This window comes from Synechococcus sp. CC9605, assembly GCF_000012625.1.
Lineage (GTDB): Bacteria > Cyanobacteriota > Cyanobacteriia > PCC-6307 > Cyanobiaceae > Parasynechococcus.
This window is the reverse complement of record NC_007516.1, coordinates 444,880-499,426: the sequence shown is the minus strand read 5'-3', so window position 1 is coordinate 499,426 and position 54,547 is coordinate 444,880. Positions and strand designations below refer to the sequence as shown.

At 60.7% G+C, this 54,547-nt stretch carries 58 protein-coding genes, 5 tRNA genes and 3 rRNA genes (2 of these 66 running past the window's edge); 35 read left to right on the top strand and 31 right to left on the bottom strand.

The window, feature by feature from the left end:
• Window positions 1-682 carry the 5' portion of a porphobilinogen synthase gene (gene hemB / locus SYNCC9605_RS02580; protein ID WP_011363513.1) on the bottom strand. Its footprint begins 320 nt before the window's first position, so 682 of the gene's 1,002 nt are visible here — the first part of the coding sequence; its start codon is at window positions 680-682; its stop codon lies beyond the left edge, outside the window.
• A gap of 39 nt (window positions 683-721) precedes the next feature.
• Window positions 722-1,708 carry a DnaJ C-terminal domain-containing protein gene (locus tag SYNCC9605_RS02575; protein WP_041434373.1) on the bottom strand — a complete coding sequence of 329 codons (987 nt, stop codon included), beginning with the start codon at window positions 1,706-1,708 and terminating at the stop codon, window positions 722-724.
• A 116-nt stretch (window positions 1,709-1,824) separates the two neighbouring features.
• Here SYNCC9605_RS02575 and SYNCC9605_RS02570 point away from each other — a divergent pair, with 116 nt between their 5' ends.
• Window positions 1,825-2,229, top strand: a complete 405-nt coding sequence (locus SYNCC9605_RS02570) for a hypothetical protein (RefSeq protein WP_011363511.1) — start codon at window positions 1,825-1,827, stop codon at window positions 2,227-2,229.
• Window positions 2,230-2,235: 6 nt separating this feature from the next.
• Window positions 2,236-3,912, top strand: coding sequence for a SulP family inorganic anion transporter (locus tag SYNCC9605_RS02565; protein WP_011363510.1), 1,677 nt, complete (start codon window positions 2,236-2,238; stop codon window positions 3,910-3,912).
• Here the strand turns inward: SYNCC9605_RS02565 and SYNCC9605_RS02560 are convergent.
• A complete protein-coding gene (locus tag SYNCC9605_RS02560) occupies window positions 3,900-4,589 on the bottom strand; it encodes a tRNA-(ms[2]io[6]A)-hydroxylase (RefSeq protein ID WP_011363509.1) in 690 nt (229 codons plus the stop codon). The two genes, SYNCC9605_RS02565 and SYNCC9605_RS02560, sit on opposite strands and share 13 nt — an antisense overlap.
• Window positions 4,586-5,026 carry a type II 3-dehydroquinate dehydratase gene (gene aroQ, locus SYNCC9605_RS02555; protein WP_011363508.1) on the bottom strand — a complete coding sequence of 147 codons (441 nt, stop codon included), beginning with the start codon at window positions 5,024-5,026 and terminating at the stop codon, window positions 4,586-4,588. Before aroQ ends, SYNCC9605_RS02560 begins: the two co-directional genes overlap by 4 nt.
• A gap of 84 nt (window positions 5,027-5,110) precedes the next feature.
• Between aroQ and SYNCC9605_RS02550 the strand changes: the two genes are divergently transcribed.
• Both SYNCC9605_RS02550 and SYNCC9605_RS02545 read left to right on the top strand, forming a co-directional pair.
• Window positions 5,111-5,192 (top strand) — tRNA-Tyr (locus SYNCC9605_RS02550).
• Between the two features lie 10 nt (window positions 5,193-5,202).
• Window positions 5,203-5,274 (top strand) — tRNA-Thr (locus SYNCC9605_RS02545).
• A 31-nt stretch (window positions 5,275-5,305) separates the two neighbouring features.
• Here the strand turns inward: SYNCC9605_RS02545 and SYNCC9605_RS02540 are convergent.
• On the bottom strand, window positions 5,306-6,736 hold the full coding sequence (locus tag SYNCC9605_RS02540; RefSeq protein ID WP_011363507.1) for a glycoside hydrolase family 13 protein: 1,431 nt from the start codon (window positions 6,734-6,736) through the stop codon (window positions 5,306-5,308).
• 51 nt (window positions 6,737-6,787) lie between these two features.
• Here SYNCC9605_RS02540 and glpK point away from each other — a divergent pair, with 51 nt between their 5' ends.
• Together glpK and SYNCC9605_RS02530 are read left to right on the top strand one after the other, a co-directional pair.
• A complete protein-coding gene (gene glpK, locus SYNCC9605_RS02535) occupies window positions 6,788-8,293 on the top strand; it encodes a glycerol kinase GlpK (protein ID WP_011363506.1) in 1,506 nt (501 codons plus the stop codon).
• The gene (locus SYNCC9605_RS02530) at window positions 8,286-9,863 is read left to right on the top strand and encodes a glycerol-3-phosphate dehydrogenase/oxidase (protein ID WP_011363505.1); all 1,578 of its coding nucleotides are present in this window, start codon (window positions 8,286-8,288) and stop codon (window positions 9,861-9,863) included. Before glpK ends, SYNCC9605_RS02530 begins: the two co-directional genes overlap by 8 nt.
• Here SYNCC9605_RS02530 and SYNCC9605_RS02525 read toward each other — a convergent pair.
• Window positions 9,806-11,467: an alpha-amylase family protein gene (locus tag SYNCC9605_RS02525; RefSeq protein WP_011363504.1), complete on the bottom strand. Its 1,662-nt coding sequence runs from the start codon at window positions 11,465-11,467 to the stop codon at window positions 9,806-9,808. The genes SYNCC9605_RS02530 and SYNCC9605_RS02525 overlap by 58 nt on opposite strands.
• Before the next feature lie 54 nt (window positions 11,468-11,521).
• Here SYNCC9605_RS02525 and SYNCC9605_RS02520 point away from each other — a divergent pair, with 54 nt between their 5' ends.
• Both SYNCC9605_RS02520 and SYNCC9605_RS02515 read left to right on the top strand, forming a co-directional pair.
• Entirely contained in the window at window positions 11,522-12,901 is a 1,380-nt protein-coding gene (locus SYNCC9605_RS02520; RefSeq protein ID WP_011363503.1) for an aldehyde dehydrogenase family protein, read from the top strand.
• 99 nt (window positions 12,902-13,000) lie between these two features.
• Window positions 13,001-14,014: a LysM peptidoglycan-binding domain-containing protein gene (locus SYNCC9605_RS02515; protein ID WP_011363502.1), complete on the top strand. Its 1,014-nt coding sequence runs from the start codon at window positions 13,001-13,003 to the stop codon at window positions 14,012-14,014.
• A gap of 6 nt (window positions 14,015-14,020) precedes the next feature.
• Here the strand turns inward: SYNCC9605_RS02515 and SYNCC9605_RS02510 are convergent, their stop codons facing one another.
• Window positions 14,021-15,481 carry a RecQ family ATP-dependent DNA helicase gene (locus SYNCC9605_RS02510; protein ID WP_049749412.1) on the bottom strand — a complete coding sequence of 487 codons (1,461 nt, stop codon included), beginning with the start codon at window positions 15,479-15,481 and terminating at the stop codon, window positions 14,021-14,023.
• Between the two features lie 69 nt (window positions 15,482-15,550).
• The gene (locus tag SYNCC9605_RS02505; protein ID WP_011363500.1) at window positions 15,551-16,654 is read right to left on the bottom strand and encodes a hypothetical protein; all 1,104 of its coding nucleotides are present in this window, start codon (window positions 16,652-16,654) and stop codon (window positions 15,551-15,553) included.
• A gap of 41 nt (window positions 16,655-16,695) precedes the next feature.
• Between SYNCC9605_RS02505 and SYNCC9605_RS02500 the strand changes: the two genes are divergently transcribed.
• A complete protein-coding gene (locus tag SYNCC9605_RS02500) occupies window positions 16,696-16,905 on the top strand; it encodes a photosystem I reaction center subunit IV (RefSeq protein ID WP_006851563.1) in 210 nt (69 codons plus the stop codon).
• A gap of 5 nt (window positions 16,906-16,910) precedes the next feature.
• Window positions 16,911-17,747 (top strand): DNA-formamidopyrimidine glycosylase, encoded by an 837-nt coding sequence (locus tag SYNCC9605_RS02495; RefSeq protein ID WP_011363499.1) that lies wholly within the window; start codon window positions 16,911-16,913, stop codon window positions 17,745-17,747.
• On the opposite strand, the gene mtnA is transcribed toward SYNCC9605_RS02495, so the two are convergent.
• Complete coding sequence (gene mtnA, locus SYNCC9605_RS02490) at window positions 17,738-18,751, bottom strand: S-methyl-5-thioribose-1-phosphate isomerase (protein WP_011363498.1); 1,014 nt, start codon at window positions 18,749-18,751, stop codon at window positions 17,738-17,740. The two genes, SYNCC9605_RS02495 and mtnA, sit on opposite strands and share 10 nt — an antisense overlap.
• 50 nt (window positions 18,752-18,801) lie before the next feature.
• Between mtnA and mtnB the strand changes: the two genes are divergently transcribed.
• Both mtnB and mtnC read left to right on the top strand, forming a co-directional pair.
• The gene (gene mtnB, locus SYNCC9605_RS02485) at window positions 18,802-19,419 is read left to right on the top strand and encodes a methylthioribulose 1-phosphate dehydratase (RefSeq protein WP_257929895.1); all 618 of its coding nucleotides are present in this window, start codon (window positions 18,802-18,804) and stop codon (window positions 19,417-19,419) included.
• Window positions 19,419-20,168 carry an acireductone synthase gene (gene mtnC, locus SYNCC9605_RS02480; protein ID WP_041435426.1) on the top strand — a complete coding sequence of 250 codons (750 nt, stop codon included), beginning with the start codon at window positions 19,419-19,421 and terminating at the stop codon, window positions 20,166-20,168. Before mtnB ends, mtnC begins: the two co-directional genes overlap by 1 nt.
• A gap of 101 nt (window positions 20,169-20,269) precedes the next feature.
• On the opposite strand, the gene rrf is transcribed toward mtnC, so the two are convergent.
• The 5 genes from rrf to SYNCC9605_RS02455 all read right to left on the bottom strand — a co-directional run bounded on the left by rrf (window position 20,270) and on the right by SYNCC9605_RS02455 (window position 25,624).
• Window positions 20,270-20,386 (bottom strand): 5S ribosomal RNA (gene rrf, locus SYNCC9605_RS02475).
• 110 nt (window positions 20,387-20,496) lie between these two features.
• Window positions 20,497-23,364, bottom strand: a 23S ribosomal RNA gene (locus tag SYNCC9605_RS02470).
• 434 nt (window positions 23,365-23,798) lie between these two features.
• Window positions 23,799-23,871, bottom strand: a tRNA-Ala gene (locus SYNCC9605_RS02465).
• Between the two features lie 9 nt (window positions 23,872-23,880).
• Window positions 23,881-23,954: transfer RNA gene (locus tag SYNCC9605_RS02460), tRNA-Ile, on the bottom strand.
• A gap of 184 nt (window positions 23,955-24,138) precedes the next feature.
• Window positions 24,139-25,624, bottom strand: a 16S ribosomal RNA gene (locus SYNCC9605_RS02455).
• Together the 16S, 23S and 5S rRNA genes with 2 tRNA genes alongside form the textbook arrangement of a ribosomal RNA operon.
• Before the next feature lie 681 nt (window positions 25,625-26,305).
• On the opposite strand from SYNCC9605_RS02455, the gene SYNCC9605_RS02450 reads away from it, so the two are divergent.
• Window positions 26,306-27,763, top strand: coding sequence for a glycoside hydrolase 100 family protein (locus SYNCC9605_RS02450; protein ID WP_011363494.1), 1,458 nt, complete (start codon window positions 26,306-26,308; stop codon window positions 27,761-27,763).
• A gap of 75 nt (window positions 27,764-27,838) precedes the next feature.
• Here SYNCC9605_RS02450 and petD read toward each other — a convergent pair whose 3' ends face one another.
• Window positions 27,839-28,321, bottom strand: coding sequence for a cytochrome b6-f complex subunit IV (gene petD, locus SYNCC9605_RS02445; protein WP_006851144.1), 483 nt, complete (start codon window positions 28,319-28,321; stop codon window positions 27,839-27,841).
• A 39-nt stretch (window positions 28,322-28,360) separates the two neighbouring features.
• Window positions 28,361-29,017, bottom strand: a complete 657-nt coding sequence (petB, locus tag SYNCC9605_RS02440) for a cytochrome b6 (protein WP_011363493.1) — start codon at window positions 29,015-29,017, stop codon at window positions 28,361-28,363.
• Window positions 29,018-29,084: 67 nt separating this feature from the next.
• Here petB and ctpZ point away from each other — a divergent pair, with 67 nt between their 5' ends.
• The 7 genes from ctpZ to SYNCC9605_RS02405 all read left to right on the top strand — a co-directional run bounded on the left by ctpZ (window position 29,085) and on the right by SYNCC9605_RS02405 (window position 33,764).
• Window positions 29,085-30,362, top strand: a complete 1,278-nt coding sequence (ctpZ, locus tag SYNCC9605_RS02435) for a carboxyl-terminal processing protease CtpZ (RefSeq protein ID WP_041434370.1) — start codon at window positions 29,085-29,087, stop codon at window positions 30,360-30,362.
• Window positions 30,359-31,624 (top strand): HD domain-containing protein, encoded by a 1,266-nt coding sequence (locus SYNCC9605_RS02430; RefSeq protein ID WP_011363491.1) that lies wholly within the window; start codon window positions 30,359-30,361, stop codon window positions 31,622-31,624. The genes ctpZ and SYNCC9605_RS02430 overlap by 4 nt, the downstream gene beginning before the upstream one ends.
• A 7-nt stretch (window positions 31,625-31,631) precedes the next feature.
• Complete coding sequence (minC, locus tag SYNCC9605_RS02425) at window positions 31,632-32,270, top strand: septum site-determining protein MinC (RefSeq protein ID WP_011363490.1); 639 nt, start codon at window positions 31,632-31,634, stop codon at window positions 32,268-32,270.
• 55 nt (window positions 32,271-32,325) lie between these two features.
• Entirely contained in the window at window positions 32,326-33,138 is an 813-nt protein-coding gene (gene minD / locus SYNCC9605_RS02420; RefSeq protein ID WP_011363489.1) for a septum site-determining protein MinD, read from the top strand.
• A 4-nt stretch (window positions 33,139-33,142) separates the two neighbouring features.
• On the top strand, window positions 33,143-33,451 hold the full coding sequence (minE, locus tag SYNCC9605_RS02415; RefSeq protein WP_011363488.1) for a cell division topological specificity factor MinE: 309 nt from the start codon (window positions 33,143-33,145) through the stop codon (window positions 33,449-33,451).
• The gene (locus SYNCC9605_RS13610) at window positions 33,448-33,702 is read left to right on the top strand and encodes a helix-turn-helix domain-containing protein (protein WP_156782953.1); all 255 of its coding nucleotides are present in this window, start codon (window positions 33,448-33,450) and stop codon (window positions 33,700-33,702) included. The genes minE and SYNCC9605_RS13610 overlap by 4 nt, the downstream gene beginning before the upstream one ends.
• Window positions 33,693-33,764, top strand: a tRNA-Thr gene (locus tag SYNCC9605_RS02405). The genes SYNCC9605_RS13610 and SYNCC9605_RS02405 overlap by 10 nt, the downstream gene beginning before the upstream one ends.
• Window positions 33,765-33,773: 9 nt before the next feature.
• Here SYNCC9605_RS02405 and SYNCC9605_RS15005 read toward each other — a convergent pair.
• The 5 genes from SYNCC9605_RS15005 to SYNCC9605_RS02385 all read right to left on the bottom strand — a co-directional run bounded on the left by SYNCC9605_RS15005 (window position 33,774) and on the right by SYNCC9605_RS02385 (window position 36,987).
• Window positions 33,774-33,947: a hypothetical protein gene (locus SYNCC9605_RS15005; protein ID WP_011363486.1), complete on the bottom strand. Its 174-nt coding sequence runs from the start codon at window positions 33,945-33,947 to the stop codon at window positions 33,774-33,776.
• The gene (locus SYNCC9605_RS02400) at window positions 33,944-34,558 is read right to left on the bottom strand and encodes an L-threonylcarbamoyladenylate synthase (RefSeq protein WP_156782952.1); all 615 of its coding nucleotides are present in this window, start codon (window positions 34,556-34,558) and stop codon (window positions 33,944-33,946) included. The genes SYNCC9605_RS15005 and SYNCC9605_RS02400 overlap by 4 nt, the downstream gene beginning before the upstream one ends.
• 13 nt (window positions 34,559-34,571) lie before the next feature.
• On the bottom strand, window positions 34,572-35,459 hold the full coding sequence (gene prmC, locus SYNCC9605_RS02395) for a peptide chain release factor N(5)-glutamine methyltransferase (protein ID WP_156782951.1): 888 nt from the start codon (window positions 35,457-35,459) through the stop codon (window positions 34,572-34,574).
• Complete coding sequence (locus tag SYNCC9605_RS02390; RefSeq protein WP_011363483.1) at window positions 35,456-36,472, bottom strand: DNA-processing protein DprA; 1,017 nt, start codon at window positions 36,470-36,472, stop codon at window positions 35,456-35,458. The genes prmC and SYNCC9605_RS02390 overlap by 4 nt, the downstream gene beginning before the upstream one ends.
• Before the next feature lie 110 nt (window positions 36,473-36,582).
• Entirely contained in the window at window positions 36,583-36,987 is a 405-nt protein-coding gene (locus tag SYNCC9605_RS02385; RefSeq protein WP_011363482.1) for an acyl-CoA thioesterase, read from the bottom strand.
• 82 nt (window positions 36,988-37,069) lie between these two features.
• On the opposite strand from SYNCC9605_RS02385, the gene SYNCC9605_RS02380 reads away from it, so the two are divergent.
• Entirely contained in the window at window positions 37,070-37,918 is an 849-nt protein-coding gene (locus SYNCC9605_RS02380; RefSeq protein ID WP_011363481.1) for a universal stress protein, read from the top strand.
• Between the two features lies 1 nt (window position 37,919).
• Here SYNCC9605_RS02380 and psbM read toward each other — a convergent pair whose 3' ends face one another.
• On the bottom strand, window positions 37,920-38,024 hold the full coding sequence (gene psbM / locus SYNCC9605_RS02375; RefSeq protein ID WP_011363480.1) for a photosystem II reaction center protein PsbM: 105 nt from the start codon (window positions 38,022-38,024) through the stop codon (window positions 37,920-37,922).
• A 59-nt stretch (window positions 38,025-38,083) separates the two neighbouring features.
• Complete coding sequence (locus SYNCC9605_RS02370; protein WP_011363479.1) at window positions 38,084-38,560, bottom strand: 2Fe-2S iron-sulfur cluster-binding protein; 477 nt, start codon at window positions 38,558-38,560, stop codon at window positions 38,084-38,086.
• Window positions 38,561-38,742: 182 nt separating this feature from the next.
• On the opposite strand from SYNCC9605_RS02370, the gene psbB reads away from it, so the two are divergent.
• The 11 genes from psbB (at window position 38,743) to SYNCC9605_RS02315 (ending at window position 48,378) form a co-directional block, all read left to right on the top strand.
• Window positions 38,743-40,302 (top strand): photosystem II chlorophyll-binding protein CP47, encoded by a 1,560-nt coding sequence (gene psbB / locus SYNCC9605_RS02365; protein WP_011363478.1) that lies wholly within the window; start codon window positions 38,743-38,745, stop codon window positions 40,300-40,302.
• A 21-nt stretch (window positions 40,303-40,323) separates the two neighbouring features.
• Window positions 40,324-40,419 (top strand): photosystem II reaction center protein T, encoded by a 96-nt coding sequence (locus tag SYNCC9605_RS02360; protein WP_011128841.1) that lies wholly within the window; start codon window positions 40,324-40,326, stop codon window positions 40,417-40,419.
• Window positions 40,420-40,632: 213 nt separating this feature from the next.
• On the top strand, window positions 40,633-41,115 hold the full coding sequence (nrdR, locus tag SYNCC9605_RS02355; RefSeq protein ID WP_041434368.1) for a transcriptional regulator NrdR: 483 nt from the start codon (window positions 40,633-40,635) through the stop codon (window positions 41,113-41,115).
• Between the two features lie 156 nt (window positions 41,116-41,271).
• Window positions 41,272-42,363 (top strand): 30S ribosomal protein S1, encoded by a 1,092-nt coding sequence (locus SYNCC9605_RS02350; RefSeq protein ID WP_041434367.1) that lies wholly within the window; start codon window positions 41,272-41,274, stop codon window positions 42,361-42,363.
• A gap of 5 nt (window positions 42,364-42,368) precedes the next feature.
• The gene (locus SYNCC9605_RS02345; RefSeq protein WP_011363475.1) at window positions 42,369-43,142 is read left to right on the top strand and encodes an HAD family hydrolase; all 774 of its coding nucleotides are present in this window, start codon (window positions 42,369-42,371) and stop codon (window positions 43,140-43,142) included.
• Between the two features lie 23 nt (window positions 43,143-43,165).
• Window positions 43,166-44,401, top strand: a complete 1,236-nt coding sequence (gene metK, locus SYNCC9605_RS02340) for a methionine adenosyltransferase (RefSeq protein WP_011363474.1) — start codon at window positions 43,166-43,168, stop codon at window positions 44,399-44,401.
• A 4-nt stretch (window positions 44,402-44,405) separates the two neighbouring features.
• Window positions 44,406-45,644 (top strand): FGGY-family carbohydrate kinase, encoded by a 1,239-nt coding sequence (locus SYNCC9605_RS02335; protein WP_011363473.1) that lies wholly within the window; start codon window positions 44,406-44,408, stop codon window positions 45,642-45,644.
• Window positions 45,645-45,824: 180 nt separating this feature from the next.
• A complete protein-coding gene (locus SYNCC9605_RS02330) occupies window positions 45,825-46,100 on the top strand; it encodes a DUF2470 domain-containing protein (RefSeq protein ID WP_011363472.1) in 276 nt (91 codons plus the stop codon).
• 54 nt (window positions 46,101-46,154) lie between these two features.
• Window positions 46,155-46,805, top strand: coding sequence for a ComF family protein (locus SYNCC9605_RS02325; protein WP_011363471.1), 651 nt, complete (start codon window positions 46,155-46,157; stop codon window positions 46,803-46,805).
• Window positions 46,745-47,056, top strand: a complete 312-nt coding sequence (locus tag SYNCC9605_RS02320; protein WP_041434366.1) for a recombinase family protein — start codon at window positions 46,745-46,747, stop codon at window positions 47,054-47,056. The genes SYNCC9605_RS02325 and SYNCC9605_RS02320 overlap by 61 nt, the downstream gene beginning before the upstream one ends.
• The gene (locus SYNCC9605_RS02315; protein ID WP_071812997.1) at window positions 46,957-48,378 is read left to right on the top strand and encodes a recombinase zinc beta ribbon domain-containing protein; all 1,422 of its coding nucleotides are present in this window, start codon (window positions 46,957-46,959) and stop codon (window positions 48,376-48,378) included. Before SYNCC9605_RS02320 ends, SYNCC9605_RS02315 begins: the two co-directional genes overlap by 100 nt.
• On the opposite strand, the gene SYNCC9605_RS14425 is transcribed toward SYNCC9605_RS02315, so the two are convergent.
• Complete coding sequence (locus SYNCC9605_RS14425) at window positions 48,368-48,577, bottom strand: hypothetical protein (protein WP_041434364.1); 210 nt, start codon at window positions 48,575-48,577, stop codon at window positions 48,368-48,370. The two genes, SYNCC9605_RS02315 and SYNCC9605_RS14425, sit on opposite strands and share 11 nt — an antisense overlap.
• Between SYNCC9605_RS14425 and SYNCC9605_RS13605 the strand changes: the two genes are divergently transcribed.
• Entirely contained in the window at window positions 48,576-48,848 is a 273-nt protein-coding gene (locus tag SYNCC9605_RS13605; RefSeq protein WP_156782950.1) for a DUF1651 domain-containing protein, read from the top strand. The two genes, SYNCC9605_RS14425 and SYNCC9605_RS13605, sit on opposite strands and share 2 nt — an antisense overlap.
• 1 nt (window position 48,849) lies before the next feature.
• Here the strand turns inward: SYNCC9605_RS13605 and SYNCC9605_RS02305 are convergent, their stop codons facing one another.
• On the bottom strand, window positions 48,850-49,191 hold the full coding sequence (locus SYNCC9605_RS02305; protein WP_011363469.1) for a hypothetical protein: 342 nt from the start codon (window positions 49,189-49,191) through the stop codon (window positions 48,850-48,852).
• 952 nt (window positions 49,192-50,143) lie between these two features.
• Between SYNCC9605_RS02305 and SYNCC9605_RS15750 the strand changes: the two genes are divergently transcribed.
• The gene (locus SYNCC9605_RS15750) at window positions 50,144-50,461 is read left to right on the top strand and encodes a DUF1330 domain-containing protein (RefSeq protein ID WP_011363468.1); all 318 of its coding nucleotides are present in this window, start codon (window positions 50,144-50,146) and stop codon (window positions 50,459-50,461) included.
• A 98-nt stretch (window positions 50,462-50,559) separates the two neighbouring features.
• On the opposite strand, the gene SYNCC9605_RS02295 is transcribed toward SYNCC9605_RS15750, so the two are convergent.
• On the bottom strand, window positions 50,560-50,784 hold the full coding sequence (locus SYNCC9605_RS02295; protein ID WP_011363467.1) for a hypothetical protein: 225 nt from the start codon (window positions 50,782-50,784) through the stop codon (window positions 50,560-50,562).
• Window positions 50,781-52,025: a terminase large subunit domain-containing protein gene (locus SYNCC9605_RS02290; protein ID WP_011363466.1), complete on the bottom strand. Its 1,245-nt coding sequence runs from the start codon at window positions 52,023-52,025 to the stop codon at window positions 50,781-50,783. Before SYNCC9605_RS02290 ends, SYNCC9605_RS02295 begins: the two co-directional genes overlap by 4 nt.
• A gap of 74 nt (window positions 52,026-52,099) precedes the next feature.
• On the opposite strand from SYNCC9605_RS02290, the gene SYNCC9605_RS14420 reads away from it, so the two are divergent.
• Window positions 52,100-52,258: a hypothetical protein gene (locus SYNCC9605_RS14420; protein ID WP_156782949.1), complete on the top strand. Its 159-nt coding sequence runs from the start codon at window positions 52,100-52,102 to the stop codon at window positions 52,256-52,258.
• A gap of 5 nt (window positions 52,259-52,263) precedes the next feature.
• Here the strand turns inward: SYNCC9605_RS14420 and SYNCC9605_RS02285 are convergent, their stop codons facing one another.
• The 4 genes from SYNCC9605_RS02285 to SYNCC9605_RS02270 all read right to left on the bottom strand — a co-directional run.
• Window positions 52,264-52,662 (bottom strand): hypothetical protein, encoded by a 399-nt coding sequence (locus SYNCC9605_RS02285; protein ID WP_198002466.1) that lies wholly within the window; start codon window positions 52,660-52,662, stop codon window positions 52,264-52,266.
• A gap of 119 nt (window positions 52,663-52,781) precedes the next feature.
• Complete coding sequence (locus SYNCC9605_RS02280) at window positions 52,782-53,219, bottom strand: hypothetical protein (RefSeq protein WP_011363464.1); 438 nt, start codon at window positions 53,217-53,219, stop codon at window positions 52,782-52,784.
• Window positions 53,220-53,243: 24 nt separating this feature from the next.
• Complete coding sequence (locus SYNCC9605_RS02275) at window positions 53,244-54,311, bottom strand: hypothetical protein (protein WP_257929894.1); 1,068 nt, start codon at window positions 54,309-54,311, stop codon at window positions 53,244-53,246.
• A 7-nt stretch (window positions 54,312-54,318) separates the two neighbouring features.
• Window positions 54,319-54,547, bottom strand: the 3' portion of a protein-coding gene (locus tag SYNCC9605_RS02270) for a hypothetical protein (protein WP_011363462.1). 290 nt of this gene lie beyond the right edge of the window; only the last 229 of its 519 coding nucleotides appear in the window; the start codon falls outside the window, past its right edge — the gene reads right to left on this strand; it ends in the stop codon at window positions 54,319-54,321.

The window sequence follows — 54,547 nt, the reverse complement described above, 5'->3', positions numbered from 1 at the left end:
AGGTGTCCTTGTTTTTGGGGATCGGCTTGCTACCGGCGGCACGCGGGGCAGAGTCGAGAGCATCACGGAAAGGTCCGTAGTACGCGGAGGAGTACTTCGCCGTGTAGCTGATGATGCCCACATGTTCAAAGCCTTCGTCGTCGAGGGCTTCGCGGATGGCACCGACCCGGCCGTCCATCATGTCGCTGGGGCCGATCAGATCAGCGCCTGCTTCGGCCTGCACAACAGCCTGCTTGCAAAGCAGTTCAATCGTCTCGTCGTTGAGGACTACGCCGTCCTGGCTGACGATCCCGTCATGACCATCGCAGGAATAGGGATCCAGGGCGACATCAGTCATGATCGCCATCTCGGGGATGGCTTCCTTGATCTGGCGAATCGCTCGCGGGATCAGGCCATTGGCGTTGAAGCATTCGGCCCCGTCTTCGGTCTTCAGCCCCTCCGACACCTTGGGGAACAGAACGATGCAACGCACTCCCAGGTCGTAGGCACGCTGCACTTCGCCGGTGAGGGCCGCCAGGCTCCAACGGCTGGCACCAGGCATGGCACCAATCGGCTCCACCTCAGCGCCTTCATGCACAAACAGGGGGTAGATGAAGTCTGCAGCCGAGAGGCTGTGCTCACGCACCATGGCGCGTAGGGCGGGCGTACGCCGCAGACGACGGGGGCGGTAGGTGAGCTCCATCAGACCCAAATACAAGGTGCGATCGTAAGGGTCACCGGATCAGAGAGACGCCGAACGAAGCCACTCTTGACGTGGATGGTCCGTGCGCTTGGCACGCAACTGCTCGAGCAAGCGACGCTCCTCTTCACTCCATGAGGACGGCATGGCCAACGTCATTGTGAGCAGGAGATCACCACGACCGGTTTTCGACGGCCAACCTTTTCCCTTCAGCCGCAGGCTGCGGCCCGGAGCGGTGCCGGCCGGAATGCTCACCTGGGCCTCACCATCGGGCGTCATCACCGAGACCATGCCTCCAAGGGCCAGCTCATCGAGGCTGACGGGCAGGTCGGCCCGCAGCTGATCCGACTCCAGCCGCCAGATCGGGTGATCCTGAATCTTGAGATTGAGATAGAGATCGCCGCGCCGTCCGGTTCCTGGTTGCAGGTTGCCCTTGCCCTTCAACCGCAGCCGCGAGCCGTTCTTCACCCCAGCAGGAATGCGCACCTGAACGCGCTCATTGTTCACCGAGAGGCTGCGTTCTCCACCTCGAAAAGCCTCCGCAAACGTCACATTCACCGAAGCTTCGGCATCCAGATTCACCGGAGCGCGTGAAGCCTGAGCACCACGAGGGAAACCACCTCCTGCGAATCCCCCGCCGGGGAATCCACCCCCAGGAAAACCACCCCCCTGGAAGCCACCGCCGCCTGGTCCACCGAAACGGCCCAGCAGGTCGTTGATGAAATCGTCGAAATTGCCGTAGCGACCGAAGTCGACATCCATGCCGGGTGCGGCTCCCCCGCCCATGCCACCGGCCTGGTTCCAGTACTGGCCAAATTGCTCATAACGACGCCGTTTCTCGGGATCAGAGAGCACTTCGTAGGCCTCACTGATCTCCTTGAACCGTGCTTCCGCCTGGGCATCACCGGGGTTGACGTCAGGGTGGTACTGGCGCGCCAGGCTGCGAAAAGCTTTCTTGATGGCATTGGCATCAGCGCTGCGATCAACACCGAGCACCTGGAAATAATCCTTGTATCCGCTGCCTGCCATACCCATCCAGTTGTGGGTCCAGTCTCACCGCAACAGGGCTTGCGTTGTTGCTTCTGCATGGAGGGAAGCCCGAACGCCTTATTGCGACCTAGCTTCAGGCCAACCGCTGCATCAGCATGAGGAGCACGGCTTCATCTCTGCTGGCATCCGTTCTGGTCGCAGCTGGCGGAGCTATCGGTGGCCCACCGGTATTGGCAGCTCCTTGGACCAGCACGATCGGAGAGCCCCTGCGCGACTCCAGCCCGCAGGCCCTTGAACTGACGCAGCATCTGATGGCGATTGGGGCCGAGTTTTACGGCGCCTGGACCTGCCCGGCCTGCTTCAAGCAGATGAATCTGTTCGGAAAACAGGCCGGAGCGGACCTGACTTATGTGGAATGCCGCAAGCCGGAGCAGCTTCCGGACCAAGCCGACGCCTGCATAGCCGCAGAAATCCGGGCTACCCCACCTGGGTTCTCCCCGATGGACGCCGAAAAGTTGGGATTCAGTCCCTGGAAGCCCTGGGCCGCTGGGATGGCCTGAACTGAGATGGCACTGATTCACGGCCTGCATCAGCGCAACATCCGAGGCGACCTTCTCGGAGGCCTGACGGCAGCCGTGGTCGCACTGCCCCTTGCCCTCGCCTTCGGCAATGCCGCCCTGGGGCCAGGCGGCGCCATTTATGGCCTTTACGGCGCCATCGTCACCGGATTCCTGGCGGCCCTGCTCGGTGGGACTCCCGCTCAGGTGAGCGGACCCACCGGACCGATGAGCGTCACCGTGGCGGGGATCATCTCAAGCCTGGCCGCCATCGGCATCAGTCGTGATCTCAATGCCGGCGAGATGCTGCCGTTGGTGATGGCCGCTGTGGTGATCGGTGGTGTGTTCGAAGCACTGCTCGGTGTGCTGCGGCTGGGGCGCTTCATCACCCTGGTGCCCTACTCGGTGATCTCCGGCTTCATGTCGGGAATCGGATTCATCATCCTGGTGCTGCAACTTGGGCCCTTCATCGGGGTGAGCACCGGGGGCGGCGTGGTTGCGTCCCTGGGTTCGCTGATCGAGGCACAGAGCTGGAATCCAGCCGCGCTCGCCGTTGGATTGATGACACTCGCCGTGGTGTTTCTGACCCCCTTGCGGATCCGTCAGTGGGTGCCAACGCCTCTGCTGGCGCTGCTGCTCGTGACGCCGTTGTCGCTGGTTCTGTTCAACGACAACCGGCTGCTGGAGCTGGGCCTTGAACCCATCGCGCGGATCGGAGCCATCCCGGAGGGGGGCTTACAACTGGTGGTTCCCGATTTCAGTCAGCACCTGCCGGAGCTGGTGAAAGCCGGCATGGTTCTCGCCCTGCTGGGGGCGATCGACTCGTTGCTCACCTCCCTGGTAGCCGACAACATCACCCAGACCAACCACGACTCCAACCGTGAGCTGATCGGCCAGGGCATCGCCAACACCGCGGCCGGGTTTCTCTCAGGCCTTCCCGGTGCTGGCGCCACGATGCGAACGGTGATCAATATCAAATCCGGTGGTCAGACGCCCTGGTCGGGCATGACCCATTCCCTGGTTCTGCTGCTCGTGCTGCTGGGGGCAGGCCCCCTGGCAGCACAGATCCCCACGGCGCTGCTGGCGGGAATCCTGATCAAGGTCGGCCTCGACATCATCGACTGGGGCTTTCTGCTCCGCGCCCATCGTCTGTCGGCGAAAACGGCTGCACTGATGTACGCCGTGCTGTTGATGACGGTGTTCTGGGACCTGATCTGGGGCGTTTTGGTGGGGATGTTCGTGGCCAATCTGTTGACCGTTGATGCGATCACACGGTCCCAACTAGAAGGGATGGAAGAGGACAACCCTTCCGATGCCACGGATGCACGACACGCCAATCTCTCCCTGCAAGAGGAGGCCCTGATCCTGCGCTGCGGAAAGTCCTTGATGCTGTTCCGGCTGCGCGGCCCTCTGAGTTTCGGCGCCGCCAAGGGAATTAGTGCCCGGATGGGGTTGATCCAGAGCTACAGCGTTCTGATCCTCGACCTCACCGACGTGCCCCGCATCGGTGTTACCGCAACGCTGGCCATTGAACGCATGGTGGAAGAAGCACGATCAGCGGGGCGCACCCTGTTCATCGCAGGAGCCAACAAGACCCTCGAACAACGGCTGCGGCAATTTGGAGTGGAAGGTGTGCTTCGGCCATCCAGGCTGGAGGCCTTGCAGGAGGCGGCTCAGCTGATCTGACTGCTGATCTGTGTGACGTCCACTCCACAGGAATGCATTCGCACGTCTTCAGGGCGAGTCAACGCCCCTTCCAAGGCCTTCACTTCGGCCAGGGCCAGCACTTCGAGGCGCTCGACGATCAGCTCTCGCGGATAGCGCTGCTCACACAACACCCAGTACAGGCCGAAGTGGCGCGCTTCACTGGCCAAGAGATCGCTGTAGAGCTCCCTTAATTGCGGATCCGGGCTGTGCTCCGCCAGCAGGGCCATGCGCTCATGGCTACGGGCTTCGATCAGACCCGCCACCAGAAAGGAGTCGAGCATTCTCTGCGGCTCACCTTTACGGATCTGCCGTGCGAGATCAGCGCCATAGCCCGGAGAAGGCAGCGGTTCCAGGTAGCGCCCCCGGGCCTTGATCAACGCCAGCACCTGCTCAAAGTGCTCCAGCTCTTCCCGCGCCAGAGGGCTGAGGGCTTCACCCAGACCCGGTTCGCAGAGGTAACGGAACATCATCTGCACAGCAGCTCCAGCAGCCTTGCGTTCGCAGTGGGCGTGATCGATCAGCACCTCCATCGGGTGGGCGTTGGCCTGCTCCACCCAGCTCCAGCTGGTGGGTGCGGCCAGCCAGCGGATCGACGCCACTGTCTTCGAAGGGACTGTCTTCGTGGGAACAGTTTGTGGTGGAGCAGTGGTGGTCATGCGTTCCGGCGCAGGTGGCTGAGCAATCCGTTCAAGGCGAAGCTGTAACTGGCGGGGCCGAACCCGCAGATCACACCCACAGCGCGCTCAGCCAGAAACGAGTGATGGCGGAAGTTTTCGCGGGCATGGGTGTTGCTGAGGTGCACTTCCACGTAAGGGATCGCGACGCCAGCCAGGGCATCACGGATGGCGATGGACGTGTGGGTGTAGGCCCCGGCGTTGATCAAGATCCCATCACATCGGCCCATGGCCTGGTGAATCCGATCCACCAGGGCGCCTTCGAAATTGCTCTGGAAGCAGTCCAGCTGCACAGATTCCTGCTCCGCCTCCCGCGTCAGCGCCGCTTCGATGTCCGCCAGGGAGGAATGGCCATAGATCCCAGGCTCACGCTGACCCAACAGGTTCAGATTCGGACCGTTCAGCAGCAGAACGTGCATGGCTGGAGATCGGTTCAGCTCGGCAGATCGTATCGAGATCGTGGCGAATGACACACCGACTGGTAAGTTCTTGCGGTGTGGTTCGGGTCGGTGCCCGAGTGGTTAATGGGGGCGGACTGTAAATCCGCTGGCTCTGCCTACGTTGGTTCAAATCCAACCCGGCCCATCCTCCACATGCCCTTGTAGCTCAGCGGTAGAGCACTCCCTTGGTAAGGGAGAGGTCTCGAGTTCAAGTCTCGACAAGGGCTTTTCCCTCCCCTCGGCACCAGGGGAGAGGGGTTACGACCGGAGAACAGCCGCCGATTGCGGGCCAACAGCACGGCTGTCGACAGTTCCCAGCGTCCAGACACAGGAGCGTCGCTGCTCGATTGTTAGGGGCACAGAGTTGGACCGACTGCGGTTGATCACAACCCGCAGGCCATCCGCAACGCCCTCGAGCACGTCCGCCCCTTGGGCTGACCAGCGCAGACCCTCCCTGCGCAAAACCCCATGGGCAAAGCGGAGTTCTGCGAGGGATTGAATGAAGGAGCGGAGATCAGCAGACCAGGGGACATCCCAGGGATAGGCCTCACGGCAGGCCGGTCCGGGACCGCTGGAGGGGCCAGGCTCAGGGCCACCCGCCAGAGCAGCTTCGGTCCCGTAATAAACGCAGGGTGCCCCTGGATGGAGGAAAAGCAGCAGCAGGGCCAACTTCAGGGCCGCCAGGTCGTTGTTGAGGCTGTGAAGGGCCCGTGGCACGTCATGGCTGTCGAGCAGGTTCATCTGCGACCTGTTCACCACCTCCCGGTAGGAACCTGTTGTGGTCGTCCAGATGGTCAACAAAGCCTGGCCATCCAGGAGATCGAGCGGGTATTCGGAATTGCGGTAGTCCCGCCGCAACGCTTCCCCGGCGGCCCAGCAAATGCTGCTCCAACCCAGCCGGTAATTCATCACGCCATCGAAGTGGTCCCCCTGCAGCCAGGTGGTGGCATCACCCCACACCTCTCCGACAATCCAGGCCTCCGGGTTGGTGGACCGCACCATCTGCCGAAACTCCACCCAGAAGTCAGCCGGGACCTCGGCAGGAACGTCAAGACGCCAGCCATCAATGCCCTGCTCGAGCCAGTGACGGCCTACCGCCAGCAGGTGCTCACGAACCCCTGGATTGGCATGGTTGAACTTGGGGAGATCCGGCAAGGCCCACCATCCGTCGTAACCGCAGTACGCGCCTGGGGCGGGATAGGGCTGCAGGGGCCAACGGTGCACATGGAACCAGTCCCGGTAGGGCGAATCCGCACCGTTCTCCACCACGTGATGAAAGGCCCAAAAGCCGCGGCCGCAGTGGTTGAACACCCCATCGAGAACCAACTTCATGCCGCGCCGATGCACGGCATCGATCAGATCCCTGAGTGCTGCATTGCCCCCCAGCATGGGGTCCACCTCGAAATAGTCGTAGGCGTGGTAGCGATGGTTGGCGGCTGAACTGAAGATCGGCGTGAGATAGAGGCAGGTGATGCCCATGGCTTGAAGCCCATCGAGAGCATCGATGACGCCGTAGAGATCCCCGCCCTGGAATCCCTCCTCGCGAGGGTCCGTCCCCCATGGCTTCAGGGCGAGATGGCGCTGAGCATCGACCCTCCCACTGCGGCGAAAACGGTCAGGAAAAATCTGGTAGAGCACCGCATCGGCCACCCAGGCAGGGGGATCACGAAACGGGGTGGTTGCTGGCAAAGCCTTTGCAGTCGGCCATCTCCTGGCTAGCAGGAGAGAAAGACATTGGCCATGGCGGAGCAGCCTCTTCTTCTGGCCCTCGATCAGGGCACCAGCAGCTCCAGAGCCGCGCTGTTCAGCAGCTCCGGAGATCTGGTGATCAGCGCCAGTGCGCCGCTGCCGATTTCCTACCCCGCCGATGGATGGGTGGAACAGGACCCGATGGCGATCTGGACCAGCCAGCGGCAGGCCCTGGTGCAGCTCGATTCGAAGCTCAGCGAACCACAGCGCAAGGCAGTGGTGAGCTGCGGCATCACCAACCAACGGGAAACCACCCTGCTCTGGCGCCGCAGCAATGGCCTCCCCTGTGGCCCGGCCCTCGTCTGGCAGGACGGCCGCACCGCCGCCATCTGCGAGGCCTGGAAGCAGCAGGGACTGGAGCAGGAGTGGTGCCGGCGCACCGGTTTGCTGCTCGACCCCTACTTCAGTGCCAGCAAGATCCGCTGGATGCTCGATCACTACCAGGACGCCCAGGCTGCCGCAGCCAGCGATGACCTCTGTTTCGGAACAGTGGAGAGCTGGCTGCTCTGGCAACTCACCGGCGGGCAGCGCCACGGCAGTGACATGAGCAATGCCAGCCGAACATTGCTGATGGACCTGGAGCAGCAGCGCTGGGTGGATGACTTCCGAGAGTCCACAGGGCTCCCCGCCAACGCTCTGCCCGAACTGCTTCCCTGCCGCGGGGAGTTCGGGCACATCACTACGGATCTTCCCTTCGCAGGCCTACCGATCCAGGCGATGCTCGGCGACCAACAGGCCGCCACCCTGGGCCAGCTCTGTCTGCAGCCCGGAGAAGGCAAGTGCACCTACGGCACGGGAGCCTTTCTGGTGATCAACACCGGTGACGTCATCCGCCGCTCGGATGCGGGGCTGCTCAGCACCCTCGGCTGGACCGATGCCGCCGGAACACCCAGCTTCTGCCTGGAGGGAAGTCTGTTCAACGCCGGCACCGTGATCCAGTGGCTGCGGGATGGGCTGCAGATCATTGATCAGGCCCCTCAGGTGAACGAACTGGCGCGTTCAGTGCCGGATTCGGGAGGGGTGATGCTCGTGCCCGCCTTCACCGGCTGGGGAACACCTCACTGGGATCCCCAGGCACGCGGCGTTCTGGTGGGCCTCACCCGCGACAGCGGACGCGGTCACATCGCCCGAGCAGCGCTGGAGGGAATCGCCCTGTCGGTAGCGACTTTGGTGGAACTTGCCGAGCAGGCCCTTGGCACGGGCCTGGGTGAACTGGCGGTGGATGGTGGCGCCGCGGCCTCGGATCCTCTCCTGCAGGCACAGGCCGATTGCACCGGTCTGACGGTGCGGCGTCCCGCCAGCCTCGAGAGCACCGCCCGGGGGGTGGCGCTGTTCGCAGGCCTTCAGGCTGGGGTGATCAGCGACCTGGAGCAGCTCGCAATCGCACGGAGGGACGGCGCGGAACTGTTCCACCCACAGATGGGTGCATCCGAGCGCCACCGGTGGCGCTCACGCTGGCAGGACGCCGTCTCCAGAAGCCTGGGGTGGCATGGCTGATCACCAGGTTGACCTGCTGGTCATCGGCGCCGGCGCCAGCGGTGCCAGCGTGGCCTATGAAGCAACACGACGGGGGCTGAGCGTGGCCCTGCTCGAGGCCGGAGACATCGGCGGTGGCACCAGTTGCCGCAGCACGAAGCTGCTTCATGGAGGGGTGCGCTACCTGGAGCTAGCCTTTAAAAGTCTGGACCTGGCCCAGCTGAGGCTGGTGCGGGAAGCCCTGCTCGAGCGGAGCCACTGGTTGACCCAGGCACCATTCCTGGCCCGACGACTGGAGCTGGCCCTGCCCACACAACAGCTCTGGGGCCAGGCCTACTACAGAGTTGGGCTGGGGGTGTACGACGCCCTGGCCGGTCAGCGAAGCATCGGCCACAGCCGACTGCTGTCCCAGCAGCAGATGCGTCAGGCCCTGCCTCTGCTGAAGGCGTGTCAGGGCGGCGTGGCCTACAGCGACGGACAGTTCGACGATGCACGCCTCAACCTGCTGTTGGCCCTTACCGCCGAGCAACAGGGGGCAACCCTGCGCACCCGTTGCCGGGTGGTGGAGCTGGAGACTGGCGGCATGGGCCAGCTCAAGGCCGCCATCAGTGAATCCGCCACCGGCCAACGGGAACGCTGGTGTGCCTCGGCATTTGTGAATGCCACGGGCATCCGGGCGGATGAGATCCGCCAGATGGCGGAGGCTGATGCCCCTCCTCGGATGCTCACCAGCCGTGGGGCCCACATCGTGCTGGAGCAGAACCTCTGCCCGAAAGGTGTTGGGCTTCTGGTGCCATCCACCGCGGATGGACGCGTGCTGTTCATGCTCCCCTTCCACGGCCGCACCCTGGTGGGGACGACGGATGAAGCCTGCAGCAAAGAGAACGCCACATCCCCCTCTCCAGAAGAGGAGGCCTACCTGCTCAACTACGTGCGTGACTGGTTTCCCCAGCTCCAGGGTCCGAAGGTGAGCAGCCGATGGGCGGGGGGACGCCCGCTGCTGAAGCCAGCGGACCAGGGCCTGGACAGCAGCCGTGTGGTGCGGGAGCACGAGGTGGAAACGCTGGCCTGCGGCCTGGTGAGCGTGATGGGGGGCAAGTGGACCACCTGCCGGCCGATGGCTGAAGACACCCTGACCGCAGTGGAACGCCAGCTCGGCCGGGCGCTGCCACCCCCTGAACCGATGCCGCTGCGCGGGGCAACGGAGTCGTTGCAGGCAACCCTGGACGGCCTTCAACGCCAGAAACACCAACTCGAGGCCCTGCTCCCCGATACCGCCCTACGGACTGCGCAAGTCGCCCATCTCCAAAGCACCTATGGATTGGACGGCTTGGCTTTGATCGAACGGGCCGAGCCCAGCCGACGCGAGCCCATCAGCCCAGTGATCCCCCTCTGCGGCGCAGAGCTGGACCACGCCATTCAACGGGAACATGCGCGCAGCAGCAGCGATGTGCTGGCCCGCCGCTGCCGTCTGGCCATGGTGGACCTGAACGAGGCCGAACGGCTCAGGCCCCAGGTGGAGGCCCTGCTGGATCAGGCAGCCGTGGCGGCGGGCTCCACCTCTCCGATCAACCACCAGTTGAATCCATAGGGAGGAAGGTTCACAAACCACTCCGCTGCGGCAGGCGGGAACTCACAGCCCCACATCACCTCACGGGTGCGCTCGCCGGTCCACTCCGACAGATCCAAACTGAGAGAGGCTCCAGCAGCGGTGACATTGGCGGCCACGAGCACCGTCATCGCCTCGGTGCAGCGGAGATACACCAGCACTCCGGGGTGGGGGCTGTACAGCAAGCGGAAGCTTCCATGCCGCAGAGCTGGCAGCAGCCGGCGGCAGGTGAGCATGCGCCGATGCCAATTCAGCAGCGACCCGGGCAGCTGCTTCTGCACCTCCACATTCACTACGCGGTAGTCGTAGCCGGGAGCGGTGATGGGGGGCAGCACCAACAGCGGATCAGGGGCCGTGGAGAAGCCACCGTTGCGAGCCGGCGTCCAGGCCATCGGCGTGCGATTGGGATCGCGGTCCCGCAGACCGGGCCAGTCGCCCATGCCCAGTTCATCGCCGTAATACAGACATGGCATCCCCGGAAGGCTGTAGAGGAGCCCATGCAGCAACCGGTTGGAGCGTGGATCGCCATTGAGAAGAGGAGCCAGGCGGCGATTGATGCCCCAGTTCAACCAGTGCCCCTGCCCCTGGGGCAGGCCCACCCGGATGGTCTGAATCACCTCATCGCTGACGAGATGACCATCCCCCAACCAGAGTTCATCGTGATTGCGCAGGGGCAGGGCCCAGCGGGGGCCGGATACCGCCTGCTCAGCTTGCATCAGACACTCTCCGAGCTGTTGGGTGCGGCCACTGGCAATGGCGGCAAACAAATGAGCGGTGAGCACGAAGTTGAAGGCGCCGTGCAATTCGTCATCCGCCAAGTAGGGAGCGGCCTCCTCCACCGGCTGAATCGCCTCTCCCAGCAAGAGCACATCACGGCCATGGGCATCCACCCGCTCCCGCAAACGCGTGAGGAAGGCATGGGTTTCCGGCAACCCCTCGCAGCGGGTCCCCTCTGACTCGAACAGGAACGGAACCGCATCCAGACGGAACCCGTCGACGCCGCGATCCAGCCAGAAGTCGACCACCTCCAGCATCGTGTCCTGCACCCAGGGGTTCTCGTAATTGAGATCGGGTTGATGACGCAGGAAACGGTGCAGGTAGTACTGCTCGGCAACCGGATCCCACTCCCAGTTGGAAGCCTCAAAGTGCCGGAACAGAACCGGTGCCTCGGCGTAGCGCTTGGGGTCGTCGCTCCAGACGTACACATCCCGTTCAGGACTGCCCTTAGGAGCCCAGCGGGCCCGCTGGAACCAGGGATGCAGGTCACTGGTGTGGTTCAGCACCAGGTCCAAAATCACGCGCATGCCCTGGCTGTGGGCCGCCGTGAGGAACCGATGGAAAGAGGAGAGATCCCCCAGATCCGGATGGATTCCGGTGAAATCGGTGATGTCATAGCCCCCGTCCCGCAGGGGGGAGGGATAGATCGGGGTCAACCAGAGGGTGTTAACCCCCAGCCAACGCAGATAGGGCAACCGTGCCGCAAGCCCCTTGAAATCACCGGTGCCATCGCCATTCCCATCGGAATAGCTGCGAACGATCAGCTGATAGATGACCGTCCCTGACCACCACGTAAGCGCTGGGGTCATCCCCCGGTTGCAGATTCACCACTGCTAGACCCGACTGGCCTGATCGTCAGCCCTGTGGCCCTCACCCAAACGCAACTGAGCCGGATGAAGGAGCTCGTGGGGGCTGGGCTGACCCGTCCCCTGGCCTGGCGCCGAGAGCAATTACAACGGCTCTCCGCCCTGGTGGAGGAGCACGAATCGGAGGTGCTCGAGGCCCTCGCCGCCGACCTCGGCAAACCACCCACCGAAGCTTTTTTTGAGCTGGTGGCCCTGCGACAAGAGCTCAAGCTCACCGGCCGACAGCTGGAGCGGTGGATGCGCCCGCGCCGCGTGGCTGTCCCCCTCTCACTACGCCCCGGCCAGGCCAAGGTTGTACCGGAACCACTCGGGTGCGTTCTGATCATCGGCCCTTGGAACTATCCCTTTCAACTGACGCTGCGGCCCTTGATCAGTGCCCTGGCTGCTGGCAACACGGCCGTGCTCAAGCCTTCGGAACACGCCAGTGTCATCGCGGATCTGATTGCACGGCTGATCCCTCAACACTTCGAGCCTGAGGTGGTGCAAGTGGTCCAGGGAGATGGTGCCGTCGCAGCCAACCTGGTGGCCATGCCCTTCGACCACATCTTTTTCACCGGTGGCGGCAGCATCGGCCGGAAGGTGCTGGAGGGGGCCGCTGCCCACCTCACGCCGGTAACCCTGGAACTGGGGGGCAAGAGCCCCGCCATCGTTCTTGAGGGTGCCGACCTCACGGTTGGGGCGCGTCGCTTGATCTGGGGCAAGGGGATCAATGCCGGCCAGACCTGCATCGCTCCAGACCATCTGCTGGTGGCACCCGCCCTGCGTTCACCGCTGCTGAAGGCGATGGAGGAGGCCCGAACGGAGATGTATGGCGCCGATCCCCTCAACTCGAATGAGCTGGGGCAGATCATCAATGAGCGCCAGTTCAATCGGCTGGAGCAGCTGCTGGAGACCGCCAGAGCGGATGGGCGCATCCTGATCGGAGGCGAAATCAGCAGGGAGCAGCGGCGCATCGCCCCCACCGTGATTCGTGTGAATGACCGCAATGATCCGCTGATGGCCGAGGAATTGTTCGGCCCTCTCCTGCCTGTGCTGGTGCTCGAGGACCTCACCACAGCCCTTCAGGAGATCCGCCAAGGCCCCAAACCGTTGGCGCTATACCTGTTCGGCGGTGATGAGGCCCAGCAACAGCAGGTGCTCACCACCACCAGTTCAGGCGGTGTCTGCCTGAACGATGTTGTGATGCAAGCCGGGGTGCCACAACTGCCCTTCGGCGGCGTCGGTGCCAGCGGGATGGGCAGCTACCACGGCCAAAGCGGCTTCGACACGTTCAGCCACCACAAGGCGGTGCTCAAGCGCCCCTTCCGCTTTGATTTCAAGCTGCGCTACCCGCCCTACCAGGTGGATCTCAACCTGCTGAAGCGGCTGGCAGGATAAGGCGCACTCATCACCAGCACATCCCTTCTGCAGCAGGTGCTCTGGGGGACTGGCGCTTTACCTCAGGCACCGTATCTTGCGGGCATCTGCCGGAGACGAATGCGCCGTACCGCTCTTGCCGCCCTGCTGCTGACGGCCTGGTTCCCCCTTTCAGCCATGGCTGCCTCGGTCACGGTGCGGTCCGGCGAAACACTTTCAGATATCGCTAACCGATACGGGGTGAGCGTTGGCATGTTGATGCGGATGAATGGGATCCGCAATCCAGACCTTGTGCAAGCCGGGAGCCGCCTGCGGGTGCCAGGCCCCACCGTGACTGCAGGCCCGGGCCGCCATCGCGTCAACAGCGGTGAAACCCTCAGCAGCATTGCCAACCGATACCAGGTCCGCAGTCGCGACCTCATGGCCCTCAACAACCTGCGCAATGCCAACCACGTTGAGGTCGGCCAGACCCTGCGACTTCCGAGCAATGCCGTGATGCCCCGTCCGGCCTTTAAGCCGGTGGCTGTGACCCCGATCCCTGGAGCCACGGAACACACCGTTGCCAAAGGGCAGACCCTCACGCAGATCGCCAAGGCCTACAAGCTGCCGGTGGCCAGCCTGATCAGCATCAACCAGCTGATTGACCCCAACAAAGTGGAGGTGGGCACGCGCCTCTACCTGACCGATCCCTCCCTCCAGAAACCCATCACCACCCAGGTGCAGCCGGCAACAACGAAACCGGTTCAAGCCAAGGCCGAGCCCGTGCAAACCAAGGCCGTGCAAACCAAGGCCGTGCAAACCAAGAAAGTGCAAACGAAACCGGTTCAGGCCAAAAAACCGGTGGTCAAGGCCAAGCCGGTCGAGGCCGCCAAGCCCAAGCAGACCCTGGCCAAATCGGCTGACTGGCGCACCTATGGCCCGCTCCAGGTGGACTGGGGCAACTGGCAAGCCATGGGTGGCAGTCAAGTGGTCCCCACCCTCAATGCCCAGGGGCAGGCCCTTTATCTGGCTGTGAACTGTTCCGCCAAGAAGATCAATGCCACCGGTGCCAATGGGAGCTGGAAAACCTGGGAAGCACCGAAGAGCCGCTTCGAAAAAGACCTGGTGAAGGACCGCTGTCAGCTCAAGGCCTGATCTGAATCAGGCGGCGTAATCGAGCGGCCAGGGGGAATCCAGGAATCTCCGGCCGCTTTCGCGGAGATAGAGCCGCTGAGCACCGTCGTTGCTTTCCTGGATCAACTCCTCTTGCACGAGCCGACGGGCCAACCAGGTCCAGCGGTCGTAGCGGCCGGGCTCATGCAGGTCCAGGTGCTCTCCAAGGCGACGCATCTCCGTGCCGTCCTGCTCGGCCAGATGGGCCAGGAGCGTTTCCACCTGGGCGGACCAGTCGCGTCGTTTGGGGGACTCCATGCAGCGATCGCAGCGACCACAGGGACCGACCAACTCGCCAACCGCAAGCAGCAACGCCTGTTCACGGCACATCTCACCCTCCGCGACGGCCTCCATGCGCCGCAGCTGCTGCTGCGCCAGGTCCAGGCGGCGACGGTCCTCCAGGGCGTTGCTGCCCCGGGCCGAGGCCTGCATGGCCCAGCCCAGGCTGGTGCGATCACCTGGCGAAAACAGCACCTGGCAATGGGCCGGTTTGCCATCTCGGCCGGCGCGCCCCGATTCCTGCAAATAGCCCTCAGGCGTGGCTGGCAGATCGAGATGAAGCACTAGGCCCACATCGCCACGGTCAACGCCCATGCCGAAGGCCACCGTCGCCACCAGCACAGGCCGCTCGTGCTCGAGAAACAGCTTCAGAGCTTGCTGCCGGGTCTCCGGATCCAAGCCGGCGTGATACGGCGTTGCTGCAACCCCTTGATCACTGAGACGTTCCGCCCACTGCTCCACGGAACGACGGGTGCGGGCATAGATCAGCGCAGCACCACGGGACATCTCCAGTGCCTCCAACAACTGGGGCATGGGATCCCTGGGCCGCCGCTGCATCGTGTAATGAAGGTTGTCCCGGCGGGCCGAACTCACCTGCACGAGCGGGCGACGCAGATCCAGCAAGCGAATGATGTCGGCCCTCACCCTTGGGGCTGCCGTCGCGCTGAGGGCCAGCATCGGCACTCCCGGGCAGAGGCTACGGATCTGACCAAGGCGGCGGTAATCGGGGCGGAAGTCATGCCCCCAGGCACTGATGCAATGGGCTTCATCCACCGCCAGGGCCACCAGTCGGCCCTGCGTGGCATGACGTTCCAGCATCAGCCTTGTCTGCTCACCCTGGAGTCGTTCCGGCGCGATGTAGAGCAGGCGCAGTGTGGCGTCCCGCAGCTGCTCCAAGGCCTGCTGGCGTCGGGCGGGCTCGAGTCCGGCATGCAGGCAGGCCGCAGCGATTCCCCGTCGCTGCAGGGCCATCACCTGGTCCTCCATCAGTGCCACCAACGGTGAGATCACCACCACCAGGCCCTCGCGCACTAGGGCCGGCAGCTGATAACAGAGCGATTTGCCACCACCGGTGGGCAGCACCGCAAGCGCGTCCCTGCCGGCCAGCACGGCATCCACCACGGGCCGTTGCCCGGGGCGGAAGCCATCCCAACCGAAGTGGGTATGCAGTGCACGCTCGAGCGAAGCCAGAACACACCAGATGTGGAGACTTCAGATTATCGAGCACAAGATCTGGTGTCAGGCCAGCGGCGGGGGATCCAATTGATCGGGGGACTCCTCCACCAGCTGGAGCCGCACCCGCTTGCCGCCAGCCAACTCTCCCAACGACACTCGCAAGGTGGCACCGCTGAGGGTCTGCAGGGCATTCAGCACATCGCGGAGGTAAGGCGTGCTGCTACCGCTTTCAACCCAAAGCCGCTCCTGGAGCCCCCCCAAGCGCCGCCAGGAGGTGTGCAGCTTCAACACCGCGGACTCAAGGGCCTGGGCCTGTCCCACCGCATCGGCCAGCAAGCCAAGGGCATCCAGGCGCTGGGCCTCCTGCATGGCGCGGTCAAGATCCAGTTCCCCCTGCTGGAAGGCCCGCACGGCAACACCCGACTCGGTTGCCTTGGTGATCCAGCGCGCTGTGCTGGTGACGTCCTTGATCCGATCAAGTTCGGGCTCATCGCGGAGCACCTTGCGCAGATCTTCCTGCTGCGGCTCAGGCAGCTTGGCCAATTCCCGCACCAGGGGAGCTACCGCACGGGGTGGCAGAAGGTTCTCCTGGGTGCGCTGACGAATTTCTTCCGGCAGCAAAGGGCTCGTGGCCGCCGTGAATTCATCCGTAAGGCGGCGCACCTGCTTGCGGGTGATTTCCTGCCCCTCGTTGGCAGCCTCAGAAATCATCAGCTGCACTTCAGGAACCGCCTGGGCGGTTTCCATAAAGGCCCGCTTTGAGAACTGATTGACGCTGCTCTCCTCCAGGGTGCCGTCGCTGAGCATGCTGTCGGCGGATTCCGCCAGTTGAATCAAGCCGTAGGCGCGGGTCTTGCTGATTTCCCGCTCCCGCAGCCACTGCAGAAATCCGGCGCCCCGGGCTTCACCACCGCGCTTTTCCTTGTCCCGCACAGCGCGGAGGATGCGACCGCGCCAGATCTCGGTCTGAAGATCAAAGCGATCGCAGACGGCCCAGGCCTGTTCGAGGCGGGCCAGAAATTCCATCGTGCTGATGTCGTCCTGCTCTGGGTCCGGCAAATCCAGCTGAAGCAGCGACGGATCTGGATCAAGGGCAATGGAACTGGTCAAAGGGACGCTGACAACGAAGGGACGACATTCTGTGACGCAGCGGTCATCACCATCCATTCCACGAGATACGCTCCAATTGCATCTCCTTATGCCCAGCGATGGCGATCACCCGCGGCGCCAAGGTGCGCATCAAGCGTCCTGAGTCCTACTGGTTCAACGAAGTTGGCACCGTTGCCTCCATCGACACCTCGGGAATCCGCTACCCCGTTGTCGTTCGCTTCGAGAAGGTCAACTACAGCGGCCTGCAAGGCGTTGACGGTGGCATCAACACCAACAATTTCGCTGAAGCTGAACTCGAGCCGGCCTGAGGCCGTTGCCTGAACTCCCTGAAGTCGAGACGGTCCGCCGGGGACTTGCAGACCGTCTTGTCGATTTCAAAATTGCGCAGGTTGAAGTCTGCCGACCAAGGGCGATTGCCAGCCCTGGAGGTCCCGACGAGTTTGTTGCTGGCCTCTGCGGCACAACGGTGGGGCAGTGGCATCGCAGAGGGAAATATCTGATGACAGCCCTGGAGCCCGAGAGCGGTGTTTGGGGTGTTCATCTGCGCATGACCGGCCAATTCCAATGGCATGAGCAGCCCTCAGAACCGTGCAAACACACCCGTGTTCGCCTCTGGAACTCCAAAGAGGAGGAGTTGCGCTTTGTGGATGTGCGCAGCTTCGGAGAAATGTGGTGGGTGCCTCCGGGTCAGGCGATTGAAGAGGTGATCACAGGCTTAACGCGACTCGGCCCTGAACCCTTCAGCGCCGACTTCTCCGCCAGTTATCTGAAGCAGAAACTCAAGGGCAGCAGCCGACCGATCAAAACAGCGCTCTTGGACCAAGCCCTGGTGGCCGGGGCGGGCAACATCTACGCGGATGAATCCCTTTTCGCATCAGGCATCGCCCCCTTCACGCCAGCAGGGCAGCTGAATCTCCAACAACTGGAGAGGTTGCGAGATGCCCTGGTCAATGTGCTGACCATCAGCATTGGAGCCGGTGGCACTACCTTCAGTGATTTCCGCGATCTCGAGGGGGTGAATGGCAACTACGGCGGCCAGGCCTGGGTCTACCGGCGTGGAGGGGAACCCTGCCGCAACTGCGGAACGACCATTCAAAGAGAGAAACTGTCCGGCCGAAGCACCCACTGGTGCCCGACCTGTCAGAGCTGATTGGGCAGCGGAAGCTCCGAGAGAACCTCCCGATAGGGAGGACGAAGCACGCCGAACTCGGTGATGAAGCCCGTCACCAGATGAGCTGGGGTGATGTCGAAGGCAGGATTCCAAACCTGGGCCCCGGGAGCCGCGACATCCATGCCTCGCACGTGGGTGATCTCCTCTGCATCGCGTTCCTCAATGGTGATCGCTTCCCCATCAACCGTCGCTCGATCAATGCTGCTGCCGGGAGCGCAGACATAGAAGGGGATGCCATGGGCTCGGGCCACGAGCGCCAGGTTGTAGGTGCCGATCTTGTTGGCAACATCGCCATTGGCAGAGACACGATCACAGCCCACCATCACGGCATCCACCTCACCCCGGCGCATCAGCAATCCACTGGCTCCATCAACAATCACGGTGCAGGGAACCCCGAGACAACCCAATTCCCAGGCAGACAGAGCAGCACCTTGCAAGCGGGGACGCGTTTCATCCAGCCAGGCATGGCGGAGCAGGCCACGGGCATGGGCGGCTGCAATCACCCCCAGGGCGGTTCCAACGCCTCCTGTAGCGATCGCCCCCGTATGGCAATGGTGCAAGACCCGGCAGCCCTGAGCCAACAGGGAAACGCCGTGATCCACCAGCCTCTGTGTCAGAACACAATCCTCACGCTGAAGCGCAGCGGCCGCATCAGTGAGCGCTTCAACATCAACCGAAGCAGAAGAACCCATGGCCGCCTGCATCCGATTGAGTGCCCAGCGAAGGTTGACGGCGGTTGGCCGTGATGCACGCAGGCCTCGGAAGGCAGTGAGGAGGTCATCACCGGAGCGTGCAGCCAGAACAACCCCCCAGGCCGCCGCGATACCGATCGCGGGTGCACCGCGCACTGCCATAGAGGAAATCGCCTCAGCAACCTGCTGCCATCGGCGCAATTGCATGAAGACCACAGCACCGGGCAGTTGTCGCTGGTCCAGCAACTCCAGGTGATCACCGCTCCAGCGGCAACTGGGGGGAAGCGTCAATGCACTTGGGCCTCTGTGTCCTGTATAGAAGACGGAGGGATAAGCGGATCGTGACCGCAAACCAAACCCAGCGCGAACGATTGACTGAGGTGATGCGAGGCTTCCACCGACGCGGCTGGTGCGATGGCACTGGTGGGAACTTCAGCGTTGTGCTGCAGCATCAACCCCTGGAGTTGCTCATGGCACCCAGTGGTGTGGACAAGGGTCAGGTGCCTGCCGATCAGCTCATTGTTGTGGATGGGCAAGGCAAGGTATTAACGGGCAAGGGGAAAGCCAGTGCCGAAACAGAGTTGCATCTGCGCATTGTTGAAGCGACCCAGGCAGGAGCTGTACTACACACCCATTCCGTCCCAGGAACGGTGTTATCCCGCCATTACGAGACCACAGGAGGGATTGCCTTGGAGGGCTGGGAAATGCTGAAAGGATTGGTCGGAATCAACACCCACGCCTGCTGCATCACCATCCCCGTGATTAGCAACAGTCAGTCAATGGATGAGCTTTGCGATGCCATCGCGCCCTTTCTGGAAACCGCACCCTGCGGGTTTCTCGTGGCCGGACATGGCCTTTACGCGTGGGGGGCGGACCTGGATGCGAGCAAACGACACCTGGAAATCCTGGAATTTCTTTTGAAGGTGAATTTGAACCAAATGCAGATCGGAGATCAATGATGAATCAACAACATTTGCTGCTCGACATCGAGGGAACGACATGCCCAGTCAGATTTGTCAGCGACACTTTGTTTCCCTTCGCCAAGAAAGAACTCAGCAGATACATCACACAAAACTGGGACAAAAGACCTCACAGCAAGTCCATCCGAGCGGCTTGGAAAGAATGGATGGATGACCAATCTGCCGAAAGCATGATTATCAAACAACAAGTTACGCAATGTGAAATAGAGGAAGTTGAAGGGTTAATTCAATACCTCAAACACCTGATTTCAATTGACAGAAAGTCAACAGCTCTCAAAGATCTGCAAGGAAAAATCTGGGAATACGGCTATGGCAATGGCGAGCTCAAATCTCAACTGTTCCCGGAAACTGCGGTATGCCTGCGCCAATGGCACGAACAGGGATTGACGCTATCCGTGTATTCATCGGGCAGCATTCAAGCCCAGAAACTGCTTTACAGACACAGCTTAAATGGTAATTTAGAAGATCTTTTCAGCCACTGGTTTGACACACATACAGGCCCTAAAAAATCTGCGGAGAGCTATACAACAATCGCCAAGCAGCTCCAAAGCTCGCCCAACAAAATTTGGTTTGTGAGTGACAACGGAGATGAATGCAATTCTGCCCGCTTGGCAGGAATGCACACTCTCTTCAGCCTTCGCGAGGGAAATCCCGACCGAGACCCGCGGGATCACAAGGTGGTTCACTCACTCCGCGAGGTAAGTGCCCTCCTAATAGCAGAACAATAGACAACAAAAAAGCCACCTCAAGATGAGGTGGCTTTTTCGTGGATGGTGATGGTGATTGCTTCTGCAATCAGCACATCATCAACCTATTTGGAGAATGTTTTACCTGGCATCGAGCTATTTTCTCAGGGGGCTACCCCCCAAATATCGTCGCCGCTGATGCGTTTCACAACCGAGTTCGGGATGGATCGGAGTGGGACCACACCGCCATGGACACCAGGATAGATAAACATTCTCAAGGGGTGAACCCTGAGAACTGCATAGGATCTGCAGCGAATACTGCGCGTCTGAATCAAACAAAGAAATGAGTCTTCAAGCAAGAACCAAAATGTTGGTCAAGCCCTCGGTCTATTAGTACTCCTCTGCTGCATCCATTACTGGACTTCCACATAGAGCCTATCAACGGGTGTTCTTCCCGTGACCTTACTGGGTTACCCCATGGGAACACTCATCTTGAGGTGGGCTTCCCACTTAGATGCTTTCAGCGGTTATCCACTCCGCACATGGCTACCCAGCGTTTACCGTTGGCACGATAACTGGTACACCAGAGGTGCGTTCCTCCCGGTCCTCTCGTACTAGGGAGAAATCCTCTCAATGTTCCTGCGCGTACACCGGATATGGACCGAACTGTCTCACGACGTTCTGAACCCAGCTCGCGTACCGCTTTAATGGGCGAACAGCCCAACCCTTGGGACCGACTTCAGCCCCAGGTTGCGATGAGCCGACATCGAGGTGCCAAACCTCCCCGTCGATGTGAACTCTTGGGGGAGATCAGCCTGTTATCCCTAGAGTAACTTTTATCCGTTGAGCGACGGCCCTTCCACTCAGAACCGTCGGATCACTAAAACCGACTTTCGTCCCTGTTCGACTTGTAGGTCTCACAGTCAAGCTTCCTTCTGCTTTTGCACTCGTCAGCTGATTTCCAACCAGCCTGAGGAAACCTTTGTGCGCCTCCGTTACCTTTTAGGAGGCGACCGCCCCAGTCAAACTGCCCACCTGATACTGTCCGCTCCCCGGATAACGGGTGAACGTTAGAACCCTAGCTCTGAAAGAGTGGTATCTCACCAGTGACTAACTCATAGCCGCAACCATGAGATCAACGTCTCCCACCTATCCTGCGCATTCAGAGCCCGGGCACAATACCAAGCTACAGTAAAGCTTCATAGGGTCTTTCTGTCCAGGTGTACGTAGTCCGCATCTTCACAGACAATTCTATTTCGCCGAGCCTCTCTCCGAGACAGCGCCCTGATCGTTACGCCTTTCGTGCGGGTCGGAACTTACCCGACAAGGAATTTCGCTACCTTAGGACCGTTATAGTTACGGCCGCCGTTCACCGGGGCTTCAGTCGCCAGCTTCGCTTACGCTGACCGGCTTCCTTAACCTTCCGGCACTGGGCAGGCGTCAGCCCCCATACATCGTCTTGCGACTTAGCGGAGACCTGTGTTTTTGGTAAACAGTCGCCAGGGCCTCTTCACTGCGACCACCTTGCGGTGGCACCCCTTCTCCCGAAGTTACGGGGCCATTTTGCCGAGTTCCTTAGAGAGAGTTACCTCGCGCACCTCGGTATTCTCTACCACCCCACCTGTGTCGGTTTCGGGTACTGGCAGTCATGCCTTAACGGGTATAGAGCTTTTCTTGGAAGCTTGACGTCACCAACTTCGCTGCCGTAGCAGCTCGTACTCACGCCTCAGCTCGGAACGTTTTCACCGCTCCTCAACGCCTCGAACGCTTGAACCAGTAACCAACATCTGGCTTGGCTAGCCTTCTCCGTCCCTCTTCCCAAAACATGACCGGTACAGGAATGTTGACCTGTTATCCATCGACTACGCCTTTCGGCCTCGCCTTAGGTCCAGACTAACCCTCCGCGGACGAGCCTGCCGGAGGAACCCTTAGGGTTTCGGTGCATGGGATTCTCACCCATGTTTTCGCTACTCAAGCCGACATTCTCACTTCTATGCAGTCCACGCCCGCTCACGCTAACGCTTCGCCCCACATAGAACGCTCCCCTACCATAAAAATCCGCAGCTTCGGTACAACACTTAGCCCCGTTCATTTTCGGCGCAGGATCGCTCGACCAGTGAGCTATTACGCACTCCTTTGAGGATGGCTGCTTCTAGGCAAACCTCCTGGTTGTCTATGCAATCCCACCTCCTTTATCACTTAGTGTTGATTTGGGGACCTTAGCTGGCGGTCTGGGCTGTTTCCCTCTCGACCATGGAGCTTATCCCCCACAGTCTGACTGCCTCGCTACACACAGGGTATTCAGAGTTCATCTCGATTTGGTACCGCTCTCGCAGCCCGCACCGAAATGGTGGCTTTACCCCCCTGCTGGAGCACGAGACGCTACGCCTCAACGTATTTCGGGGAGAACCAGCTAGCTCCGGGTTCGATTGGCATTTCACCCCTAACCACAGCTCATCCGCTGACTTTTCAACGTCAGTCGGTTCGGACCTCCACTTGGTATCACCCAAGCTTCATCCTGGCCATGGTTAGATCACCCGGGTTCGGGTCTATAAACACTGACAAGCGCCCTATTCAGACTCGCTTTCGCTATGGCTCCACCATTTCCGGTTTAACCCGCCAGTGCCTATAAGTCGCCGGCTCATTCTTCAACAGGCACACGGTCACCCTATAAGTAGGGCTCCCATTGCTTGTAGGCTCACGGTTTCATGTTCTATTTCACTCCCCTCCCGGGGTTCTTTTCACCTTTCCCTCGCGGTACTGTTTCGCTATCGGTCACACAGTAGTACTTAGCCTTACGAGGTGGTCCTCGCGGATTCACACGGAATTTCACGTGCTCCGTGCTACTCGGGATACAGCTAGCTCAGTTCAGTTTTCGGTTACGGGGCTTTCACCCTCTGTGGCGTGCCATTCAAGCACTTCTCCTAACTTCCCTGATACACGTTGCTGTCCCACAACCCCGATACTCGAAAGTATCGGTTTAGGCTCTTCCCCGTTCGCTCGCCGCTACTTAGGGAGTCGTTTTTACTTTCCTTTCCTCCAGCTACTAAGATGTTTCAGTTCGCTGGGTTGGCTCGTGCCAGCCTATGAATTCAGCTGGCCGTATTAAGGGTTGCCCCATTCGGAAATTCCCGGATCAAAGCGTGCTTCCAGCTCCCCGAGACTTATCGCAGGTAACCACGTCCTTCATCGCCTCTGTGTGCCAAGGTATCCGCCGTGAGCCCTTTGTAGCTTGACCAATTAACCTCTTAAACGCTTACCGCCGTTGAAAGCAGATTCTCAAGTTTTTATTGCTAAAAACAAGATCAAACTCTGATTCGCTCGACACGAATCAAAGAACGTTTAAGAGTCTCGGCTCTTGCTCAAAAGAATTTTCATTGTTCTAGATCTAATCTCCCTTTCAGAAGATCAAATTCAAAACAATGCATCTGTAAGATGCTTTGTTTTTCCAGACTTCACCTATGCAGTTGTCAAGGTTCTGCTAGAACTTCAAATCAAATCATCAATTGCTTGTTAATTTGATTTGAGCCCAGCATCTTATCAACCAAATTAAAGGCTTAAACCTAAAACTTGGAATGACAGGAAGCTGGGTTCATCCAGCGGACACATCTAAATCACACTCCAATCGAGCTCAACTCCAAAAAATTGGAGATGGGAATCAAGTTCGGTCAGTGGAGGTTAGGAGACTCGAACTCCTGACATCCTGCTTGCAAAGCAGGCGCTCTACCAACTGAGCTAAACCCCCAACACCGAATGGGCCATCCTGGACTTGAACCAGGGACCTCACCCTTATCAGGGGTGCGCTCTAACCACCTGAGCTAATGGCCCAGGAGTCTCATCCCTTTTGGGGTGTGACCTAGACAAAGTTTAGGAACTGAAAATCTCCATCAAGCAATCAACAATGCTGCTGATCCTTAACTTCAAAGCTGAGGTACCGATCGACCTAAGGTGACAGGATTTCGGCCTAAGAATAAAAGCACTCAGGCATCAAAATCATTGTGTTGTCTCCCTGTTAGGAGGTGATCCATCCGCACCTTCCGGTACGGATACCTTGTTACGACTTCACCCCAGTCATCAGCCCCACCTTCGACGTCCTCCTCCACAAGGGTTGGAGTAACGGCTTCGGGCGTGGCCAACTTCCATGGTGTGACGGGCGGTGTGTACAAGGCCCGGGAACGTATTCACCGCAGTATGCTGACCTGCGATTACTAGCGATTCCGCCTTCACGTAGGCGAGTTGCAGCCTACGATCTGAACTGAGCCACGGTTTATGGGATTTGCTTGTCCTCGCGAACTTGCAGCCCTTTGTCCGTAGCATTGTAGTACGTGTGTAGCCCAGGATGTAAGGGGCATGATGACTTGACGTCATCCACACCTTCCTCCGGTTTATCACCGGCAGTCTCTCTAGAGTGCCCAACTAAATGCTGGCAACTAAAGACGTGGGTTGCGCTCGTTGCGGGACTTAACCCAACATCTCACGACACGAGCTGACGACAGCCATGCACCACCTGTCACTGCGTTCCCGAAGGCACTCTCCTGTTTCCAAGAGATTCGCAGGATGTCAAACCCTGGTAAGGTTCTTCGCGTTGCATCGAATTAAACCACATACTCCACCGCTTGTGCGGGCCCCCGTCAATTCCTTTGAGTTTCACACTTGCGTGCGTACTCCCCAGGCGGAACACTTAACGCGTTGGCTACGACACCGAGGGGGTCGATTCCCCCGACACCTAGTGTTCATCGTTTACGGCCAGGACTACAGGGGTATCTAATCCCTTTCGCTCCCCTGGCTTTCGTCCATGAGCGTCAGTGATGGCCCAGCAGAGCGCCTTCGCCACTGGTGTTCTTCCCGATATCTACGCATTTCACCGCTACACCGGGAATTCCCTCTGCCCCTACCACACTCAAGCCCAACAGTTTCCACTGCCATGATGGAGTTAAGCTCCACTTTTTAACAGCAGACTTGAAGGGCCGCCTGCGGACGCTTTACGCCCAATAATTCCGGATAACGCTTGCCACTCCCGTATTACCGCGGCTGCTGGCACGGAATTAGCCGTGGCTTATTCATCAAGTACCGTCAGATCTTCTTCCTTGATAAAAGAGGTTTACAGCCCAGAGGCCTTCATCCCTCACGCGGCGTTGCTCCGTCAGGCTTTCGCCCATTGCGGAAAATTCCCCACTGCTGCCTCCCGTAGGAGTCTGGGCCGTGTCTCAGTCCCAGTGTGGCTGATCATCCTCTCAGACCAGCTACTGATCGATGCCTTGGTGAGCCATTACCTACACCAACTAGCTAATCAGACGCGAGCTCATCCTCAGGCGAAATTCATTTCACCTCGCGGCATATGGGGTATTAGCAGCCGTTTCCAGCTGTTGTCCCCCTCCTGAGGGCAGATTCTCACGCGTTACTCACCCGTCCGCCACTAACCCGAAGGTTCGTTCGACTTGCATGTGTTAAGCACGCCGCCAGCGTTCATCCTGAGCCAGGATCAAACTCTCCGTTGTAGATCATTTCCTCTAAGACGTTTTCACGTCCTCAAAATGATTTGCGTCACCCATTACTCAGATCATTCTGGCAACAGTTGAGGCCTCCTTTCGCTGACACAAAAGGGTTCTTAAGAGTGCATCTCTAGATTTCTCTGTCAATGACTTTCCGGGATCTCAGATCCGGTTGTTGCTCCACAATTCGCACACCGGCAACAAGAGAGCTCGTGAAAACACTCTCGTTGCAGCGAATTGCTTCTTCGCAACGAAATTTTTTGACGGGACCTCACACCTTCATCGCTCTTTCATTCGGCTCCTCACCTCACCTCTCGGTTCGGCTCAGAACCAAACGCGATGAAAGCGTCAGTTCCTAAACTTTTCAATTGTCCAGGTGCGACCAAACTTCTCTTCACTCCCTTTCAGGAGATCGGTTGGTTGGTCATCGCGGCCTCTCGCGACCGCTTGAAGAACTTACAACACCGTGGGATCGCTCCCTCTTGGTCTCGTAAGCCGCCTCAGACACATCAAGACTTTCGCCTCAAGCGCTTCGGCTTGCACAGCAGCCTCTCGGCTCCCGCGCAAGACAAAACCATAACACCACACCTCCCAACGCGCAATGGTGATGCCGGCTGGAGATCTGAAGGGTTGCTTCCACTGGCGAAACCCGTTGCCAGAACTACGTTTCAGTAGGAGGTCACCGCGATGCCAACGCGTTTCACCGAACAAAGCCAGCGCTTCCGCCCCAACTCAAATGAAGGGCAGGTGCTGCAAAAGGCACGGGAACACTTCGAAGCCACGCTGATTGGCGTTCAAGGCGAACTCGCCGGCAGCGTTGCCGCGATGGAACATCGCCGCTCTGACGACGCCCTCAACTACGGCGAGATCTTCCTGCGGGACAACGTTCCAGTGATGATCTACCTGATGCTGGAAGGCCGCTTCGCCATCGTGAAGCAGTTCCTGAGCGTCAGCCTTCAGCTCCAAAGCACCAACGTTCAAACCCGCGGTGTCTTCCCCACCAGTTTTGTGGAGGAAGAGGGAGAACTGGTTGCGGACTACGGCCAACGCTCGATTGGTCGAATCACCTCAGTGGATGCAAGCCTCTGGTGGCCGATTCTCTGCTGGATTTACGTCAAACGCAGTGGGGACGTCGACTTTGGCCGGAGTCCTGAGGTGCAACGGGGGTTGCAACTGCTGCTGGATCTGGTTCTTCACCCCAGCTTCGAAGGCACACCAGTGCTGTTCGTTCCTGACTGCGCCTTCATGATTGACCGCCCCATGGATGTGTGGGGAGCTCCACTGGAGGTGGAGGTGCTGCTTTTTGCAGCGCTGCGCAGCTGCGTTGGGCTGATGGAACTCTGCCAACGCCATGAGAACAGCGTTCTTCTGGCGGAACGACTGCGGCTGAGCCGGCAGTGGACCCATGACTTGCGGCAGTTCCTGCTGAAGCACTACTGGGTGACCAGCAAAACAATGCAAGTGCTTCGGCGACGGCCAACGGAGCAGTACGGCGAAAACCAGCACCACAACGAGTTCAACGTTCAACCCCAGGTCATCCCCGACTGGTTGCAGGACTGGCTGGAGAACCGTGGCGGTTACATGATCGGGAACATGCGAACCGGACGACCGGATTTTCGCTTCTACTCCTTGGGGAATTCCCTGGCATCACTGTTCGGGTTGCTGACTGCACCACAGCAACGGGCCCTGTTCCGACTGGTACTGCACAACCGGGATCACCTGATGGCCCAGATGCCGATGCGCATCTGTCACCCCCCCATGGAGGGCGTGGAATGGGAGAACAAAACGGGTTCCGATCCCAAAAACTGGCCCTGGAGCTATCACAATGGAGGCCACTGGCCGAGCCTGCTCTGGTTTTTTGGAGCGTCCATCCTTCTGCACGAACGCCTGAATCCCCAGGCCGACGTGTTGCTGATGGGACAGATGAAAACGTTGATGGACGAGTGCTACTGGAGCCACCTCAACCAGCTGCCTCGTCAGCAATGGGCTGAATATTTCGACGGCCCCACGGGAACCTGGGTTGGGCAACAGTCACGCACGTATCAGACCTGGACCATCGTTGGCTTTCTGCTGATGCACCACTTTCTCCACATCAACCCAGACGACGTGTTGATGCTCAACCTCGACGAATCGATGGGTCACTGACCAACCACCAAAGCCATCTCATAAAAAACCCCGACTCAACGAGCCGGGGTCCATGCGATGCAGTCAAGCGAGTGATCAGAACAGTCCGAGGGTGAGAGACTTGTCGATAGGAAGTGCTGCACCAATACCGAGATAGATGGTGACCAAAGTTCCGGTGAGGAACACGGTCATCGCAACAGGACGGCGGAAAGGGTTCTGAAATTTGTTGAAGCTCTCGATGAAGGGGACGAGCATCAGGCCCAGGGGAACCAGGGTTTGCAGAGCAATACCCAGGAGCTTGTTGGGAACAACCCGCAGGATCTGGAAGACGGGATAGAGGTACCACTCAGGAAGAATTTCCAGGGGGGTGGCGAAAGGATCAGCCTTGTCGGCGAGCATCGCTGGATCCAGAACGGCCAGACCAACCACACACGCGATGGTGCCAAGGATCACCACCGGGAAGATGTAGAGGAGATCATTGGGCCAGGCGGGCTCTCCGTAGTAGTTGTGACCCATGCCCTTGGCGAGCTTGGCCCGCATCTTGGGATCGGAGAGATCAGGCTTTTTGAGAATGTGCATCGTTTAGTCCAGATTTTGAGGAAACAGTAGGAACGCAGATCACAAGGGACCAGAAATGCCCTGCTTCCGGATCATCAGGAAGTGCATGAGCATGAACACTGCCAGCAGCCAAGGCATCACAAAGGTGTGAAGGCTGTAGAAGCGGGTGAGCGTTGCCTGACCGACGCTTTCGCCACCGCGAAGCAGCTCCACCATGAAGTCGCCAACCACCGGAATGGCAGCAGGGACGCCCGAAACGATCTTCACGGCCCAGTAACCAACCTGATCCCAAGGCAGGGAGTAACCGGTCACGCCGAAGGAAACGGTGATCACGGCCATGGTCACACCGGTGACCCAGGTGAGCTCACGAGGACGCTTAAAACCGCCGGTGAGGTACACGCGGAACACGTGAAGAATGAGCATCAGCACCATCATTGATGCGCTCCAGCGGTGAACCGAGCGAATCAGCCAACCGAAACTGACGTCGGTCATCAGGTATTCGACCGACTTGTAAGCCTCAGCAACAGTGGGCTTGTAATAGAAAGTCATCGCGAACCCAGTCGCGAACTGGATCAGGAAGCACACCAACGTGATGCCCCCCAGGCAATAGAAAATGTTGACGTGGGGGGGCACGTATTTGGAACCGATGTCGTCAGCAATGTCCTGGATTTCCAGACGTTCCTGGAACCAGTCGTAAACCGGTGATGAGTTCGCCATGCACAAGCGGGCTCGAGTTGCGAAAGTCTACTGAGCACGCTTCTGCCACTGAGGCGAACCCACCGCGATGTATCCAACTGTTAACGATCTTTCAGACTGGCTGCGGCGCATGGGATTTCGAACACTGCGCCAGCTCATCGCAGCGGGTCTTTGCTGCTTTTTGGTGCTAGGCAGCGCCTGCACTGCTGTTGCACTTAGCGACACACAACAGCTCGTGGTGGACAGCTGGAGGCTTGTGAACCAGGGCTTTTGGAACCCAGAACAACTCGATGCGGTGCGTTGGAGGCGTCAACGGCAGAAGGCCATGGAACGCAGCATCGAGAGCAGTGACGACGCCTATGCGGCCATCGAATCGATGCTGGCTCAGCTGGGCGACCCTTACACCCGGCTGCTTCGTCCAGCGGACTACACGGCGCTGAAAAACAGCACCAACGGCAGCCTCAGCGGTGTGGGCTTGCAACTCGGGCCCGATGAGAGCAGCAATGGCATTGTGGTGATTTCGGCCCTCGAGGGTTCACCCGCCGGCGAGGCAGAGATCACCAGTGGCACGCAGTTGCTATCTGTTGATGGCCGACCCGTGGTGGATCTGGGACTTGAGGGAACCGTTGCAGCACTTCGGGGAGACGTGGGATCTCAGGTAGTGCTGACGCTGGACAACGGCAGCGGAGAAACAACTGAACTGACCCTGGAACGCCGCAGCGTGGACCTCAGGCCGGTGCGAACCCGGCGCTTGCGCACCGGCAGTCACACCCTTGGCTATCTGCGGATCACCCAGTTCAGCGACGGAGTCCCCGAACAGGTGAAAGAAGCCCTCACAGAGTTGCAAAACAAAGAGATCGAAGGATTGGTGCTCGACCTCCGCAACAACTCAGGCGGATTGGTGAGCGCTGGATTAGCAGTCGCAGACGACTTCCTTTCCGGTGACGCCATCGTTGAAACCCGCAACCGCGATGGCATTAATGACACCATCCAGGCCAGTCTCCAGACGGTGTACGACGGACCGATGGTCACCCTCGTGAATGGAGGAACGGCCAGTGCGAGCGAAATCCTGGCTGGCGCCCTTCAGGACAACGAACGCGCCACCCTGCTCGGAGGCCAGACCTTTGGCAAAGGGCTGATTCAAACGCTGACCAACCTCAGTGACGGCAGCGGCCTCGCCGTGACCGTCGCCGGCTACGTGACGCCGAGTGGACGAGATATTCAAGGAGAAGGCATCGCACCGGATCGTGGGTTGTCAGATCCGGAACCCCTGAATCCCGGCGGTGACGGTGATCGCTGGCTCTCGGAAGCCGAACAATGGATGGAGGCCCTGCTGGAACAACCCGCTGACGACACCGAGGCATGAGTCAGCGGACCTATCACGACCCTCTGCACCGCGGCATTGGTTTGGACCGCCAAGCCCCAGCCGAAGGAATGGTGATGGACCTGGTGGACACGGCGCCATTCCAGCGCCTGCGTCGCATCCGCCAGCTGGGTCCGGCCTACCTCACCTTTCACAGCGCTGAATCCAGTCGATTCACCCACTCGCTGGGGGTCTTTCATCTGGCACGCCGTGCATTTGAGCGGATGCTGCCGTTGGCACCCGAGTTGGAGACGTACCGGGGGCTCCTTTACGGAGCTGCTTTGCTCCATGACATCGGCCATGGCCCCCTCAGCCACACCGGTGAAGAGATGTTTGGCCTGCGCCATGAAGCGTGGTCCGCGCGTGTGATCCGGCATCACCCAGAGATCCGCGACTGTCTGGAGAGCCACGAATCCGGGACGGCTGAGGCGGTGGCAAATCTGCTGGAGCATGGACGCAGTCCTCACCCCCTGATCAAACATCTGGTCAGCAGTCAGCTGGATTGCGACCGACTGGATTACCTCCTGCGCGACAGCTACAGCACCGGAACGCGCTACGGGCAGCTCGATCTCGACCGCATCCTGGGAGCCCTGACCCTTGCCCCTGACGGGGACATGGCCATTCATCCAAAAGGTCTGATGGCTGTGGAGCACTACCTGGTGGTGAGGAACCTGATGTACAGGAGCGTCTACAACCACCGGCTGAATGTGGTGTGCAACTGGCTGCTAGAGAAACTGATCCAGACAGCACGACAACTGGGGCCTGAGCAGGTGTGGGCTGATGAGGTGATGGCCAGCTGGCTCTGGCAGCCAGACCAGATCGGCTTGGAGGACTTCCTCGCCAACGATGACCAACGCACCGGCTACCACCTCCAGCGTTGGCAAGCCGAAGCGCCGGCGGCTCTGGCTGAACTGAGTGGGCGTTTTCTGGATCGACGCCTGCTGAAAGCAACAGCCGTCGAGCATCTGTCTCCTGCTGATCAACTGCAATTGCTTGCGGCAGCAAGGCGCCTGGCCGATCGTCATGGCCACGACCCTGAGCTGTGCTGCGGGCTGCGACATCAGCAGCTGCGCGGGTACCACCCCTATCGAGGCGGCTTGCGCCTCTGGGACGGACAACAGCTTCAAGCCCTGGAGAAAGCCTCTCCCCTGGTCGCCAGTCTGGCGACCCCAGCGGCAACCTCCTGGTTGATTCACCCCCGTGACATCAGTGCCGAACTCAGGCAGGAAATGGACGTTGAATGGCCCCGAGCAGCAGCAGCGTGAAGCAGCCATGACCTTGAGGCTTCCCGACCAGCGCCTTGATCACTGGAGGGATCGTTTGCCTGATCTGCTCAGCAGGTGTTCCCAACCGATCGTTGATCTCGATTGCAGGGACTGGGTCCTGAACTGCAGCGACCTCACGGATTTGTGCGCGGCCGTCAGCGGGGCAGGCCATCAACTCGGACGCATCACCGGCCGGGTTCCCGAAACCATTGTGAGTGCTTCAGCCTTGGGACTGGACGCGAGCCGGTCCAATACGCCTTCCAGCCGTGAACTCCAGCCCAATCCTGTGACGACGGCCCCTTCCGAGCTGTTGTTTCACCACGGCACCCTGCGCTCCGGCGACCACCTCCAAAGCGAGCGCACCATCCTTCTCTATGGAGATGTGAATCCCGGAGCGCGGATCAGTTCAACGGCTGATGTTTTGGTGTGGGGTCGCCTGCGGGGCGTGGCCCATGCCGGATGTGAGGGGTCAACATCCGCGAAAATCGTTGCCCTGCAGCTGCGGCCACTGCAACTCAGGATTGCTGACGTTGTCGCCCGAGGCCCCGAGGATCTGCCCCAGGCAGGTTTGGCCGAACAGGCCAAGCTCAAGGATGGCGTGATCGCCATTGAACCCGCTGTCATCCAGAGCTTTCAAAAACGCTGACGGCGTTGTCAGGCCCAAAAGCCAGATTATTCTGGCCGCACAAAGCAGAACCCTGGTGTCGACGACCCGAACCATCCTCATCTGTTCTGGCAAGGGCGGTGTCGGAAAAACAACGACCACGGCAAACCTTGGGATCGCCCTTGCCCGCCAAGGTGCCAAGACCGTGGTTCTGGACGCCGACTTCGGCCTGAGGAACCTCGATCTGCTCCTGGGCCTGGAGAACCGCATCGTTTACACCGCCCAGGAGGTGCTTGCCGAGACCTGCCGGCTGGAGCAAGCCCTGGTGAAGCACAAGCAGGAGCCAAACCTGGCCCTGCTCCCTGCGGGCAACCCTCGGATGCTCGAGTGGCTCAAGCCCAAGGACATGCAGGCCATCGTTGCTCTGCTGGAACGCCAGTTCGATTACGTGTTGATCGACTGCCCGGCAGGCATCGAAGACGGGTTCAAAAATGCCGCGGCCGCAGCCCGAGAAGCAGTGGTGATCACCACCCCAGAAGTGGCCGCCGTGCGGGACGCTGATCGGGTGATCGGGCTTCTGAACACCCAGGGCGTGCAGCCGGTGCAGCTAGTGCTCAACAGGGTGCGGCCGAAGATGATGTCGAACCAGGAAATGCTTTCGGTGGACGACGTCACCGACATCCTGGCGTTACCTCTTTTGGGGCTTGTTTTTGAAGACGAACAGGTGATCGTGAGCACCAACCGCGGAGAACCCTTGACCCTGAGTGATTCGTCTTCCCCAGCGGCCCATGCCTACGGCAACATCGCTCAACGACTTCAGGGTGAAGACATTCCTCTGATGGACCCCTCGCAGGCCCGCCGCGGCCTCCGCGCCAGGATGCGCAAGCTGATGCAAACCCGGATTTTCTGAGGCGATGACACTCAAGGAATTCATCGACAAACTCCTGCGCCGTCAGCCCGCCAGTGCAGAAACAGCCAAAGAGCGGCTGCAGTTGGTGCTGGCTCACGACCGAAGTGACCTCAATCCGGAGCTGCTCGAACAAATGCGCCGCGAGATCCTCGAAGTGGTGGCCCGCTACGTGGAGATCGACCTAGCACAAGGTGATGTGAGCCTCGAGACCGAAGACCGCGTCACCGCCCTGGTGGCCAACCTGCCGATCCGTCGCCCCATCGCCCAAACCGCGAAGGTGGAACCCTCTGAGCAGCAACCTGCTCAAGCTTGAAACATCGGATCCCGAACCTCCTCACCCCCGCTGAAAGTCGGGTGATGCCTTTGTTGCTCGAAGGCCTCAATAACCGTGCCATCGCCCAGCGGTTGGTGATCAGTCATCGCACCGTGGAGTGCCACATCAGCAGGGCACTCCGGAAAAACGGATGTCGCAATCAACTCGAGCTGGTGCTTTGGCTGATCAGCGATCAAGACCCCGCCTTGAATCGCCTGGCAGCCGGTACGATGCAGCCCATGCCGGCTTAGCTCAGCGGTAGAGCAGCGCTTTTGTAAAGCGAAGGCCATCGGTTCAAATCCGTTAGCCGGCTTGATCTGGTTCAGGGCGACGTGCTGCGGTCTGATTCTCCTGCCAGCAGCCAGATGAAGAACAACCCCAACATCCAGGGGAGAAAATTTAGTTGAAGCGTCCAGGTGAAGACAAGTTCAAGGGGTTCCAGCACCCAATGAAGCAAGGCCATCACCAGCAGGCAGAGCCCAACAAGCGAGATCACTCGAGCACCTCAACCCCTGCTGGAATCACAGCACCCCGGCGCACCAGGCGCCAGCGTCCGTCGTCAACCCAGACCAACACCGTGCTGGCCTGGCCCGAGGGTTGAGGCCAAGGCTGCGGACCCAGCTGAGAAACGTCAGGGAAAACCAGAGCCGCCTCTGCTGCGGTCATGCTTGCGGGTTCACCGGAGCGATTGGCACTGGTGGTGGCCAACGGCCCGCTGATCTGAAGCAGCGCGCGGGTCTGCTCACAGGCCGGAATGCGGCAGCCCAGTGTTGTGCCGCCTGGGTTGAGGTATCGGCCTGCACCGCCATCACGGGCAGGCAACACCAGGGTGAGCGCTCCAGGCCAATAGCGCTCAGCCAACGCTTCAACCTCCCGATGGCACGGAACCGCAACCTCGTGGAGCAAATCATTGACGGATGCCCCCATCAGAATCAGGGGCTTATCGGCTGGTCGACGTTTCAAGCGCCAGAGGGTCTGGGCTTGATCGGGACACACCGCCAGTCCCGGCAGGGTGTCGGTGGGAATGATGGCGGCTTCACCGGCACGAAGCCGCAGCGCTAGGTCGGAGGCGGCCAGAACCGGAGCAGGCATGAATCCTTCCTTCATCGCAGAAGTTGCATCAGCTTGATTCGGCAGGTTTACGAGCAAGCGCGAAGCGAAGGGTCCCCTCAAGATCAGCGGCCGCTCTGCCCTCCACCAAGCCGGCATCCCGCAGCAGCTGCATCACCTGAGCGCTCTGATCGTGATGGTGTTCAAGCAGAAGCCAGCCTCCGGGCGACAACCCCGTTGGTGCTCCATCCACCACAGCCCGAATCGCGTCCAAACCATCCGCTCCCCCGAGCAATGCCAAGTGAGGTTCGTGGTCACGGACCACAGCCTCAAGACCGTCAACCACAGCACCGGGGATGTACGGAGGATTGCTGACCACCAAATCGAGGCTTCCCCACCAACTCTTCAGGGGCGACCACCACGAACCGAGGTGCAGCGAACAACTGTGATGCGGGGCGCAACGCTCAAGGTTGCGTTCTGCCAACTGCAAGGCATCGGAACTGAGGTCGACGCCATGCCCTGGTGCCGTCGGCCAGGCACGGGCCAGAGCCACAGCGATGGCCCCTGAGCCAGTGCCGAGGTCAGCCCAACGGGCGGGAGGGGTGGCTTTGAACTGGCTCAGGGCTAGATCCACCAGCAGTTCTGTTTCCTGACGGGGAATCAATGCGGCAGGCGACGACTCAAGCAGCACATCCCGCCAGGGACAGAGCCCCACCAGGTGCTGGAGGGGAACATTCCCGTGAAGGTGACGCTCCCACAGCCCAGAGAGCATCTCAAGGGACTGCTCCAAGTCGACGCTGCGCGTCGGGTCCAGCAACAGCCGTTTGAGGCTGGCCCAACGAAGACCACCAGCCAGATCAAGCAACCAATCCAGATCAGCCGCGGTGCCACCCCGGGCGAGTTGTTGGCGCCGCCAATGCAACACATCAGTGCCGGCAACGGTTGTGCAGTCTCTCAAGGCCGAGGCTTGCGCCAATGCAATCCAGATTCACACAGCAGTTCGCGCCGACACTCAAGGGCCAAAAGCTGGGGGGCCAGCTCAGCAGGGGAGCACTGCAAACAAAGCACCAGCTGATCAAAGGTCGCTCCTGAGCCAATAGCCTCCATCAACCGTTGATGCTTGCCGCGAGACTCCTCTGACCTCAACGGGCCCTCGCCAATGGAGGCGAGCAGATCCTCAGGGTGAATCAAGGCAGTCGCACCATCCCGAAGCAGGGCATTGCTGCCCCGACAGGACCAACGGCGGGCATCCCCCGGAACCACCCACACGGGGTAATGCATCCGACTCGCCCAGCGGGCCGAAATTAGTGCTCCGCTGCGTTGCTGACACTCCACCACAACAAGTGCTTGGGCAAAGGCCACCAACCAACGGTTCCGCGCCGCGAAATGCCCTGGGCGCACACGGCAGCCGGATCGGCTGGGGCTCACCAACAGCCCTTGCCTTCCGACCTGCTGTTGCAACGATCGGTGGTGCGCTGGATAGACACGATCCAAGGGTGTCCCCAACACTCCGATGGGTGCGCCGTTTCTGGCCAAACAGCCGCGATGGGCTGCAGCATCAACCCCTTCCGCAAGACCACTGAAGACGGGCCAACCCGCCTCGGCCAAAGCACGGCCCAGTTCTTCAGCCATGGCAAGGCCATGGTCCGAGGCGGAACGGGTGCCCACCACTGCGATGGCTGTGCGGGCATTGATGTGCCGAAGCAGCGATCGATCCCCTTCGACGTACAGCCCGGAAGGGGGTAAGTGCATCTGATCCAAACAACTTGGCCAGGCAGGGTCACCCGGCAGAAGGGCACAAGCAGGCACATCAAGAGTGGGGGAAGCCCCGTGCTCGCGTCTGTAACGCTCAACGTCGCGCAAACAGTGCGCCGGCCAAGCCAGCGTCTCGCCAAAGCGTTCGATCGGCCAACCCCAGAGCTGATCAGGGCCGACCGCTTGATCGCGGCAAAGCCTGCGCATATCGTCCATGCGTGCGTTGCCCAAGCCAGGGCAACAGGTCCAGAGCCACCACCACCACCCGCACCAGTCCCGAGCAAGTACATGTGTACCAGCACGGCAGCAGCGGCTCGTGTTTCAATTCAGAGCGCTTGGCGCACCAGCTGATCCATCACCTCCTGAAGCTGCGCCGGCACACGCCTAAGCACGCGCCCCTCACGCACCATCACCAGATTCACCGACGCCTCCGCAACCACCGTGTTTCTGCAGACAAAGCGAGAGACCCATGGCCAGCGCACCCCCTGCTGAGCAGGGCATCGGCTTTCAACACACACTTCGTCGCCGTGCCGGAGCGGATGGCGGTAATCCAGCTGAAGGGACACCACCGGCATATCGACACCCATCGCGGTCATGGCGGCATAACCAAGGCCCGCCGCCTGAAGGGCCTCAACCCTGGCTTCCTCAAGCCACTGCACATAAGCCCCATGCCACATCACACCGGCGTAATCGGTGTGCTGAGGGAGCACACGCTTGGTCAGGGTGAACATGATCCGCGTAACGCTGTGACATCAGCTTGTCTCCACGGAGGCAACCACCCATAGGCTTCCGCAGAGGTTGCTTCATCTCCCTGTGTTCAGGAACCTTCTGATTGCCGACTCGGGCAAGGGTCACGTCGAGGAAATGATCCGGATGCTCCAGGACATTCCCAGCCTGAAGGCCGCAAAAATCAATTTGCTGCATGTGGTGTCGGAGCAAAGCAAGTCGCAGTCCGACGGCCATCGCGATGAAGCAGCAAACCTCTTGAACAGTGCAATCACGCGCATGGGCCTGAGCCCATCAAGCGTGAGCACCTTGATTCGTGAGGGCGACACCAAGCAGACCGTGCTCAAGGTTGCCGATGAGGTTCAAGCCGACTTGATCGTGATGGGATCCCGCGGCCTGGGACGCCTTCAATCGATCCTGGCCAACAGCACCAGCCAATACGTCTTTCAACTGTCCACGCGGCCGATGCTGCTGGTGCGGGATGACCTCTACGTCAAGCATGTCAACCGCGTGATGGTGACGATTGACGGAACAGGCGTTGGGGACGACGCCCTGCGAACAGCCTGCGAACTGGTGCGTGAAATCCCTGGCGGAACCCTCACTGGTGTTCATGTCGTACGTCAGGAGTCAGCACCCTCCCGGGGAGGCCGCACAAAAGTAATCGAGGTTCTCGACTCCGCTGTTCAGCGGGCCAGGGGTTTCGGTGTCGACATGAAAGCCATCAACACCAAAGGGAAGGACATCGGTCGCAGCGTTTGCCTGGCTGCATCGGAGTGCAACGCCGACCTGGTGGTCATCGCCTCTCAGGACCGACGCCCTCTTGTCGCCCGAGGGCTGGTGGATTTGGACAAGCTGCTGGGCGGATCAGTAAGCGACTACATCCGAGTGCACGCACCAGCTCCTGTGCTGCTGGTGCGTGAGCCTGAACAGGGCTGAATCAGGCCTCGTTGTTCTGCGTGCCGATGTAGAGCACGATCAGGAAGATCGCCGGAACCAGAATGAACATGAGGCTGGCGACGAATCCGAGATCGTTGGTTTCCATGGCCGTTGAAGGGGTCCAGGCGAAGGTATCACCGACAAGAGGCCTGAGGAGCGTCTGCTCTAGGCCTCTTCACCGGCGGTAGCAGCTTTGGCATCTCGGCTGTCGCCATCGACCCCATCCTGATCCTCCTCATCGAGTTCACTGGCCGGAGGCGCTGGCCATGCGGTGGGGCCCGCCGGCAGCGGCGCCTGCCTGGCCGCAGCCAATCTCGAATCGGCATTGGCGAGCCTCACCTGAGGCCGGGTGAGAACCATGACGGACTTCTCCACCAGGGCCTGGCAGGCCAGACGCCACTCCTGGGGTCGGCGGCGCAGCTTGCTGTCTTCGACGGCGGTGCGTGCCGTCAGTGCATCGGCATTGTCTTCGTCGACCACGGAAACAAAGCAGGTGATGCACTGACCACAGCCTCCACAGTTGCCCAGCTGCCCCTTCAGACCATAGAGCTCGATGCCCTCACGCCGGGCTACCTCACGCAGATTCTCACCGGGATAACACTCCACATCACGCCCTTCGCGAACAAAACGGATAACGGGCATGAGCTCACAAGCAACCAACACCCATCATGGGCTGAAGCATTGCGTTTTGTGAACAGCAGGGGCCTGACTTTCATGTCACTGACCGTTGCGGGCAGGTCACTTTTCCCCCGCCCCATGGACTGAAGCCCTTACGATCGACCATGTCTGACTGCATAAGCAGTCTTGTCCCCCGAACCTGACCCATGGGATTGCCCTGGTATCGGGTGCACACCGTTGTCATTAATGACCCGGGCCGCCTTCTGGCTGTGCACCTCATGCATACAGCCCTCGTAGCCGGCTGGGCCGGCTCCATGGCTCTCTACGAGCTGGCCATTTTCGATCCGTCTGACCCTGTCCTGAACCCCATGTGGCGTCAGGGCATGTTCGTGATGCCTTTCATGTCCCGCCTTGGCGTGACCGGCAGCTGGGGTGGATGGAGCATCACCGGCGAAACGGGTGTTGATCCCGGTTTCTGGAGTTTTGAGGGCGTTGCTGCCGCTCACATAGTTTTCTCCGGCCTGATGATGCTGGCCGCCATCTGGCACTGGACTTATTGGGATCTTGAGATCTGGCAGGACCCCCGCACTGGCGAACCCGCCCTCGACCTGCCGAAGATCTTCGGCATCCACCTGCTTCTCGCAGGACTCGGCTGCTTCGGTTTCGGTGCTTTCCACCTCACTGGCGTCTTCGGGCCAGGCATGTGGATTTCTGACCCCTATGCATTAACTGGTCATCTCGAGGCGGTTCAACCGTCTTGGGGGCCTGAAGGTTTCAACCCCTTCAACCCCGGTGGCATCGTTGCCCACCACATTGCCGCCGGCATCGTCGGCATCATTGCTGGCATTTTCCACATCACCACGCGACCGCCCGAGCGCCTCTACAAAGCGCTTCGGATGGGCAACATCGAAACGGTTCTGGCCAGCGCCATCGCAGCCGTGTTCTTCGCAGCCTTCATCGTGGCTGGAACCATGTGGTACGGCTCTGCCGCGACCCCCGTCGAGCTGTTTGGCCCCACCCGTTATCAGTGGGATCAGAACTACTTCAAAACTGAGATCAATCGTCGGGTTCAAACCGCGATGGATGATGGTGCCACCCAGGAAGAAGCCTTCGAGGCCATCCCTGAGAAGCTCGCTTTTTATGACTATGTTGGCAACAGCCCCGCCAAAGGTGGTCTGTTCCGCGTGGGTCCGATGGTGAACGGCGATGGTTTGGCAACCGCCTGGGTTGGTCACATCGCATTCAGTGACAATGAAGGTCGCAACCTCGAAGTCCGTCGCCTGCCGAACTTCTTCGAGAACTTCCCCGTCGTTCTGGAAGACGAGCAGGGCATCGTTCGTGCAGACATTCCCTACCGTCGCGCAGAAGCCAAGTTCTCCTTCGAACAACAAGGCGTGACCGCCAAGGTGTTCGGTGGCGCACTTGACGGCCAGACCTTCACTGACCCTGCCGACGTAAAGCGCCTTGCCCGTAAGGCACAGCTGGGTGAAGCCTTCGACTTCGACCGTGAGACCTACAACTCTGACGGCACGTTCCGCAGCTCGCCACGCGGCTGGTTCACCTTTGGCCACGCCACCTTCGCGCTGCTGTTCTTCTTCGGTCACATCTGGCACGGTGCCCGCACCCTGTACCGCGACGTTTTCGCTGGTATTGATCCCGACCTCGGAGATCAGGTGGAGTTTGGCCTCTTCGCCAAGCTCGGTGACAAAACCACCCGTCGCCTGCCCGAGGGCTACGTTCCCCCCGCAGGAACTCCTCTCAACTGATCGCCCTCTAGGAACAACACGATGGAAAGCTTCGCTTACGTCCTCATCCTTACCCTCGCGATTGCCACCCTCTTTTTCGCAATCGCCTTCCGCGATCCGCCGAAAATCGGTAAGTGATTTGATCCCTCAAAACCCCGCCTCGGCGGGGTTTTTTCATGCTTTCCATCACCCATCGTCGCAAGCCGGTCTCGTCCACACGAGTGGATCACAGCAGTCTCACGTCAGCAACAGCCGTCGACGGAATCCTCAAATGAGACTGATGTCCACGAGGCCCTTCTCAAGTCTCAAATCACTGTCTACAGTTGGTGCAACTAATTGATGCCCTCGGGGATGCAGTGCCCCTCCTGCCAAAACACAGATAGTCGCGTTCTCGAATCCAGGGCAGCGGATGGTGGACGCAGCGTGAGACGACGGCGTGAATGCCTCAACTGTGAATTTCGCTTCACCACCTACGAGCGCGTGGAAACCGTTCCGATCACGGTGATCAAACGCAACGGCAACCGGGAAATCTTTAGCCGCAGCAAGTTGCTGCACGGCTTGAATCGTGCATGCGAGAAAACGGGTTTGGACACGTCTCGGCTCGAATCCCTCGTGGAAGAGCTCGAACTGAGACTCCAGCAACGCACCGGAAAGGAAGTCAGCAGCACTGAGATCGGTGAGTTTGTGCTGAGGGATCTCAAGCAGATCAGCGAAGTGGCCTACATCCGATTCGCATCGGTTTACCGCCAGTTCCGTGGCATTGACGACTTCGTGTCGACCCTGGAAACACTGAACGCCGATCAGGAACAGAACCACCTGGCCACAGTTCGTTAAATCGGTGCGTTGAATTCAGTGTTGAACCACTAGGCGGCATCGCTGCACTGAAGCCGTCGGTCAGGTCTGTAAAGTCAGTAGTTCTCCATGAAACGTCGGCGGGCGTTCCATGCGATTTTTTCGAACTACCCACCTGAGGTAGACCGCCAGCCCCCCATGTCTGCGACTCCGACAGAAGAACAGATCCAGCATCAGGTTCAGGACGCGAACGCCACAGAAGCCTCTGCAGAAACCGTCGCCGCCGATCAGGCGTTTGAGGGTGAGGATCTGACCATTCCTGAAGACGTCCCCACCGCGGATGATCCAAGCAGCCGCGCCGCCAGCCGCAGCCTGGACGATGCCGGATTCACCATCGATGAGTTCGCGGCTCTCCTCAGCAAGTACGACTACAACTTCAAGCCTGGCGACATCGTCAACGGCACGGTCTTCGCCCTGGAATCGAAGGGCGCCATGATCGACATCGGCGCCAAGACGGCTGCCTTCATGCCTCTGCAAGAGGTGTCAATCAACCGGGTCGAGGGTCTGAGCGACGTGCTCCAGCCCGGAGAGATCCGCGAGTTCTTCATCATGAGTGAGGAGAACGAAGATGGTCAGCTGGCGCTGTCGATCCGTCGGATTGAATACCAGCGGGCTTGGGAGCGGGTCCGCCAGCTCCAGAAGGAAGACGCCACCATCTACTCCGAAGTGTTTGCTACCAACCGTGGTGGTGCCTTGGTGCGCGTTGAAGGTCTGCGGGGCTTCATCCCCGGATCCCACATCAGCACCCGCAAGCCGAAGGAAGAACTGGTTGCCGACTTCCTGCCTCTGAAGTTCCTCGAGGTGGACGAGGAGCGCAACCGCCTGGTGCTCAGCCACCGCCGCGCCCTGGTGGAGCGGAAGATGAATCGCCTGGAAGTGGGCGAAGTTGTGGTGGGTACCGTCCGCGGCATCAAGCCCTACGGCGCCTTCATCGACATCGGTGGTGTCAGCGGTCTGCTGCACATTTCCGAGATCAGCCACGAGCACATCGAGACCCCCCACTCGGTGTTGAACGTGAATGATCAAATGAAGGTGATGATCATCGATCTGGATGCCGAGCGCGGCCGGATTTCGTTGTCCACGAAGGCTCTCGAGCCCGAACCCGGCGACATGCTCACCGACCCCCAGAAGGTGTTCGAGAAGGCCGAGGAAATGGCTGCTCGTTACAAGCAGATGCTGATGGAGCAGGCCGAAGAGGGCGAAGATCCGATCAGCTCCATGATGATCTGAGCCTGATGGCCCAACTGCTGCTGAAGGGACATCCCATCGGCAATTTCCAAGGGGTGCTGTTCGATAAGGACGGCACCCTTTCCCATAGCGAGCCGCATCTGCTGGTCTTGGCAGACGCACGCATCAACAAAGCCGTCAAGGTTGCTCAGGAAAAAGCCCATGCGCTGAAACCCTCTGAGCTGCGCCACACCCTGCGCAGAGCGTTCGGTGTTGATCAAGGCATGCTCGATCCCGGCGGAACCCTGGCGGTTGCCTCCAGGCAGGACAACATCGCCTCGACGGCAACGGTGTTCTGCCTGTTGGGCTGCTCATGGCCCCAGGCTCTCTCCCTGGCCCAGACGTGCTTCGACGCGGTTGACCAGGACGGCCTGATCGACACCACCCCAAGCCCATTGATCAACGGGGCTGGGCAACTCTTGCGGAACCTGCACCAGCAGGGCGTCACCGCTGCTGTGATCAGCAACGACACCCATTCCGGCATTGAAGACTTCCTGGCTCACCATCAGCTCAGCGCAGGCGTTGCCGGCATCTGGAGTGCTGACGACCATCCGCGCAAACCCGATCCACAGGCCGTCCTGGAACTGTGCAAGAGGCTTGGCCTACCACCCCACCGGTGTGCCTTGGTTGGCGATGCGGAGACCGACCTTCAGATGGCCCTTGAGGCCGGTATCGGCGGCGTGATCGGCTTCACCGGTGGCTGGAAGCGTGCTCCGGAACTGCCATCAGCACAGCATCTGCTCCACAGTTGGACCGACCTCGCCCTCAGCACAGACGCGTAAAGTCGCGCGATATGGAGCGCCGAATGAGCCGTTACGTCTTTACGTCTGAGTCCGTCACCGAAGGGCATCCCGACAAGATCTGCGACCAGGTGAGCGACGCCGTTCTCGATGCTCTGCTGGCGCAAGATCCCTCCAGCCGTGTGGCCTGCGAGACCGTTGTGAACACGGGCCTCTGCATGATCACCGGTGAGGTGACCTCCAAGGCGCAGGTGGATTTCATCCACCTGGTGCGCAACGTGATCAAGGAGATCGGTTACAGCGGCGCCCGGGCCGGTGGCTTCGATGCCAACAGCTGTGCGGTGCTGGTGGCCCTCGACCAACAGTCTCCCGACATCGCCCAGGGCGTGAACGAGGCCGACGACCACGCCGGTGATCCCTTGGATCTGGTGGGTGCCGGCGACCAGGGAATCATGTTCGGCTACGCCTGCAACGAGACACCCGAACTGATGCCGTTGCCGATCAGCCTGGCCCACAGGCTGTCGCGCCGCCTGGCCGAAGTGCGCCACAACGGAACCCTGGGTTACCTGCTTCCCGATGGCAAAACCCAGGTGAGCGTTGTCTACGAAAACGACAAGCCCGTCTCGATCGACACGATTCTGATTTCCACCCAGCACACCGCTGAAGTGGACGGGATCAGTGATGAGCAGGGCATCCGCGAGCGCATCACCGAAGACCTCTGGACCCATGTGGTGGAGCCGGCGACCGCCGATCTGGCGCTCAAGCCCTCCCGCGAGGCCACAAAGTATCTGGTGAACCCCACCGGCAAATTCGTGGTGGGTGGCCCTCAGGGCGATGCCGGTCTCACCGGCCGCAAGATCATTGTGGACACCTACGGCGGCTATGCCCGCCACGGCGGTGGTGCTTTCTCCGGCAAGGACCCCACCAAAGTGGATCGTTCGGCCGCCTACGCCGCGCGCTACGTGGCCAAGTGCCTTGTGGCCGCAGGGCTCGCCGAACGGGCCGAAGTGCAGCTGAGCTACGCCATCGGCGTGGCCAAGCCCGTGTCGATCCTGGTGGAATCCTTCGGCACCAGCGCACTGGCCAACGATGCCCTCACCGCCTTGGTGCAGGAGCACTTCGATCTGCGCCCCGGCGCCATCATCGAGACCTTCGGTCTGCGCAACCTCCCCCAGCAACGGGGCGGGTGTTTTTATCAGGACACAGCGGCTTACGGCCATTTCGGACGCAACGATCTCAACGCCCCCTGGGAAGACGTGACAGCGAAAAGCCAGGAGCTGAAGCAGGTCGCCGCGGCCTGAAGCCATGACGGATTCACCGCTGGTGCTCGGAATCGACCTGGGCACCAGCGGCATCCGCACAGCCGTTGTTGCCGCTAACGGTGCGGTTCTCGACAGCAGATCCCAGGCCTACGGCGGAGATTTCGCCAACCCCCACAGCTGGCGCGAAGGCTGTGGAGATCTGATCAGGGCAATCCCAGCCCAGCTGAGGTGCCAGCTGAAAGCACTCGCCGTGGATGGCACCTCCGGCACGCTGCTGGCCTGTGATCGCGATGGTTCCCCACATGGGAAAGCACTGGCCTACTCCCAGAGCTGCCCTGAGCTGCAGTCAGCTCTGCAACCTTTGGTGGATCCCAGCAGTCCAGCCGCCAGCTGCAGCGGCAGCCTGGCCCGGGCCTTGCGGCTCCTCAACTGCCATGGCGAGGCGATCCTGCTGCGGCATCAGGCCGACTGGATCAGCGGATGGCTGCTGAACGATTGGCGCTGGGGGGAAGAAGGCAACAACCTGCGTCTGGGTTGGGATCTGATCACCAGCAGCTGGCCAGCCCGTTTTGCCGAACAGCCCTGGCGGAAAGCACTGCCTGAAATCCGTCCCAGCGGAAGCATTCTCGGGACGATCGCACCGGAGCAGGCTAAGGCCTTGGGATTGGCCGACGATCTGATCATCGTTGCCGGAACTACGGATTCCAATGCCGCTGTGCTCGCCGCCGATCCCGGTCCCGGAGATGGGATCACCGTGCTGGGAACCACCCTGGTGATGAAGTGCTTCACCGAGACGCCCCTCCACGCCCCGGGCGTCACCAGCCATCGCGTGGGGGGACGCTGGCTCTGTGGAGGCGCCTCCAATGCAGGGGCCGGTGTGCTGCGGCGTTTCTACAGCGACGACCAACTCAACGAACTAAGCCGCCAGATCAACCCAGACACCGACAGTGGACTCCGCCTGCGGCCGCTTCCCGCCCCGGGGGAACGCTTCCCAGTCGATGATCAAGAGCTGTTGCCCGTGCTTGAACCACGGCCGGTGAGCGATGCCCTCTACCTGCATGGACTGCTTGAAGGTCTCGCCGAGATCGAGGCACAGGGTTGGCACCGCCTGAACGAGCTGGGTGCTGCCACACCCAGGCGGATCATCAGCATTGGCGGTGGAGCGCGAAATCCCCAATGGCGACGGCTGCGGGAACGCCGCCTCGGCTGCGGTGTAACGAGTTGCCAAACACCCCCCGCTGCAGGGGTGGCGCGACTGGCCCAACAGGCCCTGGTCGGGTGAGAATTCCGGCATCCCGCCCAACCCCCATGCCCACCAAGCTCCGCGATGGTCTGGCCATCGGCCTTTTCGTCGTTCTGGCCGGGTATGTGGGTTTCAGTGGCATTCGCCTCGGTCTTTTGTTGATCGAGCGCTTCGCTTGAGCCGATCACTGCAAAGATTGCACACACCTGTTTGATCCCCATGCCTGCAGACCCCCTCACTGATGCCGTCAGCACACGGATCTGCAAACACATGAACGACGACCATGCCGAAGCGGTGCTCGCCTACGCCAAGCACTACGGCGGCGTCAGCAATCCCGCTGCAGCGCGCATGGTGTCTGTGAAAGCAGAAACCATGGAACTGGAGGTGGATGGCGCCAGCGTCAGCATTGCCTTTGATCACACCCTCACCGACAGCGAAGACGCTCACCGCACCTTGGTGGCGATGCTGCGGGCGATGCCCAAAGAAGGCGCCTGATCTCGGAGCGATTCAGCCCAACAGTGGAACGCTCGTTGCAGCAACCGACCTGCTGTGCATCGCGCGCTCCTGAGCTTTGCCCAAACCCTGCTGATCGAGCCCCGCTGCCCGATCTGTAATGGAGCTTGGGACAGCCCACTGCCACCGACGGCTCCCTGCACCACGTGCCTCGATGCCCTTCCTCTCCCTGGTCAGGGACTCAAGGGCTTGCTGCCCTTGCAGTGGTGCGCTCTCGGGCCTTACGCAGGCCCGCTGCGCCAGCTGCTGCTGAAGCTGCGTCAACCGCGCCAAGGCAAAGCGCTTGTGGCCTTGGTTCAGCTGCTGTCTGAGCGCTTCACCCTGCCTGCAACAGCAGTGCTGGTGCCGATTCCAAGCTGGAAGCGGCAACGATCCAACCCCCTGCCGCAGCCCATCGCCCTGGGATTGGGCCGGCCGACGGTAGATCTACTGCGCCGCAGCAGTGCCGGGGTAAGCCAACACCATCTGAACAGACTCCAACGCCAAACCAACCTGAGGGGTGCCTTCCAAGCCAGCCCCCTCAACAAACAAGGAGCCCACAGCTCGGTCTGGCTTGTGGACGACATCCTCACTGGGTTATCACAAATGTACCTGGCGTCGATAGTGGTGCAACTCCACACACCTGAATGGCGTCTGTCGTCGGCTATGCGCGTCTCTCAACGGTCGAGCAGGCCAGGGGCACGCTGACGCTGGAGCAGCAGGTCAGCCGACTGAAATCAGCCGGCGCCGGCGAGGTGCTGGTGGATCTGATGAGCGGCACTTCAGAGGCGCGGCCCCGATACCGGGAACTGATCCGGCGGGTGAAGGCCGGCACGATGGAGAAGGTCGTCGCCACCCGGTGGGATCGGCTCACCCGCGGCGCGGCCGAGACCTGCAAGCTCGTCGATGTATTCAGCGCCGATGGCGCCCCCAGCTCGAGCTGCTGGACGATGACCTGAACCTCAGCACGATCGGGGGCCAGCTGCAGCTGCGCATGCTCGGCGCCATGGCCCAGGCCGAGGTGGAACGGATCCGGGAGCGGTCTGAGGCCGGCAAGGCGCACCGGAAGGCCATGGGCCTGGTGGATGTGGCCCCATTTGGCATGCGCCAGGTGGGTGGCCAGCTCGAGCCCGACCGGGAGCCGTTCCTGTCTCTGCTGGCCGATCGCACCGTCCGCAGCCGAGCAGAGCTGCTGCTAAAGATGATCGGCATCCTCGAGGAGAAGCTCAGCTTCCACGCCGCATGGCGGCACCTGGGGGAGACCTATGGGGTCTGGCGGGATCGGGCGGGGATCCAGCGGCTGCTGATCAATCCAGCGCTCCGCGGCGCCAGGGTGGGGAGGCGGTGCAAGACCCTGGCCATCGCCACCTGGGCTGATGTGATCGAAGGCGCCGGCGGTGAGGCCTTGGTCGATCCAGAGCGGCACCGTGCCCTGGAGGCCCGCGTGAGGGGCATGCAGGCCCGCCGATCAGCACCAGACAAGCGCCGGCAGCATGTCCTCAGCGGGAAGGTGCTCTGCGGCCACTGCGGCCGAAAGATGGGCCGATATGTCCGCCCGGGCCGGAACGCCCCTGGAACGGCCGCCTACCGGTGTCTCAATGAGGAGTGCAACTGGCGGCAGGCAGGCAGTCGCCGGAACAGCATCAGTGAGTCAGAGCTGTTTCCAGCGGTGTTCCAGGCCTTTGCCGATAACGCTGATGCCCTGGCGGCCGCGGAGGAGAAGCAGGCCCAGCAGCAGGACGATACAGCCGCCTCTCAGCCGGAGGTGAAGCGGCTCCAGGCCAAGCGGCAGCAGTACCTGGAACTGATGGCTGATGGCGATGCCCCAGAGCTGCAGAGCGCGGTGCAGGTGCTGGATCAGCAGATCGCTGCACTGATGGAGGCCGGCACCGATTGGGGCCTGCAGGGGATGCCCAAGCTCGAGGCGATCCGTAGGGGCGCCGCGATGAATGCTGGGGGGCTCGAGATGCTGCAGAAGCTCCACACCGGCGAGATCCAGCTGGGGGAAGAAATGGTGATTCAGAACCCGGAACCAGAAGATGCCGTGGCGGCCTGGTGGAGGGAGGAGTCCACTTACCTGACCCGGCTGAAGTGGAGCGAGGAGCAGATCAAGCGGACTATTTACGAAGACGTGCCCGATGGGCTCCGGGAGGGCGGCACCCCCCTGAACCCGGACGATTACACCTGGAAGGCCAACCCACGGCTGCAGCTGATCCGTGAGGTAGTTGAGCAGCTCCGGGTGGTGGAGAAGGCTGTGGTGGGAGTCACGCTCAACGTCTGAGGCTCCCAGCTGGCCACCAGCAGATCCCGCTGGAGGTGATGAAGTGCTCCGGCCATGGCAACAGCCGCGGCCCCAAGTCCAGCTCACCTGTGGCTTCTAAAACGCGAGCCAGATCAAGGTTCTCCGCCCAGGTTATCGACATCGGCGTTCGCTGGCAACGCTCCAGTTTGGCGACGGTGCTGGCCAGACTCCGCCCCATGACGAACAAGGACCGCGCCACTAATCCTCCGCCCGAAAAACCGGGTGGTGAGGGTTGGCTTGTGAGTCCTGAGCAGCAATTGGTCTGTCAGTTCAAACCCGACTCAGCCACGGTCCATGCGCATTGGGTTGCGACGCGCACCTACCGCTGGGTTCCGCCTCGTCCGCCAGTGCCCCAGACGCGTAGGCGAATGCTTCGGCACAACGCCATCGACGCGTGGAACAAGATGCTGAAAACAGGCTGGCGGCGGTGCCCACCACCAGTTCGGTGATTCAGAACTTTCTTGAGTAAGGGGGGGTTCCTGCCATCTCAACGTTGATCTCCCTGCAGATGTTCATCCACGCCCCCAATCCAAAGTTCACGCCATCAGGGCCATCGATGAATTCCTGAAACTCCTCCGCTGTGATTCCTTCGCGGACTTCCCAGATGCAAAAGGCAGGGCCTTCAGGGCCGATAGGACAGAACGAATGGTTGAAGAACCCCGATTTTAGGTTTTTGGCCACTGCCTCATCCCAGCCACCACCTGGAGCCATGGCTGCTTGGGCCGTCTCCCACCACTGCTGAGCTTTGCCTGCGCGGAACTCGTGATGAACGTGGAAGAACTTGGATGCCATGGAGAAGTTGCCTTTCGCCACATCCTGGGTTGAGAACTCAGCCTTCGTTGTCGCTTGCAGCACTCCGCATCAACTGAGTGAACTACTGCCTGCTCGGGTGTCGTCCACAGGTACCCCAAACCCACAATCGAGGCGTGGGACAAGATGCTCAGAACAGGCTGGTGACGATGCCATCAGCCCGTGCGCTGATTAGCGAATAACCACTTTCTGAATCGGGCAGTGTTCATTCGCTATCTGTCGTAAGAACGCAGCGACTCCATGAGCGTAGCGGAATGCTTGGTAGATAGCCAATTGGTTATTTAGGTCTTGGCAGCTCTTGCTTTTGGGATCCATTTGATCAGTTCAGAGAACTGACATAACCCTGGCCTTGGTTCGCAGGCAATTGACGTCTGATCTGGCACCAATTGCTGACTATTGCTGTTGCTGCATTTCTCTCGTTGGATGAAGACCGGCTGGGTTCGGTGTCGGCCGCCCGTTCGATAGCCACAAAAAAGCCGGGTCATCACACCCAGCTCATGCGCAGATGAACCTGTCTATCGGCTGACGTTTCCCGCGTAAGAGGGCAGCAATACCCATCCCTTCGCTGATGGCCGGTTTTCACCCTGTTTGGGCCTGTAACAAGAGCTACAAAAGCTGGTTTTTTGTCTTAGACCTAAGTCAGATACAAGGAGAAAGGATGCTGAACGAAATGATTCTCACCACCACCCTTTGTTTGACCATTGTTGGGGCTATGGCTCTCTTCTATGGCGAGATAAAGCTGCTTAAAAACAGCCACTAGTCAGTCAGCAATATCGTTCCAGGTGGCTGATGTCGATACCGGCATCCAGGAACCGGCCGGGCAGGCCACCAATTTCTTCTACCGAATGAAGACAGCTCTTGAAGGGCGCAATGATTCTTACGAGAACTCTTTTCCAACTTTTCTAGGACGGGCTGTCTGCCGTAGCTCCAGAGCATGGTTAATGTGAATTTTTATCGGCTGATGTCAAAGGGTTTAATAGTGGCCCAGGGTGTCGTGCGGAACCCAGAAGGAATGCAGGCGTATTACGAACGGACGCCAGCTGTCATTGAACAGTTTGGTGGACGTGTGATTGCTTTCACAACTGACGCAGATTGCCGCGAGGGCGATGGATTTCCTGTCTGGGCTGTCCTGGAATTTCCGTCGTTGGACGCCGCTAGTTCGTACTACAACTCAGAGGATTACCAACAGAATTGCAAACCTTTACGTCTCCCTCATTCAACCTTTTCAGTGAGTTTGCTTGAAGGTATTTGAGGATGCTGACCACCAAACCCTCAGCCTGCCGGTTGTTTCAGCGGCGTTGCAGCAGGCGACACCTTTGGGGGTAATGCGCTGGGTCGCCTCACGGCCCTTCAACCACCTGGCCACCCGCCATGGCCGTCCGGGGTGATCGCACTGGTGCCACCCACCAGGAACTGCTGCATCTGGATCCGGGCCATTTCGTTCTCCACCTCGCTTTGGTTCTGCCGCTCCAGACGGTGCTGTTCCTTCAATCCGCTCCAGCGCCCGCGCTCGAGGATCTCCTCCTCCACATTGGCCCGGACCGGTTTCTTTCGCCGGCGGGCCGTGGTGGTCACCAGACCTTGATCGTCTCGCTCGAGCCCACCCGCCAGGGGGTGAGGCCTTTGGTCAGCGCCAGGGCCGCGTAACCGAGGGCATCACACATGTGGCCGTGATCGGAGTGGGGATCCGGCACCGCCATCCCCGGCTTGAACTCCAGGTTTTTCATGCTGCGGATCAGCCGCTTGCAGCTGGGATCGACCTGAAGCCGACGCCGGCCAGCGGCATCCAGCACCATCAGCCGGGTGGCGTTCACCTTGTCCTTGATGGCCCACGGCGCGCGCGGGGTGCAGATCTTGAACCCGCCCGACTCCTGCAGGATCTTGTGATCGCTCAGCCCCAGGGAGCTGGTCTGCTTCCGCGAGCCGGTGGGATCCGGCGCGCAGTGGATCATCCGCTGCGGGTACCGCTCCCGCACCGCCAAGGCGAATTCCCTGGTGTCGGCCTCAATAAGCACGATCTCCTCGAGCACCACCACCACGTCGCCCTGGACCTGCAGCACGCAGCCGCAGAAGGGGCTGCGGTTGAAGTCACAGCCCACCAGCAGCGGGCCGCCGTTATCCACGGTGTCGCTGATGTTCTGTTGGTTGAACGCCGGGTAGACGGCCCCCAGCAGGCTTTCAATCGACCCGAAGAACTCCTGGCGCCAGAGCGACGGATCCATCGTCTGGCGGGCCTGCTCGACGTACTCCGGCTTGACCCACCCGCCGGCCACGGAGGGAAAGTTCCACCGCGCCCATCCCTCTGCTGTTTCCGCCCGCTCCCAGAGCTCAGCAGAGAACGTTCCGCCCCCCGCCGGCGTGGAACTGAAGATCACTGATCCATCGTCGGAGGTGCCGAGCATCGGCAGCAGCGCCGCCTGCCACATCTCCTGCAGATCCCGGATGTAGCAGTACTCATCGATCGCGAATCGATCCGCCCGCTGCCCGCGGAGGCTGTCGGCATAGTCCGCGCCGGCGAGCTGGATGTGGCTGCCGTTCCGCAGCTCGATGGTGAGCGTCGATTCCCGCACTTGGGACGCCCAACTCCCGGGCACCATCTCCTTGAGATCACGCCATGCGATCTGCTTGGCCTGCACCCTGGTGGGCGCCAAGAACCACATCCGCGATCCGGAGGTGAGCAGCGCCCCCTCCAGAAGCCAGGTGAGCGCCATCCGGGTCTTGCCGAACCGGCGCCCCGAATTCACAACCTTCACCTTCGCCGGCGATCGGAGGATCTCCGCCGCGGCCGGCTTCAGTTCGAGCGTTGCAACGGTCATCGGAATCCCTCGATTGGGGGACGCGCCGATCCCCGGGCCCCAGCGACGGTGTCGTCAGTTGACTCCACACACCAATGACCAAAGCTGACTGGTTGAAACTGGCGATGCCGGCCTCGATCACCCTGCTGGCGCTGGCAGTTTTCAGCGCACCACTCGTAGGGAATGCCCAGCTGGAATGGGGGGACAGGATCAAGGTCGAGCAACACGGAACTTGGCGGATGAGATGCGATTGATCGCGTCATCGCAGCCCGCGCATCACGGATCGGCTCAGCAGCACCGCATCGGTGGCAGTGATGAAGATCGGGTGATCGGCATCGGCATCCCGCGGGATCTGCTTCAGCGCCGCCCGCAGCCTCACGATCGACCCCAGCAACATCGAGCCCGCCACCTCCGGGCTGGTCTCCAGCAGGTGCTGCAGATGCTCGAGGCTCTCGACCTCGCCGTGCTCGTGGTGATCAGTGCCGGCCACCAGCTGCCACGCCGTGCCTCTGAGCTCCAGCTCCATTGGGGTGGCCTCGGTAGTGCCCCCGCCGAGGCCTGCTACCGGTACCGGCTGAGAGGGGAGAGCCCCCGCTCCCACCTCTGCTGGGGGATCCCCGGACAGCTGCAATTCCTCAGGGGTCAATCTTGATCTCATGCTCATGACGCGACGGTCAAATAACGGCGTTTTCTCCATGCGCGATCCATCCGCTCCGCGGTCGTTAGCCGCCGGGGCTTGAACTCCGGTTCCGGCGCCGCTGGCTTGCGGATCTGTCGCTAGAGCTGCACCCGTACCGGCCCGCGCCGGCGTTCTTCATCCCTGGCCACGATCGCTGCGCGGCGCTTCGCCCATTCGTCTTCTGCAGCCTTCTCCTGTTCCTTCAGCTGCCGCTCCACGGCCTTCAGCAGATCAGCCATTGAAGTCTTTCCACCAGGCCTGCCGCTCATCCAGGCCTGGCATTGGCGGATCATCGTCAGCGCCGGCTTCAGCTCATGGGGGCGTACGCCGATCTCCAGCTGCGCCAGCAGAAAATCAGCCACCGCTTCGGCGCCGCCGTCGATCGGTGCTGATCGATAGATCCACATCAAATGGGGCCGGCTCCCCAGTGCCTTGAACAGCGGCGAAGGTTTTAATCCGTGCTGGCGGACGCCGCACTTGGCGTGGTTCCGCTTCGGCAGCGGCAGCGCGCAACCGTGAACCGGCAGCCAACTCATCCGCCGACCTCCGCCTTCAGGGCCTTATTCAGCTCGATCTGGAGCCGTTCGACCTTGATCAGCTGGTGGTTGCAGCTGACCATGCCGGCGTTCACATCCCCTCTCCAGGAGACCCAGGTCATCGCCCGCAGCAGACCCTTGGCCTGATCCAGCTCCTCCCGCAGCTCTTCGACCGTCATCGGGCAGGCCCTCCCTGAGCGCGATCGGTGAAATTGGCCGCGTGAGATCGAAGTTGCCTCGTACGTACTGGGTCAACTCTCTGGGCGCCGAGCCCCGCAGGGAATTGATCGGCCAGCTCCGCCAGCACCGCATCAACAATCGCCGGCACCTGATCACGCCATTGGACGGCCACCAGACCAGATCAGTCGCCATCGCCGTGACCTCACTCCGGGTGATCGGATCGGTCCACGCGTTGGTCTTGCCCTCCAGCTCCTGCAGCTGCACCCCCAGACGGGCCTGGCGGCCCTCTGCATCGGCCACTGCGGCCACCACCGCATTGCTGCGCTCACCCATCAGCTCGGTGGTGCTCTTCACCGATCCCTGCAAGGCCTCGATGGCAACGGCCTGCGCCTCCAGCTGCTGGCGGTGCTCCACTGCTGCAGCTTCACGCTCAGCCTGGTGCTGGGCCGCTTCTTGGCCCGCCTCGGCGCGAATGGCGCTCAATCCGGTCACCGCCGCCGCAATCCCCGCCTCCTGTTCCAACAAGGCAGTGCTTTTGTCCGCCTGCACCTGCAGATCCATCGAATCCATGCGCTTTTGCATCGCTTCGATCACTGCCAATGCGGTGCTCAGCTGCGCCTCCAATGACCGCACCCTTTTGTTGTCCTGCGCCCGCAAATCCAGCAGCGTGTTCACCGCCGTCAACGCAGCGTTGCCGTCTGCCTTTTTGGTCTCCTGTCCCCGGACGATCTCCAGCATTCGTCGCTGGTCAGTGGGTGCCAAGTCGTAGAACTCGACGGGGACCGTTTCACCGGTCTGGAGTCGCACCGTCTCCCCGCTGACGGTCGTTGGTGACGACCCGGCTGGCCGGGCCGATGCTGTGGCGTCCACTTTCTGGACACCCCCTAATGCCCTCTTGCGGGCGCGGGCCAATGCTGCATCAACCATTGGTCATCACTCCCGCCATCCGGGCATCGGCAGAACGCTTTTCATCAATGCGGCGCTGCATGTCCGCTGCATGTTTCGCCGATGCAGCCCGTGCCTCTGCTGCCGCTTGTGCCTTCGCGTTCTGGAAATCAACGGCTTCATCGCCTTCCCTCGCACGCCGGGCTTTATCCGCCTCCTTGTCCAGCCACGCCAGCTGTTGTGCTTCAACCCTTGCTGCTTCC

Coding starts and splice junctions, on each gene's coding strand:
- SYNCC9605_RS02575 (WP_041434373.1), bottom strand. CDS start 1,708: ATGGCAGGCAGCGGATACAAGGATTATTTCCAGGTGCTCGGTGTTGAT.
- SYNCC9605_RS02570 (WP_011363511.1), top strand. CDS start 1,825: ATGAGGAGCACGGCTTCATCTCTGCTGGCATCCGTTCTGGTCGCAGCT.
- SYNCC9605_RS02565 (WP_011363510.1), top strand. CDS start 2,236: ATGGCACTGATTCACGGCCTGCATCAGCGCAACATCCGAGGCGACCTT.
- SYNCC9605_RS02560 (WP_011363509.1), bottom strand. CDS start 4,589: ATGACCACCACTGCTCCACCACAAACTGTTCCCACGAAGACAGTCCCT.
- aroQ (WP_011363508.1), bottom strand. CDS start 5,026: ATGCACGTTCTGCTGCTGAACGGTCCGAATCTGAACCTGTTGGGTCAG.
- glpK (WP_011363506.1), top strand. CDS start 6,788: ATGGCGGAGCAGCCTCTTCTTCTGGCCCTCGATCAGGGCACCAGCAGC.
- SYNCC9605_RS02530 (WP_011363505.1), top strand. CDS start 8,286: ATGGCTGATCACCAGGTTGACCTGCTGGTCATCGGCGCCGGCGCCAGC.
- SYNCC9605_RS02525 (WP_011363504.1), bottom strand. CDS start 11,467: ATGACCCCAGCGCTTACGTGGTGGTCAGGGACGGTCATCTATCAGCTG.
- SYNCC9605_RS02515 (WP_011363502.1), top strand. CDS start 13,001: ATGCGCCGTACCGCTCTTGCCGCCCTGCTGCTGACGGCCTGGTTCCCC.
- SYNCC9605_RS02505 (WP_011363500.1), bottom strand. CDS start 16,654: ATGGATGGTGATGACCGCTGCGTCACAGAATGTCGTCCCTTCGTTGTC.
- SYNCC9605_RS02500 (WP_006851563.1), top strand. CDS start 16,696: ATGGCGATCACCCGCGGCGCCAAGGTGCGCATCAAGCGTCCTGAGTCC.
- mtnC (WP_041435426.1), top strand. CDS start 19,419: ATGAATCAACAACATTTGCTGCTCGACATCGAGGGAACGACATGCCCA.
- SYNCC9605_RS02450 (WP_011363494.1), top strand. CDS start 26,306: ATGCCAACGCGTTTCACCGAACAAAGCCAGCGCTTCCGCCCCAACTCA.
- petD (WP_006851144.1), bottom strand. CDS start 28,321: ATGCACATTCTCAAAAAGCCTGATCTCTCCGATCCCAAGATGCGGGCC.
- petB (WP_011363493.1), bottom strand. CDS start 29,017: ATGGCGAACTCATCACCGGTTTACGACTGGTTCCAGGAACGTCTGGAA.
- ctpZ (WP_041434370.1), top strand. CDS start 29,085: ATGTATCCAACTGTTAACGATCTTTCAGACTGGCTGCGGCGCATGGGA.
- SYNCC9605_RS02430 (WP_011363491.1), top strand. CDS start 30,359: ATGAGTCAGCGGACCTATCACGACCCTCTGCACCGCGGCATTGGTTTG.
- minC (WP_011363490.1), top strand. CDS start 31,632: ATGACCTTGAGGCTTCCCGACCAGCGCCTTGATCACTGGAGGGATCGT.
- minE (WP_011363488.1), top strand. CDS start 33,143: ATGACACTCAAGGAATTCATCGACAAACTCCTGCGCCGTCAGCCCGCC.
- SYNCC9605_RS02400 (WP_156782952.1), bottom strand. CDS start 34,558: ATGAAGGAAGGATTCATGCCTGCTCCGGTTCTGGCCGCCTCCGACCTA.
- SYNCC9605_RS02390 (WP_011363483.1), bottom strand. CDS start 36,472: ATGGACGATATGCGCAGGCTTTGCCGCGATCAAGCGGTCGGCCCTGAT.
- SYNCC9605_RS02385 (WP_011363482.1), bottom strand. CDS start 36,987: ATGTTCACCCTGACCAAGCGTGTGCTCCCTCAGCACACCGATTACGCC.
- psbM (WP_011363480.1), bottom strand. CDS start 38,024: ATGGAAACCAACGATCTCGGATTCGTCGCCAGCCTCATGTTCATTCTG.
- SYNCC9605_RS02370 (WP_011363479.1), bottom strand. CDS start 38,560: ATGCCCGTTATCCGTTTTGTTCGCGAAGGGCGTGATGTGGAGTGTTAT.
- psbB (WP_011363478.1), top strand. CDS start 38,743: ATGGGATTGCCCTGGTATCGGGTGCACACCGTTGTCATTAATGACCCG.
- SYNCC9605_RS02360 (WP_011128841.1), top strand. CDS start 40,324: ATGGAAAGCTTCGCTTACGTCCTCATCCTTACCCTCGCGATTGCCACC.
- nrdR (WP_041434368.1), top strand. CDS start 40,633: ATGCAGTGCCCCTCCTGCCAAAACACAGATAGTCGCGTTCTCGAATCC.
- SYNCC9605_RS02350 (WP_041434367.1), top strand. CDS start 41,272: ATGTCTGCGACTCCGACAGAAGAACAGATCCAGCATCAGGTTCAGGAC.
- SYNCC9605_RS02345 (WP_011363475.1), top strand. CDS start 42,369: ATGGCCCAACTGCTGCTGAAGGGACATCCCATCGGCAATTTCCAAGGG.
- metK (WP_011363474.1), top strand. CDS start 43,166: ATGAGCCGTTACGTCTTTACGTCTGAGTCCGTCACCGAAGGGCATCCC.
- SYNCC9605_RS02335 (WP_011363473.1), top strand. CDS start 44,406: ATGACGGATTCACCGCTGGTGCTCGGAATCGACCTGGGCACCAGCGGC.
- SYNCC9605_RS02330 (WP_011363472.1), top strand. CDS start 45,825: ATGCCTGCAGACCCCCTCACTGATGCCGTCAGCACACGGATCTGCAAA.
- SYNCC9605_RS02320 (WP_041434366.1), top strand. CDS start 46,745: ATGGCGTCTGTCGTCGGCTATGCGCGTCTCTCAACGGTCGAGCAGGCC.
- SYNCC9605_RS13605 (WP_156782950.1), top strand. CDS start 48,576: ATGACGAACAAGGACCGCGCCACTAATCCTCCGCCCGAAAAACCGGGT.
- SYNCC9605_RS14425 (WP_041434364.1), bottom strand. CDS start 48,577: ATGGGGCGGAGTCTGGCCAGCACCGTCGCCAAACTGGAGCGTTGCCAG.
- SYNCC9605_RS02305 (WP_011363469.1), bottom strand. CDS start 49,191: ATGGCATCCAAGTTCTTCCACGTTCATCACGAGTTCCGCGCAGGCAAA.
- SYNCC9605_RS15750 (WP_011363468.1), top strand. CDS start 50,144: ATGGTTAATGTGAATTTTTATCGGCTGATGTCAAAGGGTTTAATAGTG.
- SYNCC9605_RS02290 (WP_011363466.1), bottom strand. CDS start 52,025: ATGACCGTTGCAACGCTCGAACTGAAGCCGGCCGCGGCGGAGATCCTC.
- SYNCC9605_RS14420 (WP_156782949.1), top strand. CDS start 52,100: ATGACCAAAGCTGACTGGTTGAAACTGGCGATGCCGGCCTCGATCACC.
- SYNCC9605_RS02285 (WP_198002466.1), bottom strand. CDS start 52,662: ATGAGATCAAGATTGACCCCTGAGGAATTGCAGCTGTCCGGGGATCCC.
- SYNCC9605_RS02280 (WP_011363464.1), bottom strand. CDS start 53,219: ATGAGTTGGCTGCCGGTTCACGGTTGCGCGCTGCCGCTGCCGAAGCGG.